The sequence below is a fragment of the Bifidobacterium tibiigranuli genome (assembly GCF_022655035.1).
Classification (GTDB): domain Bacteria; phylum Actinomycetota; class Actinomycetes; order Actinomycetales; family Bifidobacteriaceae; genus Bifidobacterium; species Bifidobacterium tibiigranuli_A.
Genome location: NZ_JALCUA010000011.1, coordinates 1 through 47386 on the forward strand (window position 1 = coordinate 1; position 47386 = coordinate 47386).

The 47386-nt window shown below is 62.5% G+C and carries 39 protein-coding genes and 2 pseudogenes; 27 read left to right on the forward strand and 14 right to left on the reverse strand.

Annotated features, from left to right (window positions below; translation table 11 throughout):
* Positions 1–102: 102 nt before the first annotated feature.
* Together LKK40_RS09275 and LKK40_RS09280 are read right to left on the reverse strand one after the other, a co-directional pair.
* Positions 103–591, reverse strand: a complete 489-nt coding sequence (locus LKK40_RS09275) for a DMT family transporter (protein WP_304310344.1) — start codon at positions 589–591, stop codon at positions 103–105.
* Positions 588–1019, reverse strand: a complete 432-nt coding sequence (locus LKK40_RS09280; RefSeq protein ID WP_304310345.1) for a MerR family transcriptional regulator — start codon at positions 1017–1019, stop codon at positions 588–590. The genes LKK40_RS09275 and LKK40_RS09280 overlap by 4 nt, the downstream gene beginning before the upstream one ends.
* 297 nt (positions 1020–1316) lie before the next feature.
* Between LKK40_RS09280 and LKK40_RS09285 the strand changes: the two genes are divergently transcribed.
* From LKK40_RS09285 to gmk, 16 genes and pseudogenes are all read left to right on the forward strand, one after another.
* Positions 1317–1640, forward strand: a complete 324-nt coding sequence (locus LKK40_RS09285) for a hypothetical protein (protein WP_304310346.1) — start codon at positions 1317–1319, stop codon at positions 1638–1640.
* 535 nt (positions 1641–2175) lie between these two features.
* Positions 2176–2518 (forward strand): annotated as a pseudogene (locus LKK40_RS09290) (helix-turn-helix domain-containing protein); the annotation flags it as partial.
* Between the two features lie 100 nt (positions 2519–2618).
* Positions 2619–2873 (forward strand): hypothetical protein, encoded by a 255-nt coding sequence (locus tag LKK40_RS09295; RefSeq protein WP_024463692.1) that lies wholly within the window; start codon positions 2619–2621, stop codon positions 2871–2873.
* A gap of 437 nt (positions 2874–3310) precedes the next feature.
* Positions 3311–4021 (forward strand): TetR/AcrR family transcriptional regulator, encoded by a 711-nt coding sequence (locus tag LKK40_RS09300; RefSeq protein ID WP_051246116.1) that lies wholly within the window; start codon positions 3311–3313, stop codon positions 4019–4021.
* Positions 3997–5097, forward strand: coding sequence for an ABC transporter permease (locus LKK40_RS09305; RefSeq protein WP_024463693.1), 1101 nt, complete (start codon positions 3997–3999; stop codon positions 5095–5097). The genes LKK40_RS09300 and LKK40_RS09305 overlap by 25 nt, the downstream gene beginning before the upstream one ends.
* A gap of 1 nt (position 5098) precedes the next feature.
* Positions 5099–5839: an ABC transporter ATP-binding protein gene (locus LKK40_RS09310; protein ID WP_024463694.1), complete on the forward strand. Its 741-nt coding sequence runs from the start codon at positions 5099–5101 to the stop codon at positions 5837–5839.
* Positions 5840–6355: 516 nt separating this feature from the next.
* Positions 6356–6727: a 30S ribosomal protein S12 gene (rpsL, locus tag LKK40_RS09315; RefSeq protein WP_024463695.1), complete on the forward strand. Its 372-nt coding sequence runs from the start codon at positions 6356–6358 to the stop codon at positions 6725–6727.
* 5 nt (positions 6728–6732) lie between these two features.
* Entirely contained in the window at positions 6733–7203 is a 471-nt protein-coding gene (gene rpsG, locus LKK40_RS09320; protein WP_024463696.1) for a 30S ribosomal protein S7, read from the forward strand.
* A 33-nt stretch (positions 7204–7236) separates the two neighbouring features.
* Positions 7237–9366 carry an elongation factor G gene (gene fusA, locus LKK40_RS09325; protein ID WP_024463697.1) on the forward strand — a complete coding sequence of 710 codons (2130 nt, stop codon included), beginning with the start codon at positions 7237–7239 and terminating at the stop codon, positions 9364–9366.
* Between the two features lie 172 nt (positions 9367–9538).
* Positions 9539–10738, forward strand: a complete 1200-nt coding sequence (tuf, locus tag LKK40_RS09330; RefSeq protein ID WP_024463698.1) for an elongation factor Tu — start codon at positions 9539–9541, stop codon at positions 10736–10738.
* 200 nt (positions 10739–10938) lie between these two features.
* The gene (efp, locus tag LKK40_RS09335; RefSeq protein WP_152581374.1) at positions 10939–11502 is read left to right on the forward strand and encodes an elongation factor P; all 564 of its coding nucleotides are present in this window, start codon (positions 10939–10941) and stop codon (positions 11500–11502) included.
* A gap of 14 nt (positions 11503–11516) precedes the next feature.
* Positions 11517–12248, forward strand: a complete 732-nt coding sequence (nusB, locus tag LKK40_RS09340; protein WP_304310347.1) for a transcription antitermination factor NusB — start codon at positions 11517–11519, stop codon at positions 12246–12248.
* A 91-nt stretch (positions 12249–12339) separates the two neighbouring features.
* Entirely contained in the window at positions 12340–13563 is a 1224-nt protein-coding gene (gene carA / locus LKK40_RS09345) for a glutamine-hydrolyzing carbamoyl-phosphate synthase small subunit (protein WP_304310348.1), read from the forward strand.
* The gene (gene carB / locus LKK40_RS09350) at positions 13556–16933 is read left to right on the forward strand and encodes a carbamoyl-phosphate synthase large subunit (RefSeq protein WP_304310349.1); all 3378 of its coding nucleotides are present in this window, start codon (positions 13556–13558) and stop codon (positions 16931–16933) included. The genes carA and carB overlap by 8 nt, the downstream gene beginning before the upstream one ends.
* Positions 16934–16966: 33 nt before the next feature.
* Positions 16967–17872: an orotidine-5'-phosphate decarboxylase gene (pyrF, locus tag LKK40_RS09355; protein WP_434735137.1), complete on the forward strand. Its 906-nt coding sequence runs from the start codon at positions 16967–16969 to the stop codon at positions 17870–17872.
* The gene (gene gmk / locus LKK40_RS09360; protein WP_304310351.1) at positions 17856–18521 is read left to right on the forward strand and encodes a guanylate kinase; all 666 of its coding nucleotides are present in this window, start codon (positions 17856–17858) and stop codon (positions 18519–18521) included. Before pyrF ends, gmk begins: the two co-directional genes overlap by 17 nt.
* 224 nt (positions 18522–18745) lie before the next feature.
* Here the strand turns inward: gmk and ilvD are convergent, their stop codons facing one another.
* From ilvD to LKK40_RS09375, 3 genes are all read right to left on the reverse strand, one after another.
* Positions 18746–20602 carry a dihydroxy-acid dehydratase gene (gene ilvD / locus LKK40_RS09365; protein ID WP_304310352.1) on the reverse strand — a complete coding sequence of 619 codons (1857 nt, stop codon included), beginning with the start codon at positions 20600–20602 and terminating at the stop codon, positions 18746–18748.
* 93 nt (positions 20603–20695) lie between these two features.
* A complete protein-coding gene (locus tag LKK40_RS09370) occupies positions 20696–21961 on the reverse strand; it encodes a serpin family protein (RefSeq protein ID WP_304310353.1) in 1266 nt (421 codons plus the stop codon).
* A gap of 110 nt (positions 21962–22071) precedes the next feature.
* A complete protein-coding gene (locus LKK40_RS09375) occupies positions 22072–23109 on the reverse strand; it encodes a D-alanine--D-alanine ligase family protein (RefSeq protein WP_304310354.1) in 1038 nt (345 codons plus the stop codon).
* A 307-nt stretch (positions 23110–23416) separates the two neighbouring features.
* On the opposite strand from LKK40_RS09375, the gene rpoZ reads away from it, so the two are divergent.
* From rpoZ to fmt, 6 genes are all read left to right on the forward strand, one after another.
* On the forward strand, positions 23417–23701 hold the full coding sequence (gene rpoZ, locus LKK40_RS09380; RefSeq protein ID WP_152581384.1) for a DNA-directed RNA polymerase subunit omega: 285 nt from the start codon (positions 23417–23419) through the stop codon (positions 23699–23701).
* 257 nt (positions 23702–23958) lie between these two features.
* Complete coding sequence (gene metK / locus LKK40_RS09385) at positions 23959–25170, forward strand: methionine adenosyltransferase (protein WP_304310355.1); 1212 nt, start codon at positions 23959–23961, stop codon at positions 25168–25170.
* Between the two features lie 164 nt (positions 25171–25334).
* Positions 25335–26630 carry an SAM-dependent methyltransferase gene (locus tag LKK40_RS09390; protein ID WP_304310356.1) on the forward strand — a complete coding sequence of 432 codons (1296 nt, stop codon included), beginning with the start codon at positions 25335–25337 and terminating at the stop codon, positions 26628–26630.
* A 176-nt stretch (positions 26631–26806) separates the two neighbouring features.
* On the forward strand, positions 26807–29158 hold the full coding sequence (locus LKK40_RS09395) for a primosomal protein N' (RefSeq protein WP_304310357.1): 2352 nt from the start codon (positions 26807–26809) through the stop codon (positions 29156–29158).
* A gap of 223 nt (positions 29159–29381) precedes the next feature.
* Entirely contained in the window at positions 29382–30095 is a 714-nt protein-coding gene (locus tag LKK40_RS09400; protein ID WP_304310358.1) for an HAD family hydrolase, read from the forward strand.
* Positions 30096–30224: 129 nt separating this feature from the next.
* On the forward strand, positions 30225–31289 hold the full coding sequence (gene fmt / locus LKK40_RS09405; protein ID WP_304310359.1) for a methionyl-tRNA formyltransferase: 1065 nt from the start codon (positions 30225–30227) through the stop codon (positions 31287–31289).
* Positions 31290–31370: 81 nt separating this feature from the next.
* Here the strand turns inward: fmt and serB are convergent, their stop codons facing one another.
* Positions 31371–32057 carry a phosphoserine phosphatase SerB gene (serB, locus tag LKK40_RS09410; RefSeq protein ID WP_304310360.1) on the reverse strand — a complete coding sequence of 229 codons (687 nt, stop codon included), beginning with the start codon at positions 32055–32057 and terminating at the stop codon, positions 31371–31373.
* Between the two features lie 269 nt (positions 32058–32326).
* On the opposite strand from serB, the gene arc reads away from it, so the two are divergent.
* From arc to LKK40_RS09435, 5 genes are all read left to right on the forward strand, one after another.
* Positions 32327–33901, forward strand: coding sequence for a proteasome ATPase (arc, locus tag LKK40_RS09415; protein WP_304310369.1), 1575 nt, complete (start codon positions 32327–32329; stop codon positions 33899–33901).
* Positions 33898–35595, forward strand: coding sequence for a depupylase/deamidase Dop (gene dop, locus LKK40_RS09420; RefSeq protein WP_304310361.1), 1698 nt, complete (start codon positions 33898–33900; stop codon positions 35593–35595). Before arc ends, dop begins: the two co-directional genes overlap by 4 nt.
* A 127-nt stretch (positions 35596–35722) precedes the next feature.
* Positions 35723–36559 (forward strand): inositol monophosphatase family protein, encoded by an 837-nt coding sequence (locus tag LKK40_RS09425; protein ID WP_304310362.1) that lies wholly within the window; start codon positions 35723–35725, stop codon positions 36557–36559.
* 101 nt (positions 36560–36660) lie between these two features.
* Positions 36661–36867 (forward strand): ubiquitin-like protein Pup, encoded by a 207-nt coding sequence (locus LKK40_RS09430; RefSeq protein WP_152581391.1) that lies wholly within the window; start codon positions 36661–36663, stop codon positions 36865–36867.
* The gene (locus LKK40_RS09435; RefSeq protein WP_304310363.1) at positions 36867–38420 is read left to right on the forward strand and encodes a proteasome accessory factor PafA2 family protein; all 1554 of its coding nucleotides are present in this window, start codon (positions 36867–36869) and stop codon (positions 38418–38420) included. Before LKK40_RS09430 ends, LKK40_RS09435 begins: the two co-directional genes overlap by 1 nt.
* Positions 38421–38578: 158 nt before the next feature.
* On the opposite strand, the gene LKK40_RS09440 is transcribed toward LKK40_RS09435, so the two are convergent.
* From LKK40_RS09440 to LKK40_RS09475, 8 genes and pseudogenes are all read right to left on the reverse strand, one after another.
* Positions 38579–38860: an HU family DNA-binding protein gene (locus LKK40_RS09440; RefSeq protein ID WP_152581393.1), complete on the reverse strand. Its 282-nt coding sequence runs from the start codon at positions 38858–38860 to the stop codon at positions 38579–38581.
* Positions 38861–39028: 168 nt separating this feature from the next.
* On the reverse strand, positions 39029–41569 hold the full coding sequence (locus LKK40_RS09445) for a YbhN family protein (RefSeq protein WP_368491403.1): 2541 nt from the start codon (positions 41567–41569) through the stop codon (positions 39029–39031).
* Positions 41566–43011 carry an adenylosuccinate lyase gene (gene purB, locus LKK40_RS09450; RefSeq protein ID WP_304310364.1) on the reverse strand — a complete coding sequence of 482 codons (1446 nt, stop codon included), beginning with the start codon at positions 43009–43011 and terminating at the stop codon, positions 41566–41568. Before purB ends, LKK40_RS09445 begins: the two co-directional genes overlap by 4 nt.
* Positions 43012–43250: 239 nt before the next feature.
* The gene (locus LKK40_RS09455) at positions 43251–44873 is read right to left on the reverse strand and encodes an alpha/beta hydrolase (protein WP_304310365.1); all 1623 of its coding nucleotides are present in this window, start codon (positions 44871–44873) and stop codon (positions 43251–43253) included.
* Entirely contained in the window at positions 44870–45253 is a 384-nt protein-coding gene (locus LKK40_RS09460; protein WP_304310366.1) for a hypothetical protein, read from the reverse strand. Before LKK40_RS09460 ends, LKK40_RS09455 begins: the two co-directional genes overlap by 4 nt.
* A gap of 167 nt (positions 45254–45420) precedes the next feature.
* Positions 45421–45999 (reverse strand): DUF6466 family protein, encoded by a 579-nt coding sequence (locus LKK40_RS09465; RefSeq protein ID WP_304310367.1) that lies wholly within the window; start codon positions 45997–45999, stop codon positions 45421–45423.
* On the reverse strand, positions 45999–47024 hold the full coding sequence (locus tag LKK40_RS09470; protein ID WP_304310368.1) for a vWA domain-containing protein: 1026 nt from the start codon (positions 47022–47024) through the stop codon (positions 45999–46001). Before LKK40_RS09470 ends, LKK40_RS09465 begins: the two co-directional genes overlap by 1 nt.
* A pseudogene (locus tag LKK40_RS09475) lies at positions 47021–47386 on the reverse strand (VWA domain-containing protein); the annotation flags it as partial. The gene LKK40_RS09470 and the pseudogene LKK40_RS09475, both read right to left, overlap by 4 nt.

Below are 47386 nucleotides of genomic sequence, written 5' to 3' on the forward strand. Positions count from 1 at the left end.
AGCGCCGCAACGCCCTCAGCCTGCTCACGGCCACGCGCCTGTCGTTCTTGTCTATCAATCATGGTCATCAGTGTCTCAACTTTCAATCAAAAACACCCCCACTTACACAAACAATCTGACACCCTCCGCGCTGAACGGCGTGGTGAGCAGGTGGGCAAGATCGCCGTGCGTGAGCACGACGAGCACGCCCAGCAGGGCCAAGGCGATGCCGACCCCACCACGCCACCCAACCCGCTCATGGAGCACGATGAGGGCAGTCAGAGCGATGAGCGCCGGGTTGGCCGCATTGATCAGCGAGGCGGCGAACGCGCTTGACGTGCGCAGCGCCGCGTAGAGCAGGAAGTTGTAGGCGAACAGACCGAGCAGTCCCTGCATGAGCAGGAACCGCCAGTGGTGCAGCACGGCCATCCAGTCGGGATGCTCGACGACCTTGGCGATCGCGACGAGTGGAACCAATGCGATCGTCCAACGCAGGAATACGATGCTGAACGGGCTCATGCCAGCGACCGCGACTTTACCGAACACGTAATTGCCGGCCCAGAACAAGGCCGCCGCAATCAGTGCCAGGTAGGCGCGTGCATGCGCATTCATTGTTCGCTGCCTGTCAGACGGTCGTACTTGGCGATCTTGCCCTCGACCGCGGTGATGGACGCATCGAGCTGTTTGCGGCGTCGAATCAGCTCGTCACGGTAGTCGGCAAGCAGGGCACGTCGACCCTGACGGCCCAGCCGACCTTGTTCGCGCAGCTTGTTGAACTGGAGAATCCTAGGGATCGGCACTCCCGCTTCACGCAGCCAGCGGGTGCAGGAGATCCGTTCCGCGTCGAGGTCGCTATAGCGGCGGGCCCCACCCGATGTGCGACCGGCCGGGATGACCGCGCCAACATGCTCGTGGTAGCGCAGCGTGTCCGCTGGCACGCCCGTGCGCGCCGCCACTTGCCCAATCGACCAGCGAGGCTCCAACCAGGCGGGCGGCACCCCGTCAATCTCGCCCAACATACGCGTCGTGACAACCTTCATACCATCGAACATAGAACTTGAAGTCAACTTCAAGTCAAGAAACCGCGTGTCGACACCACCCCGGCCGGTCCGGAGCCGATCGTCACCGGACCCATCAGCGATGACGATCGAAGGACAGCTCCGGATCGTCGTCATCGGGGGCGTGGGCCGGCGACGAGCCTCTTAGCAGGATGGCCACCGTCCCTGCTCCGCGGCAGGTTGCGGGCGGCGACCGGCGGATTTTGCTGTCGTCGGCTCCTGGCAGCGCTCACGGAACTGTGTCTGCCGGGCGCGGTCCTGGCAGGTGATCGAGCAGTAGTGCCGGCCGCCGCAATCAGCCTCTCGTCGTCGGCGGCGCCTGGTCCTCGCGCCACTCTGCCCTTCATCCTCATCGCCCTGCCATGGACCGTGCGCAAATCCACGCAGCCCGGATTCGACTGGACCGGACTCGCGCTCGGCAGCCTCACCCTCGACCACGTCTCCTCACGGCTGGCCACCATGTTCCGGGACCAGGACTTTACCAGACTACCCATCGCCTTCGCTGATCAACTCTTCATCCTCGAATCATTCAGCACGCTCGCCGCCTCCTTCTCATTCCTCGACCCCGACGGCTACACCGTGACCATGCACGACAAAGCCTGACCCGACCCACCGTCCTCCTAGCTCTTGCCAGCTGTCCTCATCGACAGCGCTGACAACGACGAACTCGTTCCCGGAGCCTCCTGCAAGACGCAACAGACTGAGCCGCGCGCACAGCAGTCTGGGCATCATCAGCCTCTCGAAGACCAATCCTGCGGGGCGCGGTGCGTACCTTCCGGGCATGAAGACTTCCACTGACTCCCGTTCTCGAGTCCACCTCTACGCGCTCATCGCCGCATCCCTCGCCCTCATGCTGCTGGCCGGGGTCGGCATCTACGGCCTGCCCACCGGCCCCACGCCACCCGCCGCGCACTCATCGGCAGCCACACCGCCCAGTACCGCGCCGACCGCACACGCCAACCCGTCGCCGACGGTGGCGAAGCCGTCGGCCGTGAAGGGATCGCGCAACCCAGACGTGTTCACCTGGGATACGACTGGGCGAGTTTTAGTGATTGTTGTAACGCTTGTTCTTTCGAGAGGGGGGACGGATGTCGCATTTTACGAGTACCGGGGGATTATCTATCCCAGGAGGGGCCTGATGTGCGCGGCGAAACGCGCTCGCTATATCGAAGTGTTGAACCAGGGGTTGAACTTCACCCAGGCGGCCAGCGCGGCCGGAGTATCTAAGCACACCGGCAAGGTATGGCGCAACGGGCGCACCAGGAGCACGGGAAGGAACGAGCACGCGTCGGTAGACTGGTATCGTAAGCCCAGACCCATCAGCTCGCGGTATCTGAGCCAGGTCGAACGCATCACGATGGCCAGTCGATCCGCGCGCCGGCCAGTCGATCCGCCCGATCGCCCGGCGTCTGGGTCGAAGCCCGTCGAGCATCAGCCGCGAGATCCGGCGCAACACGAATCCCGCCAACGGCAGCTACGAGCGGCGAGTTTTAGTGATCGTTGCAATTCCTGTTCTCCGTTGCCGCCGTGCTGCTCATCAATCCAGTTCTCGGAGCATGCGCCTTAGTTCTATGCGTTCCCATGGCACTGGCACCCATCGTGGCGAAGCGACCTGTAGATCTCGCGCGCCATGGCACAGCCGTGGCCATGGATATTCTGCATTACGGCGTATGGATTATCGGAGGATTGCTCATCATGCATGGCCGCATCACTCCTCAAGTGCTGAGCATGGTTGATACCGTCATCATCGTCGCAAACCAAGAAATCATGGACATCGGCTCTCCTGAGCAGGTTCATGCCTCAATCGAGAAACTCAATTTGATTATCGAACACTAGCCAAAGCAGCAACGGAAAAGATGGATGCTTGATCGGACTGCTTCCAGAGGCGAGGGCCCTTGTTCGGGGGCATATAGACGGGTCTCGCCGCCGCACACGCACAGACTTCAGGCGTTCCTGAACCGCACGGCGAAGAAGGGCCTGCACCGGCAGGTGCAGGTTCTTGCAGCGAACCCACGATCACTCGCCGGATCAAGGGCACATGCGACAGCAGACGCGACGGCAACGCCTTCCGGTCAGGCCTGCAAGTTTCGACCGGTCCGGGGAACGCCAGCACGGGGTCTGCGACACCGTAGCCGCGAAAGCGAATAGATAATGATGCCGGAATTGCATAGCAAGATTGACACCATGTCAACGAGGGCGTATGGTGATTTCGCAGTTGACATCGTGTCAACAGCTGTTGGTTGTCGTAGCGCTATCGCAGAGGGAGGGGGCTCATGCCTACGCAGACGTTCTTTGGTCTCGGCGCGGCTAAGCGCGAGCGCATCGAACAGGCGCTGCTGCATGAATTCTCATCCCATCCGCTATGTGAGGCGCAGGTGGCCAGGATCGTGCGTGACGCCGGCATTGCGCGCGGCGCCTTCTATGTTTACTTCGATGATTTGGACGACGCCTATCGGTGTGCGCTTGCCATCGCGTTGCGCGATATTCACGGCGGACTGATTGATGCTTTGCAGGACAGTCCCGACGATACTCTTGACGTCTTTTATCGGTACACCTCGGCAGTGGTGCATCAAATGACTTCCTCGCCTTATGCTGATCTGCTTCGGCTGCACTGGCAGATCAATGAGGACCAGCTCCAGGGCCACGATGAGGCTGCCGGCCTCAGGGGAAAAATGGGGGAGGGGCGGAGCGAAGTGGAACGGTTTTTCGGCGACCACCCGCTTATCATCGCTGGCCAACCGCTGCGCGACAGCGATGCGAACTGCGTCGCAGTCCGCATGCTCACGCAGGCCAGCCATTGCTGCGTGCGCGATGTACTTGCAGGCAAAACAGTCGGGAACGTCATGGCTGACTTCGCCATGCTGCTTCAAATCATGCGGGACGGGTTGCGATGCCGTGCCGGGAACTGCGCAGAGAGTCCTGTTGTCGAAAACGCTAATACGAAGGAGGCGACGGACTCATGTTCCTCGCACTTAAGGAAATGAAGCACAGTAAGCTGCGTTTCTCGCTTATCATCGTTATGATCGTGCTCATCAGCTACCTCATTTTCGTGCTCACCGCACTGGCGTACGGTCTGGCCGAATCAAACCGTCAGGCCATCGATTCCTGGCAGGCGCAATCCATCGCGCTCAACGCCGACGCAGACGGCGGGCTCACCCAATCCTCGCTCAGCCCCGCACAGACATCGGCGCTTGTCTCAGAGGGATCTGCTGCACGCATCGGGCAGCTTGCCGCAACTGTCGCTAAAGACTCTGGGCAGGACAAAACAACCGTTCAGATTCTCGGCATCCGGACTGATGAGTTCATTTACCGGCAATTGCGCATTGCTGATGGTCGCAAGGACTTCGATGAGCATAACGTAATCGCCGATTCAGGTTTGCGTAACGTCGGCTATCGATTAGGCGATACCATCACGGTCGGGTCGAGCAATGCTGAGTTCACCATCGTTGGATTCACCGACGGCGCCAAGCTGAGTGTAGCTCCTGTGATCTATATGCCCCTGGGCGCTTGGAGCCAGCTGAAATTTGGTTCCGGCTCTAATGGATTCACCGGCGCCTCGCCGGCTGAGGTGCCTGCTGCGAGTGCTGTCGTGTTCAATAACGCGCAGCATTCAACGACTCCGGATGGTGTGGAGCGCTTGACGATCGGCGATTTCATCCAGGAGCTTCCTGGCTATCGCGCGCAGAATCTCACGTTCCAATTTATGCTTGTGTTTCTGTTCATCATTACGCTGGTGATTGTCGCTGTGTTTCTTTATATCCTTACGATGCAAAAGATACCGAATTTCGCCGTACTCAAAATGCAAGGTATCCTCACGAGATACCTCATCCGCAATACCATTGCGCAGGCATTGCTCATCACTCTCATCGGCGTGGCTATCGGCGCGATCCTGACCGCGCTCACCGCGATATTCATTCCTCCTTCAGTGCCGATGAGTTTCAACGTCCCCTTGCTTGCGGCCGCAGGAGGGCTGCTGTTGATTATGTCGGCGATTGGTTCGTTGGCTTCGGTACACACCATCGCTCGTATCGATCCCATCGCCATTATGGAAGGCAATTGATATGAATACGACACTCAAGACAGTTGCTGGATCGGCCGGGCATGGCAAAACAGCTATTGAAATGAAAGCCATCTCCAAGGTCTACGGCAGTGCCGGCAATCAGACACAGGCGCTGCAGCACGTCGATTTCAGCGCCAGCTACGGGCAGCTCATCGCCGTTGTTGGGCCATCGGGATCTGGCAAAAGTACTTTTTTGGAGATCGCCGGCGGATTGCAGCCTCCCACTGCCGGCACCCTTGCCATCGACGGACATCCGTACCAAGGGCTTTCGGCTGGAAAGCGTGAAGAGCTGCGCCTCAATTCGATAGGGTTCGTGCTGCAGGCTTACAGCCTCGTCCCTTACCTAACTGTCGATGAGCAGTTCCAACTCGTGCGCAAAGTCAAGCGCACGCCGAATCTGGATCAGGACACCTTTGCCCGGGTGCTCAGCCGACTCGGGATCGATGCGTTGCTGAACAAATACCCTGAGTCCCTCTCCGGTGGGCAACGGCAACGTGTGGCGATCGCCCGATCGTTGTACGCCGATCCGAAAATTGTGCTGGCCGACGAGCCAACGGCTTCACTGGATAGCCCGCGCGCCTTCGAAGTCATGGAGATCTTCCGTGATCTGGCTCACTCGCTCGACAAGACCATTGTCGTCGTCACGCACGATACGCGCCTGGAGCGCTACGTGGATGCGCTGTACTCCATCACTGATGGTGTGATGCGCCGCGAAAGCATCTCGACGAAGACCGAAGGCTGAAGTTCGCTGTTGCTGCGTTGATATTGTCGTGTTCGAGGGCTTCGTCCCTGCCGCGGCCCAGCCTAGATGCAAGACGCGTTGGCACGAAATGGCAGCAGCCCGCAACAATGCCTGTGGAATTTCGTGAGAATCGTGACGTGGTTTGGCAGCTTGCGTCGCGCAGTTCAGACGTTCGGTCCAGCTGTCGCCTACGGCGTTTTCCACATACTGGCGCATAAGTTTCTTCGTCCGCAGCTGATGTGCTGGCGTCGGATATGAGGATTTGTGTGCAGCTGTTCCTTGTGATACGATAAACGCTTGTATGTGCCAATGGCATGCCTTATGTGATAGGCGTGGGCATTGGGATATCCCGACATCCGTTTGATCGCGCGCAGCAATGCGGCCGGCGAAAGGATGAAGGGCCATCGGGCCGGTGGACTGTGGCTATCTTTCGCGATTCGAAGTCGCTCGAGATGGGGCTGCAGCGCGGCGGCTTCACAAGAGACGAAATACATCATCTGAATCGGAGAGAATCAGTTGCCTACTATTGAACAACTCGTCCGCAAAGGACGCCAGGCAAAGCCGAAGAAGTCGAAGACTTTGGCAATGAAGGGGAGCCCGCTGCGCCGCGGCGTGTGCACCCGTGTATATACGACCACGCCGAAGAAGCCGAACTCGGCTCTGCGTAAGGTCGCCCGTGTGCGCCTGAGCACCGGCATCGAAGTCACCGCTTACATCCCGGGCGAGGGCCACAACCTGCAGGAGCACTCCATCGTGCTCGTGCGCGGCGGCCGTGTCAAGGATCTGCCGGGTGTGCGCTACCACATCGTGCGTGGCGCCCTTGATACGCAGGGTGTGAAAGATCGCAAGCAGGGACGTTCCCTGTACGGTGCAAAGAAGGCGAAGTAAGAGATATGTCACGTAAAGGACCCGCTAAGAAGCATCAGCTGCTGCCCGATCCGATCTACGGTTCGACCGTGGTGGCTCAGCTCATCAACAAGATTCTGCTCGACGGCAAGAAGGCCATCGCCGAGGACATCGTCTACACCGCCCTCGAACAGGTCAAGGACAAGACCGACCAGGAGCCGGTTGCCGTCTTGAAGCGTGCGCTGGACAACATCCGCCCGAGCCTTGAGGTGCGCTCCCGCCGAGTCGGCGGCGCGACCTACCAGGTCCCCGTCGAGGTCAAGCCTGTCCGCGCGAACGCTCTGTCGCTGCGTTGGCTGACTGATTTCTCCCGCAAGCGTCGCGAGAAGACCATGGCCGAGCGTCTCGCCAACGAGATCCTCGACGCCTCCAATGGCCTGGGCGCTTCGGTGAAGCGTCGCGAGGACACCCACAAGATGGCGGAAGCCAACAAGGCCTTCGCCCACTACCGCTGGTAATCCGTCCAAGAGCGAAAGCGTAAGGAAATACACATGGCACTAGATGTGCTCAACGACCTCAATGAGGTCCGCAACATCGGCATCATGGCTCATATCGATGCCGGTAAGACCACGACGACCGAGCGTATTCTGTTCTACACGGGCAAGAACTACAAGATCGGCGAGACCCACGACGGCGCTTCGACCATGGACTTCATGGCGCAGGAGCAGGAGCGCGGCATCACCATCCAGTCCGCCGCGACCACCTGCTTCTGGAATCGCCAGTCGCACGATCCCGAGCAGAAGTACCAGATCAACATCATCGACACCCCCGGCCACGTCGACTTCACCGCCGAGGTGGAGCGTTCGCTGCGCGTGCTCGATGGCGCCGTCGCCGTCTTCGACGGCAAGGAAGGCGTGGAGCCGCAGTCCGAGACCGTGTGGCGTCAGGCCGATAAGTACGGCGTGCCGCGCATCTGCTTCATCAACAAGATGGACAAGCTCGGCGCCGACTTCTACTACTCCGTAGACACCATCAAGTCCAAACTTGGCGCCACCCCGCTCGTCGTCCAGCTGCCGATCGGCGCTGAGAACGACTTCATGGGCGTCGTCGATCTGATCCGCATGAAGGCGTACGTCTGGAACGACGTCTCCGGCGATCTGGGCGCACACTACGACACCACCGACATCCCCGCCGATCTGCAGGCCAAGGCCGAGCAGTACCGCTCGGAGCTGCTCGACGCGGTCGCGGAATCCGACGAAGAGCTGCTCGAGAAGTATCTCGAGGAAGGCGAGCTGTCCGAAGCCGAAATCCGCTCCGGCATCCGCAAGCTCACCGTCGCTCGCGAAGCGTATCCGGTGCTGTGCGGCTCCGCATTCAAGGACAAGGGCGTGCAGCCGATGCTGGACGCGGTCGTCGACTATCTGCCGAGCCCCGAGGACGTGCCGTCCATCGTCGGCTTCGATCCGAAGGATGAGTCCATCGAGATTGACCGCAGGCCCGTCATCGAGGATCCTTTCTCGGCGCTGGTCTTCAAGATCTCGACCCATCCGTTCTACGGCAAGCTCGTGTTCGTGCGCGTCTACTCCGGCAGGGTCACGCCCGGCGACTCCATCTACGACTCCACCAAGGGCAAGAAGGAACGCGTCGGCAAGATCTTCCAGATGCACGCCGACAAGGAGAATCCGGTCGATTCGGCCGAGGCTGGCAACATCTACACCTTCGTGGGACTCAAGAACGTCACTACCGGCGATACGCTGTGCGATGAGAAGAACCAGATCTCCCTCGAATCGATGACCTTCCCCGATCCCGTAATCGAAGTGGCCGTCGAGCCCAAGACGAAGGCCGATCAGGAGAAGATGGGCCTGGCGCTGGCCAAGCTCGCTGAAGAGGATCCGACCTTCCAGGTCAAGACCGACGAAGAGTCGAGCCAGACCCTCATCTCCGGCATGGGCGAGCTGCAGCTCGACATCATCGTCGACCGCATGCGCCGCGAGTTCAAGGTCGACTGCAACGTCGGCAAGCCGCAGGTCGCCTATCGCGAGACGATCCGCAAGGCCGTCATGAATCAGGAATACACCCACAAGAAGCAGACCGGCGGCTCCGGCCAGTTCGCCAAGGTCCTGATGAACTTCGAGCCGCTGGACACCGAGTCCGGCGAAACCTACGAGTTCGAGAACAAGGTCACCGGCGGCCACATCACCAAGGAATTCATTCCTTCGATCGATGCGGGCGTGAAGGAAGCCATGGAATCCGGCATCCTCGCCGGCTTCCCCGTGGTAGGCGTCAAGGCGACCGTTACCGATGGCCAGATCCATGACGTCGACTCCTCGGAGATGGCGTTCAAGATCGCAGGCTCCATGGCGTTCAAGACCGCGGCCCCCAAGGCCAAGCCCGTCATCCTCGAGCCGATTATGGCTGTCGAGGTCCGTACTCCCGAGGAGTACATGGGCGAGGTCATGGGCGATCTGAACTCCCGCCGTGGCTCCATTCAGTCGATGAACGATGCCACTGGCGTCAAGGTCATCGACGCGAAGGTGCCGCTGAGCGAAATGTTCGGCTACATCGGCGATCTGCGTTCCAAGACGCAGGGCCGCGCGATGTTCACCATGCAGATGGATTCGTATGCGGAGGTCCCCAAGGCGGTCTCCGACGAGATCATCAAGGCCCAGCGCGGCGAGTGACACGCGATGCTGCAGACGGTGCATCTGTCCCCAGTCGGCACTATGATTTTGTAGCGCTGACTGGGTTCGGGCACCGTTTATGGCAAGCGACCCAGAAACCCAGTAAAATGTAGCGGGTGCCTGGTGCTCAGGGCACAGGCAAACTACGAGACGTCCAGGAGGACAAAACATAATGGCAAAGCAAAAGTTCGAGCGCACCAAGCCGCACGTCAACATCGGCACCATCGGCCACGTTGACCACGGCAAGACGACCCTGACTGCGGCTATCTCCAAGGTGCTGCACGAAGAGTACCCCGATGTCAACCCGGAGTATGATTTCGCCCAGATCGACGCCGCTCCCGAAGAGCAGCAGCGCGGCATCACCATCAACATCGCCCACATCGAGTACCAGACCGAGAAGCGCCACTATGCGCACGTCGACTGCCCCGGCCACGCCGACTTCGTGAAGAACATGATCACCGGCGCCGCTCAGATGGATGGCGCGATCCTCGTGGTCGCCGCCACCGACGGCCCGATGGCCCAGACTCGCGAGCACGTGCTGCTCGCCCGTCAGGTTGGCGTTCCGAAGATCCTCGTCGCCCTGAACAAGTGCGATATGGTCGACGATGAAGAGCTCGTCGAGCTCGTCGAAGAAGAGGTCCGCGATCTGCTTGAGGAGAACGGCTTCGACCGCGACTGCCCGGTGATCCACACCTCCGCTTACGGTGCGCTGCACGACGACGCCCCGGATCACGAGAAGTGGGTCCAGTCCGTCAAGGATCTCATGGACGCCGTCGACGACTACATCCCGACTCCTGTCCACGACCTCGACAAGCCCTTCCTGATGCCGATCGAAGATGTCTTCACCATCTCCGGCCGCGGCACCGTGGTGACCGGTCGTGTCGAGCGCGGCAAGCTGCCGATCAACACCAACGTCGAGATCGTCGGCATCCGCGACACCCAGACCACCACCGTCACCTCCATCGAGACCTTCCACAAGCAGATGGACGAGGCTCAGGCTGGCGACAACACCGGTCTGCTGCTGCGCGGCATCAACCGCGAGCAGGTCGAGCGCGGCCAGGTCGTGGCTGCTCCGAAGTCCGTGACTCCGCACACCAATTTCGAGGGCGAAGTCTACGTGCTGACCAAGGATGAGGGCGGCCGTCACTCGCCGTTCTTCTCCAACTACCGTCCGCAGTTCTACTTCCGCACCACCGACGTCACCGGCGTCATCACGCTGCCGGAAGGCGTCGAGATGGTCCAGCCCGGCGACCACGCCACCTTCACCGTTGAGCTCATCCAGCCCATCGCCATGGAGGAAGGCCTGACCTTCGCCGTGCGCGAAGGCGGCCGCACCGTCGGCTCGGGCCGTGTCACCAAGATCCTCAAGTGAGCGATCCGCTGACGCAGCTGCGCTGAAGCTGCCTGCATAGGCAGCGAACGCAAGGAATCAATCCCCAAGGGCTTAGGCTCTTGGGGATTCTTGCATATATAGACATATTCGCGGCGCTATCGCACCTGTATAGGCACTGTGGCATAATAGCGGAGGCAAATTTTGACTCTGCCCATGAGATTGAAAATAGGTGACTTTACGTGGCACAAACAACCAATGACATCAAGAACGGTTCGGTTCTGAATCTGGACGGCCAGCTGTGGGCCGTCACCAAGTTCCAGCACGTCAAGCCCGGCAAGGGTCCGGCCTTCGTGCGCACCACCATCAAGAACGTGCTTTCGGGCAAGATCGTCGACAAGACCTTCAACGCCGGCATGAAGATGGAATTCGAGACGGTAGACAACCGCACGCTGCAGTATTCCTATGAAGACGGCGACAGCTTCGTGTTCATGGATATGACGACCTACGATCAGGTCAACATCCCTCAGACGCTCGTTGGCGATCAGGCCAAGTACATGCTCGAGGGCACGGACTGCATCGTGAGCTTCCATGACGGCACGCCGCTGAGCGTCGAGCTGCCGGCATCGGTCATTCTCACCATCACGCACACTGAGCCTGGCGTGCAGGGCAACCGCTCGAGCGCAGGCACGAAGCCGGCGACTGTGGAGACTGGTGCCGAGATTCAGGTGCCGCTGTTCGTGGGCGAGGGCGAGAGAGTGAAAGTCGATACGCGCGACGGCTCCTATCTGGGCCGCGAGAACTAAGGCGGCACCGGTTTATGGCACGTTCCACTGCTCGCAAGAGAGCGCTGAACACGCTGTACGAGGCTGATGAGAAGGGACAGGATTTCCTGTCCCTTCTTGCTGAGCGCATCGCACAGCCCGGGGCACAGACCCCGCTGCCTGATTACGCCATCGAGATCGTGCGCGGCGTGGCTGATAACCGCGTCACCATCGATCGGGCGCTTGACGAGCATTCCACCGGTTGGAAGATTCGCCGCATGGCTGTGGTCGATCGCAACATTCTGCGCATCGCCGCCTGGGAGATCCTGCGCAACGACGAGGTTCCCGACAAGGTGGCCATCGACGAGGCGCTGAGTCTGGCTCGCACATTGAGCGATGACGACTCCCTGTCCTTCATCCATGGACTGCTCAGCGCGCTGTGCGCCGACAAGGAGCAGTATCCCGTCCGCAATGAGGACGATGAGGCAGAGGCAGCCGATGCATCCGAAAGCGACGAGTCGTCCGAGACGGCCGTTTCGGCTGAGGCAACTGGCTCGGACGCTGCAAATGGCTCGGCTGACGCAACTGAGTCCACTGAACCGGCACCGTCCAATCCAGCGGACAGCCAGCCCGATCAGCAAGCCAGCGATCAGCAGAGCAGCGATCTGCAGAACACAGATCAGCAAGCCAGCGAGCAGGAAACCGCAGCACAGGAAACCTCAACGCAATCGCAGGATGCTATATCTTCCTCTCAGATGGATTCCGGTGTGAGCAACACGACAGAATAAGGCAACCGACAGCGGCGAACGGCCGGGCCGCGAGTCCCAACCGGCCACTAATCTTGAGTTCCGATACGAATTCGAGGGAAAAGGGGTTTTGGTGAACCAGAACGATTCCGTGGCCAGCAGCTTTACGCCATCCGATGCCGTGCTCGTGCTTGAGGATGGGCAAGTGTATGTCGGCGATCCGTATGGCGCGGTCGGCTCGACCTGCGCCGAGATCGTCTTCTCGACCAGCATGACCGGATACCAGGAGACGCTCACCGATCCCAGCTACGACCGGCAGATCGTCGTGCAGACCTTCCCGCACATCGGCGACACTGGTGTGAACAGTGAGGACCCGGAGTCCTCGCGCATCTGGGTCGCCGGCTACGTCGTACGCGAGCCGAGCCCCAATGTGAGCAATTGGAGGGCATCGAGCAGTCTTGACGACGATCTCGCCGCCCAGGGCATCGTCGGCATCTGCCGCATCGACACCAGGAAACTGGTGCGTCATCTGCGCTCCGCAGGCGTGATGCGGGCCGGCATCTTCTCCGGCGACACGCTCAAAGATCCAGCGACAGGCACGCTGCGCAGCATCGACTCGCTGCTCGCGCAGGTCAGGCAGACCCCGCAGATGAAAGGCCTGAGCCTGTACGACGAGGTCAGCACCGAGGAACGCTACATCATCGAGCCCGCTGGAGAATTCGAAGGCAAGGAGCCGCTCTTCACCGTCGCTGCGGTGGATCTGGGCATCAAGGGAATGACCCCGCACCGTTTGGCCGAGCGCGGCTGCCGCGTGCAGGTCGTGCCTTCGACCGTCACCTTCGAGCAGATCGAGGCGCTGCATCCCGACGGCGTATTCTTCTCCAATGGCCCGGGAGACCCTGAACAGTCCGACCCGGTGGTCGAACTGCTGCGCAAGGTCCTGAAAGCCGGATACCCCTTCTTCGGCATCTGCTTCGGCAACCAGCTGTTTGGCCGCGCACTGGGCTTCGGCACCTACAAGCTCAAATTCGGGCATCGCGGCTCGAACCGGCCGGTCAAGGATATGACCACCGGCAAGGTCGAGATCACCACGCAGAACCACGGCTTCGCCGTCGACGCGCCAATCGGCGAAACGGTGCCCTCGCCGTACGGAAACGGCGAGTTCGGCCGGGTGTTCGTCTCGCATATCGATCTCAATGATGATGTGGTCGAAGGCCTGCAATGCCTCGACATTCCAGCGTTCTCCGTGCAATACCATCCGGAGGCGGCGGCGGGCCCGCATGACGCCGCCTACCTCTTCGACCGTTTCGTGGACCTCATGGCCTCCGCCAAGAAAGGTGAACTCCTCAATGCCTAAGCGCACCGACATCTCATCCGTTATGGTCATCGGCTCCGGCCCGATTGTCATCGGGCAGGCCGCCGAATTCGACTACTCAGGAACTCAGGCATGCCGTGTTCTGCGCGAGGAGGGCATCAGGGTCATTCTGGTCAACTCCAACCCAGCGACCATCATGACCGATCCTGAAATGGCGGACGCCACCTACATCGAGCCGATTGCCACGCCGATTCTCGAGCGTATCATCGCCAAGGAGCGCCCGGATGCGCTGCTGCCGACCCTCGGCGGCCAGACCGCGCTGAATGCGGCCATAGCCCTAGGCGAGGCCGGCGTTCTCAAGAAGTACAACGTCGAGCTGATCGGTGCCTCGCTTGAGGCGATCAACCGCGGCGAGGACCGCGAGCAGTTCAAGAAGGTCGTGGACAAGGCCGGCGGCGAATCCGCCCGCTCGGATGTCGCCCACACCCTCGAAGAGGTGGATCGCATCGTCGATGAGCTCGGCTATCCGGTGGTCGTGCGCCCCAGCTTCACCATGGGCGGACTCGGCTCCGGCATCGCGCACAATATCGAGGAGCTGCACCGCATCGCGGGAGCCGGCATCCACTATTCGCCGACCAACGAAGTGCTCGTCGAAGAGGGCATCGAAGGCTGGAAGGAATACGAACTCGAGCTCATGCGCGACAAGAACGACAACGTCGTAGTCGTGTGCCCGATCGAGAATGTCGATCCGGTCGGCGTGCACACCGGCGACTCCATCACCGTCGCGCCCGTGTTCACCCTGACCGACCGCGAATACCAGCGCATGCGCGATATCGGCATTGCCATCATCCGCGGCGTCGGCGTGGAAACCGGCGGCTGCAACATCCAGTTCGCCGTGAACCCGGAGAACGGCCGCATCATCGTCATCGAGATGAACCCGCGTGTCTCGCGCTCGTCGGCGCTGGCTTCAAAGGCCACCGGCTTCCCGATCGCCAAGATCGCCGCCAAACTGGCGCTGGGCTACACGCTTGACGAAATCCGCAACGACATCACCCAGTCGACTCCGGCCAGCTTCGAGCCGACCATCGACTATGTGGTCACCAAGGTGCCGCGCTTCGCCTTCGAGAAGTTCCCGGGCGCCGATCCGCTGCTCACCACGTCGATGAAATCCGTCGGCGAGGCCATGGCGCTCGGCGGCAACTTCCAGGAGTCCCTGGGCAAGGCGCTGCGCTCCATCGACAAGCGTCACCTCGGCTTCAGCTGGGACGGCGAACGTCCGGGCGCCGAGGAAGTCACTGATCTGCTTGAGCAGATGTCCACGCCGACCGAAAACCGCTACTTGCAGGTGCAGCGCGCCCTGTGGGGCGGGGCCAGCGAACAGCAGATTTTCGACGCGACCAAGATCGACCCGTGGTTCGTGAAGCAGCTGGCGCTCATCAACCAGACCGCCATGCAGGTGCGCGAGGCTGAGACGCTTGACGCCAGGCTGCTCAAGAAGGCCAAGCTGGCGGGCCTGTCCGACCTGCAGATTGCGCACTTGAGGAACCTTGGCGACGAGGGCGAGAACACGATTCGCGAGCTGCGCTGGAACTACGGTCTGCGACCGGTCTACAAGACCGTCGACACCTGCGCCGCCGAATTCGACGCGCTCACGCCGTACTACTACTCCTGCTACGCCGACGAAAGCGAGCTGCGCGAGCGCAAGCGCGAAGCCGTGATCATCCTGGGCTCCGGCCCGAACCGCATCGGCCAGGGCATCGAGTTCGATTACACCTGCGTGCACGCGGTGCAGGAGCTCGGCAAGAACTACGACACCATCATGGTCAACTGCAATCCGGAGACCGTCTCGACCGATTACGACATGTCGGACCGGTTGTACTTCGAGCCGCTGACCTTCGAAGACGTGATGGAGATCTACGCGGCCGAGAAGAAGATGGGCCCGGTCAAGGGCGTCATCGTGCAGCTCGGCGGGCAGACCCCGCTCTCGCTGGCCGCGCGTCTCAAGGCCGCTGGCGTGCCGATTCTGGGCACCTCGCCCGAAAGCATCGACTTGGCGGAGAACCGCGAGCTCTTTGGCGAGGTCCTGCGCCGCGAGCACTTGAACGCGCCGCGCTACGGCACTGCGCTGAGCATGGACGAGGCGCGTGACGCCGCCCATGAAATCGGCTACCCGGTGCTCGTGCGGCCCAGCTATGTGCTTGGCGGGCGCGGCATGGAAATCGTGTATGACGACACGCAGCTCGAAAAATACGTCAACCGTGCACTTGACGAGGCTCGGGCTGACACGGTGGTGTCCGGCCGGCTGCCATCGCCGCTGCTCATCGACAAGTTCCTGCAGGACGCCATCGAAATCGACGTCGACGCGCTCTTTGACGGCGACGAGCTGTACATCGGCGGCATCATGGAGCATGTCGAGGAGGCCGGCGTGCATTCCGGCGACGCGGCCTGCACGCTGCCGCCGAGCACGCTGTCCGACGATCAGATGCGTCGTCTGCGCGAGGCCACGCTCTCGATCGCGCAAGGCTGCGGCGTGCGCGGGCTGATCAACGTGCAATACGCCTTCATGGCGAACACGCTGTACGTGATCGAGGCCAATCCGCGCGCTTCGCGCACCGTGCCCTTCGCATCCAAGGCGACCGGCGTGGCGCTTGCCAAGGCCGCCGCACGCATCGTCGTGGGGGAGAGCATCGCCCAGCAGCGCGCCAACGGGCTGCTGCTGCCCAAGGACGACGGCGGCATCATCCGCCCCGGCCAACAGGTGGCGGTCAAGGAATCCGTGCTGCCGTTCAAGCGCTTCCGCACCCCGGTGGGCAAAACCGTCGATGTGCTGCTCGGGCCGGAGATGCGCTCGACCGGCGAGGTCATGGGCTTCGACCGCGACTTCCCGCACGCCTTCGCCAAAAGCCAGCTTGCAGCCTATGCAGGTGGCCTGCCGACCTCGGGCAACGTATTCCTGTCGGTCAACGACACCGACAAGCGCCAGCTGCCGCTGATGGCCGTGCGCCTGATCGAATTCGGCTTCACCATCTGGGCCACCGAAGGCACCGCTTCGGTGCTGCGCCGCTATGGCATCGAGTCGAAGATCGTCGACAAGATCTCGACCCGCGTGGACACGGCCGCTGATGCTCCTGCTCCTATCGAGCACGCCGAAGGCAGCGTGGGCAAGAATGTCGTGGACCTCATCGAGGATGGCACCATCGATATGATTCTCAACACCCCGAATTCGCGCGGCTCGCGCTCCGACGGCTATTCGATTCGTGCTGCGGCCATCGCCGCCGACCTGCCGCAGTTCACGACCATGACCGAGTTCTCGGCCGTGCTCATGGCGATTGAGGCAGTGAAAAAGGACGATTACCAGATCATGAGCATCCAGGAGCATGCACGCCAGCTCTTCGCCATGGAAAGGCAGTGATATCCAATGACCGAACGCCCCAGCCAGCCGGAGATGCTTGCGAAACGCTCTGATTTCGGAGTGCGACTGAGCAATTCGATGGCGAAGTACGGACCATTGTGCATCGGCATCGACCCGCACCGCAAGATTCTTACCAACTGGGGCTACAACGTGGACGCCGATGGTGCCGAGATGTTCTCGATGCGCATGCTGCAGGCGTCGCGTGGTCGGGCCGCGGCGGTCAAATTCCAGACCTCGATGTTCGAGCGCTACGGTTCCAAGGGCTTCGCGGCGCTCGAACGAGTGCTGTACACGGCACGCCAGATGGGCATCATCACCATCGTCGACTGCCTGCGGGGTGGGCTGCCGACGACGATTTCGGCGCTGGCGGACGCGTATTTCAAGAAGGATTCGCCTATGCTGGCGGATGCCATCACCTTGCTGCCCTATTATGGGGCGCGTTCGATCAGCCCGCTGGTCGAAGAGGCGCTCAGCAACGGCCGCGGCGTGTTCGTGGCATCGCTCACTTCGAATCAGGAGGGAGCGAGCCTGCAGACCGCCATCCGGCAGCGTGGCGAATACGAAGGCAAAACGGTGGCTTACGGCATCGCGAGCTGCGCCCAGAAGTTCAATGAGGGCTGCACCGGCATGGGGTCTGTCGGTCTGATCGTCGGCGCGACCATCGGACAGTGGATGAAGGAAAGTGGCGTGGACCCGGCCAGCTTCTCCGGTCCTATTCTCTCGCCCGGATACGGATGGCAGGGTGCCGAGGCCAAGGACCTTAAAACCGTGTTCAAAGGAACTAAAGGCAATGTGCTGGTGACCGTGTCGCGGTTCATCGCTTCGCATGGCCCCGACATCTCCCAGCTATCGATGGCCACCGAATCCATCTCCCTGGATATACGACAGGCGCTGTTGGAGGCGACTGAGGAGGGGCAGGACGATGACGACCAGGACTGACAACACCGACAACACCGACGGTACTGATACGAAGGATTACACTCAGTCCCGCGCCCAGCATGCTGACCACACAGGCCGGCTCATCGTCCTGACCGGTCCCACCGCCGTGGGCAAAGGCACGGTTGAGGCCGAGCTGCGGGCCCATCATCCCGAAGTGTGGGTGTCCGTTTCCGCCACCACGCGCGCGCCGAGACCTGGCGAAGTCGACGGACGCACCTACTGGTTCATGAACGAAGCGGAATTCCTCGCCAAGGAAGCGCAAGGCTGGTTCCTGGAAACGGCGGTTGTGCACAATATGGCGCATTACGGCACGCCGCTTCAGCCTGTGCTCGACCATATCGCCTCCAACACGCCCACGATTCTGGAAATCGACCTGCAAGGCGCCCGGCGCGTCAAAGACAGGGCCGCCGACATGGGGCTTGACGTCGTGTACGTGTTCATAGCGCCGCCGAACTATGACGAATTGGTGCGGCGACTGATCGGCCGGGGGACTGAAAACGAGGAGCAGCGGCGCAAGCGTCTTGAGACCGCGAAACTCGAATTGGCTTCGGAAAGCGAATTCGACGTGACCATCGTCAACAATACCGTCGAGCAATGCGCCGAAGATCTTTGGGCCATCATCGCCAAGGAATACGGGCTAGAACAGTAGCTGCCGCAGTTGGCTTCGTTGGCTGGTTTGGCTGGCTGATGCCGGCTAGGTACGCGTAATGCCCCTTTCGTGACGGTTAACCCGAATCAGCGTCACAAAAGGGGCAGAGCTTCGATGCGGAGTGCCATACACACAAGGAGGCGGGTTGCTTCACGAATGCATCGTGAAGCAACCCGCCTCCTTCGTTGCGCCCCAGTCGCATGGGGGGCAGAGCCAGACTGCTATCAGGCGAGACCGGAGAGCTTGTTGATCAGCTCGGGATCTCTGGTCGCGCCCTTGTCGGCGGAGCGGGCGAAGGCCGCATAGGCCTTGAGCGCGAGCGAGACCTTGCGGTCGCGGTGCGCCACATAGCCCTCGCCGGCCTCAAGCTCGGCACGGCGCTGGGCAAGCTGCTCGTCGCTCAGCTCGACGTCGATGCGTCGATTGGGGATATCGATCTTGATGATGTCGTCGTTCTTGACCAGGGCGATAGGGCCCTTGCTTGCGGCTTCCGGAGCCACATGGCCGATAGCCAAGCCTGAGGAGCCGCCGGAGTAGCGGCCGTCAGTGATCAGCGCGACGTCCTTGCCGATGCCTTTGCCCTTGACGAAGGACGTCGGGTAGAGCATCTCCTGCATGCCCGGGCCGCCTTTGGGGCCTTCGTAGCGAATGATAAGCGCCTGACCCGGCTTGAGCGTGTCGTTGAGGATGACCTCCACGGCCTCCTCCTGCGATTCGACGACGAGCGCCGGTCCGCGGAAGTTCCAGATCTCCTTGGGCACGCCGGCGGTTTTGACCACGCAGCCGTCGGGCGCGAGGTTGCCGCGCAGCACGGCGAGGCCGCCTTCGGTCACGGCCGGGTGCTCGATGTCGTGGATGGCGCCATTGACGCGGTCGGTATCCAGCTCGTCGAACAGCGTCTCATGCGTCCACGGTTCGGGGGAGATGATGTGCCCAGGCGCAGCGCGGAAGAGCTTCTTGGCTTCGTCGGTGCAGGTCGGGCGCATGATGTCCCAGGCGTTGAGCTTGTCTTCCAGCGAGGGGAAATCAATCGAATGCACATCGCGGTGCAGCTTGCCGCCGCGATCCAGCTCGCCCAAGATGCCGCTGATGCCGCCGGCGCGGTGCACGTCGGAGATCTCCCAGGGGCCGGAAGGGCTGGCCTTGCAGATGCACTGCACGGTATGGCTGATGCGTTCGATGTCTTCCAGCGTGAAATCGACGTCGGCGCTCTGGGCTGCGGCGAGGATGTGCAGCACGGTGTTGGTGGAGCCGCCCATGGCCACATCCATCGTCATCGCGTTCTCGAAGGCGTGCTTGGTGGCGATGTTGCGCGGCAGCACCGAGGCGTCGTCCTCGTGGTAGTAGCGGTCGCTCAGTTGCACGATCATCTTGCCGGCCTGCGCAAAGAGCTGCTTGCGGTAGACGTGCGAGGCCAGCACGGTGCCGTTGCCGGGCAGTCCGAGGCCAAGCGCCTCGACCAGGCAGTTCATCGAATTTGCCGTGAACATGCCGGCGCACGAGCCGCAGGTCGGGCACACGCTCGTCTCATAGGAGAGCAGATCGGCGTCGGAGACGTTGTCATCGGCCGAGGCATACATGACGTCGATCAGGTCAGTGCTTTTCTTCGTGCCGTCGGCGAGCGTCGTAGTGCCGGCCTCCATCGGGCCGCCGGAGACGAAGATCGTGGGGATGTTGAGCCGCATCGCGGCCAGCAGCATGCCGGGGGTGATTTTGTCGCAGTTGGAGATGCACACCAGAGCGTCGGCGCAGTGGGCGTTGACCGAGTATTCGACCGCATCGGCGATCAGGTCGCGGCTCGGCAGCGAGTAGAGCATGCCGGTGTGGCCCATCGCGATGCCGTCATCCACGGCAATCGTGTTGAATTCGCGCGGGATGCCGCCGGCGGCCTTGACCGCCTCGGACACCAGCCGGCCGACCTTGTTAAGGTGGACGTGCCCCGGCACGAATTCGGAGAACGAGTTGGCGATGGCCACGATGGGCTTGCCGAAATCCTTGCCGTCCACGCCGGCCGCCCGATAGAGTGCCCGGGCCCCGGCGAACATCCGGCCCTTCATGAGTTTTTCAGATCGCATTTGCATACGTCCCATTCAAATGTCAACGCACGACACCTGCGTGTTCGTGGCCGCATTGTGAAACGGTTGCACGCTCAAAGCCTGGTAGCGCTCACAGTCCTATAGATTGCGCACCACGCCGATGAACAGCGGCACGCCGTCCGGCGAAGCATATTCGTAGAGGAACGGGCGGTCGACCTTGAACTCGCGTGGGTTGGCAGGTGCGCTGGTAGCTGACAGGCCGACTTTAGTGTAGGCACCGGCTTTCGCGCCGACCTCATTCACCGCGATGCGAGTCCCCTGAATCACCGAGCTGATGTACAGCGGCACGGAGTTCTGGGTGAGCTTGGTGAAATCGGCGGCATTCCGGCTGAAGGCGTCTCGCATGCCCAGCTTGCGCAGGACAGCGAGGGTCGCGTCGCTATTGAAATCACTGTCGATGGTGAATCTGGGCAGGCTCAGATTGGTTGTCGCGGACCGTGCGGGTGCCTCGAAGGCTGTACGCAACGTGGATTCGTCCTGACACATGCTTTCGAAGCGGTTGGCGTCTGGCAGCAGGATCTTGAGTCTGCTGCCGTCGTCGAAGGGCAGGTCCGCCCGGTGCCAGCCGTCGCCGTCGGCTCCGTCCAATTCCAGACTCTGATGCATCATCGCTACCATATGGTCGTCTGTGGTGCCATGAAAGCGTGCATCGGTGGTTTGCGCGGACTCGAACGGTGAAGCCCAGCGTCCATCGGCGTAGACGGTATTGATGACGGACATGACCTCGTCCCGCCCGATGGTGATTTCGGGCCTGAGCATGCCTTTGGTGTGCTTGCCGATCCAGTCGGACATGCGTTGCGCTGTTTTCGCATCGCGGAAATCGGCGGATATGGTTTGCGCGTTGAAATCACGTTTCGCCAGCTTGACGAAATCCGTGCCGGGCTTGACTGACTTGTCGGCCCACAGCGAATTATCCATCTGCATAGCCGATTCGCCGGTAGCGCGCTTCCCGTTGATAGACAACATGAGCGAACGATAATCCTCGTCGGCCAATGCCTGATTGTCTAAGACATCATTCATCTGTGCGAGGGTGCTGCCATCCGCTCCGTGCGAAGCCAAAGCCAGCGCCATCCACATCGAGACAGGCGAGTAGTTCGCGTTGCCCTGCCTATTGAGCAGCGAGGCGTCGCTCAGATATGCCGTCGCGCTGCGGTATGCGAAATCATTGGTTGCGCTGACGGTTTTCGGTGTGGCCGGCACCGCCTGCGGGCGGCGATGTAGGAAGCCCTGCGCCCCGATGACTGCTACGGCGATGCCCACGACGACAATGACTGCGACGGCAGCGCCCCATTTCCATCGGCGAGGATGCTCCGCAACTGTATTTTGAGTCCTGTGCTGCTTCATATGGGTGCTCCCGTCGGCTTTGATCGTTGTGAGTCAATGCTCTTGGCTTACTTTGGTAATGATCTCGGTTTCGGGTTATCGATGCTCGCCGGGGCGCAGCTTAGCGCCTTTCAGCGCCGATTGACATGCAGCGCGTGCGCGATGAGCTGGTCGACGACGTCGGCGAAGGTCAGCCCTGCGGCCTTCATCATCCGCGGGTAGCGGCTGTAGGAGGTCAGCCCCGGCAGCGTATTGACCTCGTTGAGCACGGCCTTGTCGTCCTCGGTCAGGAACATGTCCACGCGGGCGATGCCGGTGCAGCCGAGCGCGCGATACACCTTGACTGCAGCATCCTTGATGATCTGCTGCTGATATTGCGGGATGTCGGCGGGGGAGATGAACTGCGAGTTCTGCGAGCCGGTTTCGGGCGAGTTCTCCAAGTGAATCCTCAGGAATCCGGTGGACAGCGCGACATGGTCGACCTCGCCAAGCGTCAGCCCTGACTCGTTCTCCAGAACCGAGCAGCCGATCTCCTTGCCGATGATGGCCTGCTCGATGAGCACCTTGCTGTCGTACTGCCGTGCGAGCGCCAGCGCGTCCGGCAGCTCATCAGGCCCGCTCACCTTGCTGACGCCGAAGGAGGAGCCGGAGCGGGCGGGCTTGACGAAGACCGGATAGTCCAACGCCTGCGGGTCCGGGCTGTCGCCGTCCCTGACGATATGGAAGCCGGGCGTCGCGATTCCCGCATCGGTGGCGACCAGATATGCTAAGGACTTGTCCATGCAGATGACCGAGCTCTCGACGTCGCAGCCGACATAGGGGATGCCGGACAGTTCCAGCAGGCCCTGTATCGTGCCATCCTCGCCCATGGTTCCATGGAGCGCGGGAAGCACTACGTCAAGCCGGATGACACTGGCCTCGTCGCCGTGCCATACCACCAGTCCGTGCACATCTCTGTCGGGCGAAAGCGAAGCCGGCACGAAGTCATGCTCCCAATCCGTATCCGGCCCCTTGCACAGCTTCCACGCCCCCTCACGGCTGATGCCGATCCAGTACGGCTCGTAACGCTGCGGGTCGAGGCTCTTGGCCACCTCGCATGCCGACTTGACCGAAACATCGTGCTCTTCGCCGATGCCGCCGAACAGGATGCCCACTTTGGTTGCACTCATTCGCGCTCTCTCCTTCACTTGGTGGCTTGCGTCCACCATTATGCGCCTATTCCTCAACGTCTCGTCGCGTCGAAGCATGCCATCTGGATGTCGATAAAAGAGTGTAGTCGAAACTACCCAGAATTCCCTACGATTATCCGACGAGGTGTCGGCAAGTGGCGGTTTGTGCGCGGCGGTCGGCTGCCGCAGCCCTGATGGGGCTAGGAAGTTGTAGTGAAATCGGCATGGTGCGATATACTGAATGCTTTGATAGCCGCACGCATGAATGCGGTGCGGCATCGTGTGACGACGATTGGAAGAGAACAACATGGCATTTGGCACTGAGCCCACCCCGGATGGACTGGCGAACCCGACGATCGACAATCTGATGGAGCACGCTGATTCCAAGTATGCGCTGTCGATTTTCGCTGCCAAGCGGGCACGGCAGATCAACTCCTACTTCACGCAGCTCAACGAAGGCCTGCTGCAGAATGTCGGGCCGCTCGTGGAATACAAGAACCAGGAGAAGCCGCTGTCTATCGCCTTCCGCGAAATCAACGAGGGCCTGCTTGAGGAGACCCTCGGCGAGGACGACCTGAGCGAAGGCAACTGATTTCCTGACGCTTTTCCTGCTGCTTCGCGCGGTATAGCCGGCTCCCGCCACACGGTGATTCGGCGTAATTCGGCCTCAGCGAACGCGGCAGCATAACGTATCCGCCCCGATTCGCGATGTGCACGCAAGACGTGACACGTCGTGGGTCGGGGCGTACTATATGCGGCATAACAAGGAGCCGGGGCACAGTATGCGGCCGTCCATGCGACCCGGCGACGACAAGGCGGAGCTCCGGTCACAAGGAGCAGGGGGAGTATATGGAACAGCGTCTGATTTCGGCGGAATCCGTCACCGAGGGCCATCCGGACAAGATATGCGATCAGATTTCCGATGCCATCCTTGACGACATGCTGCGTCAGGACCCGCATTCGCATGTGGCCGTGGAAACCTCGGCCACGACGGGCCAGTTCTTCGTCTTCGGCGAGGTGACCAGCGACGGGTACAGCGATATTCAGAGCATCGTGCGTTCCGTCGTGAAGAACATCGGCTATACGAGTTCCGACATCGGCCTGGATGCCGATTCCTGCGGCGTACTGGTCTCGCTGACCGGGCAGAGTGCCGAAATCAATCAGGGCGTGGCCCGCTTGGGGCGCGACGAGGAGTCGGCCGCCTCGCGTGAGGAGCGCTACGCCGCGCAGGGCGCCGGCGACCAGGGCGTGATGTTCGGCTATGCCAGCGACGAGACGCCAGTGCTGATGCCGCTGCCGATCTATCTGGCGCATCGCCTGGCGTATCGCCTGACCGAGGTGCGCAAGCAGGGCGTCATCAGCCATCTGCGTCCGGATGGCAAGACGCAGGTGACCATCGAATACGACGAGCAGGACCATCCTGTTCGCCTCGACACCGTGCTCATCTCCACGCAGCATGACCCCGAGGTCGACCATGACTGGCTGCTGGGCCAGCTCACCAAGCATGTCATCGAGCCGGTGCTCGATGAGGTTCTTGGCCGCAACCTCAAGCATGACGACTACCGCGTGCTGGTCAATCCCACCGGCTCGTTCGTGCTGGGCGGTCCGGCTGCGGACGCGGGCCTGACCGGGCGCAAGATCATCGTGGACACTTACGGCGGCGCGGCCCACCACGGCGGCGGCGCGTTCTCGGGCAAGGATCCGAGCAAGGTCGATCGCTCGGCAGCCTATGCCGCCCGCTGGGTGGCCAAGAACATCGTCGCGGCCGGACTGGCGCACAAGGTCGAAGTGCAGGTCGCGTATGCCATCGGCGTGGCCGACCCGGTCAGCGTCAACGTCGAGACCTACGGCACCGAAACGGCGGGCGTGAGCCGCGAGCAGATTCAGGCTGCAGTGCGCAAAGTTTTTGACCTGCGTCCGGCGGCCATCATCGACGAGCTCGACCTGCTGCGGCCCGTGTACCTTAAAACCGCCGCCTACGGCCACTTCGGCCGCACCGACCCCGATTTCACTTGGGAGCAAACAGACAAGGTAGAGGAACTCAAAGCCGCGCTGCGGTGACTGAACGATTCGGCCCGCGCTTTTCGCATTCGAGGAAAGGCGCGGGCCGAATCTTTGCGCCTTGGGTATAAGTGAAATCTTTACCGTGTGCGAAATCGTCACACAGTGCGCGAATAGGAGAACTAGGCTAGAGCAGGAATATTCCTGTGGATGGAGGCGTGTATATGGCGGGTATGACCGTTGCGGACATGATCGGGCTGTTTGCGGACGATACGGGGCAGGTGAATGTCACAGCGTTCGACGGCTCGTCGTTCGGGCCGGAGGATGCACCGCTGCATCTGGTCGTCAAGAATTCGAGAGCCGTCTACTATATGGTCGAGCACCCCAATGATCTGGGGCTTGCCCGTGCCTACTTGCAGGGCGACATCGACTCTCCGGAGATTCTTCCCGGCGACCCTTACACGGTTTTCAGGCAGCTGACCGAGCTGGAAGACAGCTTCCACCGCCCCGATCCAATCGGCTTGGCCAAGATGCTCTCCACCGTCGCCAAGCACGGCATCAGGCATCCGGAACGCCCGGCCATCGAAGGACCGAGCAAATTCAAGCGCATCACCGAAGGTCTGGTACCGCATACCAAGGCCGGCGACGCCGCCACGGTGAGCTACCACTACGACCAGTCGAACGAGTTCTACCGGCTCTTCCTCGGCCCCTCGATGACGTACACCTGCGCGGTGTTCAACACGCCAGAGGATTCTCTGGAAGAGGCCGAGGAGCGCAAGCTCAATCTGGTGCTCGACAAGCTTGGCGTCAAGTCCGGCGAGCGGCTGCTCGACATCGGCTGCGGCTGGGGCTCCATGGAGGTGCTGGCGGCCAAGCGTGGCATCCATGTGCTCGGCGTCACCTTGTCGCAGGAGCAGGTCGATTGGGCGCAGGACTGGATCAGGCGCGAGGGGCTTGAAGATTTGGCCGAGGTACGGCTGATGGACTACCGCGATGTGCCGGAGGGCGACTTCGACGCGATCTGCTCGCTGGGCATGATGGAGCACGTCGGCTTCAAGCACTACCCCTCCTATTTCAAGGAGATTCTGGACAAGCTCAAGCCCAACGGCACACTGCTCAACCACCAGATCACGCGCACGCGGTCCAGCGATGGCAAGACCGCCGGGCAGTTCATCGACCGCTACATCTTCCCCGACGGCGAGCTGGCCTCGCCCGGCGAGATCGAAATGGTGATTCAGGATACGGGCTTTGAGGTCGTGAACCAAGAGAATCTGCGCCAGCATTATGCGCTGACCCTGCACCAGTGGAACAAGAATCTGCAGGACCACTGGGACGAGGCCGTGGCGATGGTCGGCGAGCCGAAGGCACGGCTGTGGGGCCTGTATATCGCCGGCAGCGCGCTGAACTTCGAGCTGAACAACATTCAGATTCATCAGTTCCTGTGCGTCAAGCCGAACATGGAGGGCACGGATTCCTACCCGCTGCGCCCGTGGTGGTATGACGGATCCAGCCGCCGATAGACCGGGGACTCTAGCTCTGCAATAGCATGGGCCGCTGCAGGTTGAACTGCGGCGGCCCAGTCATATCAGTCATATGCGGCTTGGAGTCGATAGCGCGGCGTGCACTGCCGAGAGCCGTGCTGGCCGAGATCTGGACCCAGAAATTTGAGACTGCGCCGGGAGCGTACGCTATAACCATGACCGAAACGCATGCCGAACAGCTCGCGCTTGACGGGCTGGCGCCCCGCAAGCGGCGCAAGCGAGCTGCGGCACACAAGCAGGCGCACGAACTGCCGGTGGTGCAGGTGGTGCTCGACGTTCAGGCCACGCATCTGGGGCAGACCTTCGACTATCTCATCGATGAACGATTCTCGGTGCAGGCGCTGCCGGGCGTGATGGTCCGCGTGCGCTTCGGCGGCCAGCGGGTCAACGGCGTCATCTGGAACCGGGTCGCATCCTCGCATGCCCCGGCCTCCGCCCTGCGCTACATCGAACGCGTGCTCAGCGCCGAGCCGCTGGTGGGGCCGTCGATGCGCGAGGATATCACCATGATCGCCGATGCCTATGGCGGGACGCGGGCCAATATTCTGCGCTTGGCGGTTCCCGCGCGCGTCGCCCGGGTCGACAAGGAGCGGGAGGGCATCGTATCCGTGCGATCAGCGGACGAGGGCCAAAGCATGCTTCGCGCGGCCACTCGGTCGGCGCTCGACCGCGAATTCGACCAGGTGCTGCGCGACTACGATTCGGCGACACGCCTGCGCGATGCTATCGAGGGCGGCGGATTCGCCTCGTTCGTGCTCGACATGCTTCCCGGCGCGCAACGGTGGGCTGGCGACTTGGCGCTTTTGGCCGTGGATGCGCTGGCGTCCGGCAAATCCGCGGTGCTGGTGCTGCCAGGCATGCGCGAGACCCGGGACATCGCCGGGCAGCTGAGCCGCTTGGGCTTGCGGGCCTTCGACGCCGGCCAGCCGGTGCACAGCTCGTATCATGGCGACTTCATCGTGCTGAGCGCCGCCCTGCCGCCGGTCGAGCGGTATCGCGCATACTGCGCTGCGGCAAGTGGCGCGATTCGCTGCGTGATTGGCACGCGCGCAGCCATGTATGCGCCGGTGGAGGGGCCGGGGCTGTTCGCCATCGTCGAGGACGCCGCCTATCAGAACGCCGACGGCATGATGCCCTATGCGAACGCGCGCGGCGTGCTGCGGCTGCGTGCGAAGGCGCATCGCGGGGTGTTCGTGGCGATGGCGAACGCCCGAAGCCCGATCAGCCAGTGGGAGGTCTCGTCAGGCGGCAAAACGGGTCACAGCACGCCGGTCAGCGGCGCAAGCCGGGAGATCAAGCCGCTGCGTTCCGTCGTCAAAGAGCAGGCTCCTTGGATTCGCTGGCTCAATCGCGAGGAATTGACGCGTTTGGCTGATGCGACGGTGGGGGCGCGCGTCCCGCATTTCGCCGTGCGCACGCTTGGCGAGGCTTTGGAGCGTGGGCCGGTGCTGCTTTCGATACCTCATGATGGCGTCGCCGAGGCGCTTAGCTGTGCGCAATGCCATCGCCAGGCCCGCTGCCCGCGCTGTACAGGGCCGTTGATGCGCGGCAAGGACGGTACGGCGCGCTGCCGATGGTGCGGGGCCGCCGCAGCGAACTGGCATTGCCCCCATTGCTCGGGTGAGCGCATGCGTGCGGTGCGCGTGGGCGCCGCAGGAACGGCCGCGCAGCTGCAGGGCCTGTTTCGCGGCGTGCCGATGGTGCTGTCCAGCCCCAGCCAGGGCATCATCGAATCGGTGCCATGCCGCCCGATGCTGGTGATCGCCACGCCCGGCGCGGAGCCGCGTGTGCGGCCTGATGATAGTCTGTCGTCGCAAGCAGCCGTATCGCCGCAGCCGGCTGCCGCCGCGCGGTCTCCGGCGAGTCACAACGGCGATAATGACGAGAGCGAACACGCCAGCGCGCCCGGCAATGACAGCGCTCCCTGCAATGAGTATGCCGCGGTTGCGATTCTTGACGCCTGGACGAGTCTGTACGCGCCGGGCGTCGACGCGCGTGTGGATGCGTTGAATGCGTGGATGCGGGCGGTGTCCCTGTGCGCGCCGCGCTCCCGAGGCGGCCAGGCGCTGCTGATCGGGGAGAGCGACCCGGTGCTGGCCCGTTCGCTGGTGCTGTGGGATTCCTCATTGCTAGCTATGCGCGAGCTCGAAGAGCGTGCGGAGACTGGCCTGCCGCCAGTCGTGGCCTGCGCCTGCGTCTGGGGCAGACGTGACGCGGTCATGGGGCTGCTGCGTCATGTGGGCGCATTGGACGGCGATCTTGCCACGCTTGACATGGCAGGAGAGATGATGCCCGCCGTCCTGGGGCCAGTGCCGATCGCTGCGCCGCGCACGATGGATGCGCACGAGCTTGAGGCGACGCGCGACCGTGTCAAGGCGGTGATTCGGGCAGCTCCCGAGCGCCGGGCGATGCTCGCGCTGCGGCTGCGTGACGAAGTGGCCCGGCATGTGGCCGCGCGTGAGCCAGGGGAGCTGCGCTTCCAAGTCGACCCCAAGGACCTGCTATAGCAGCTTAGGAGACTAATTGGCACGGAAAAGACGCTGACCAGTCGTCAGCGTCGCTTTCGGTCCAGTAGTCCAGTAGTCGAGGCGGGCCGGCCCACGAGGTCTGCACGGCATGGAAGCATGGAACGGCGACGGCTGGTAGGGGCACGATAAGGCTTTGGTCCCGACGCGAGCCGGACCAAGGAGGAGCGCCAGAAGCGTTCGAGAAGTCATAAGGAGGATGCTGGTGCAAGGCTATCCAGGAGAACCTGATATGCGCTACGACCTGCTGCAGGCCGAAGGCAATGCGTCGCAGGCGCAGGGGCGGCCGGTGACGGATGTGATCTTCGACTTCGGCAATGTGCTGCTGAACTGGGATCCGGGCGCGGCGCTGGTTCCGCGCTACGATCAGGACACCATCGCGCGTTTTCTCGACAACGAGGTTTCCGGTTTCTATGACGTCGATGACATGGTCGATGAAGGCGGCTCAGTGGATGATGCTCTGGCGATGGTGCGTGAGCAGCACGGCGAGCAATGGGCCGAAGTCATTCGATACTATTACGACCACACGCAGGATTCGCTGGCGGGGCCGATTCCCGGCGCGCGCATGCTGATTCGCGATCTCAAGGCCGCGGGCATAGGCGTGTGGGGACTGTCCAACTGGCAGAAGGAGAGCTTCCCGCAGGCTGAGCAGCAGTTCGCCGCGCTGCGTGAGCTCGATGGCAAGGTCATATCCGGACTCGTCTCGATGCGCAAGCCACAGCGTCGCATCTACGAGCTTGCGCTGAGCACCTTCGGCATCGACGCCCGCACCAGCGTATTCGTGGACGACAAGGCCATGAACATCGTCGGCGCGAACGAGGCCGGCATCCGCGGCATCCGCTTCTCCGACCCCTACCGGCTGCGGGCTGTGCTGATCGATCTGGGAATTGATATTCCGGCGATTGCCTCGGTGCAGTAAGGCCGCCACCGTAGTCTGCCGAGACTGACCGACGTGGCGGAGGTCGCCTGTGGCGCCACAGGCGATTCGATTCGGCCCGATTCAGAGCACATCATATTATTTTAGTTTTCAATGGAATGGAAGAAACACATGATACGAGTGTTGTTTGCCGGTACTCCTGACGTCGCTGTGCCATCGCTGCGTATGCTGGCGGGAGACACCGAGCATTTCGAAGTGGTCGCCGTGCTCACCAGGCCGGATGCGCCGCGCGGACGCGGACGCCGGCTCGAACCCAGTCCGGTCAAGCAGGCGGCGCTGGAACTGGGGCTTCCCGTGCTCGAATGCGACCCCAATGAGCCGGCCTTCGTCGACGAGCTGCTGGCAACAGGGGCCGAAGCAGCGGCCGTCGTCGCCTATGGCCGCATTCTCAAGGAAACTGTGCTCGAAGCCCTGCCGATGGGCTGGTACAACCTGCATTTCTCCCTGCTGCCGCAATGGCGCGGGGCAGCTCCGGTCCAACGCGCGATCTGGGCTGGCGACACGCTGACCGGAGCCACCGTGTTCCGCATCACGCGCGGCATGGATTCCGGACCGATTCTGGCGCAGTCCACCACCGAGATCGGCCCGCACGAGACCGCGGGCGATTTGCTGGCCCGCCTGGCCGACGATGGTTCGCATCTGCTGGCTGCAGCGCTGCAAGCTATGGCGGACGGTCAGATCCAGCCGGTGGAGCAGCCGGTGGGGGCCTATGAGATCGCCGAGAAGATTCGGGTCGAGGACGCGCATATCCGCTTCGATGTGCCGGCTTTCGCCGTAGATCGCCAGATACGCGCCTGCACGCCCAACCCCGGCGCCTGGTGCTTCGTGGATGTGGAAGGGGCGCACGGTGTTGTAGATGACGGTGCCGAAGATGACGGTGTTGCAGGTGACGGTGTTGGCGATAGCAGCGCCATCACCATGCACGTCTTGCAGGCCCGTGTCGCCGACACGCCCAACACCGCAGATGACGCCAATACAGCCAATGCGCCAGCGCATGATGCAGCGCCAGCAGATCTGGCCCCGGGCGCTCTCATCGCGACGAAAAAGCACGTCTGGGTCGGCACGGCAAGCGGTCCCATCGAATTACTGCAGGTCAAGGCGCAGGGCAAGAAAGCCATGGCTGCCGCCGATTGGGCGCGCGGCGCGCATCTGACGCCCCAGGCCCGCTGCCGCTAAAACATAAACATACGCATAAACTACGGCATTTCAGGCAGACGGCGTGCAAGGCATGCGCTGTGCCGCATATGCCGCGCCTCGCTAGTCGCGCAGCAAATCGAGCACCAGGCGCAGATCGCGTGTGTCGATGGCGGCGTCGGCGGCTTCGCGCACGGCAGGCTTGGCGCAGAAGGCCACGCCCAAGGCTGCGCGCTGAATCATGGGGATGTCGTTCGCGCCATCGCCCACAGCCACGGTCTGGGCCGCAGCTATGCCGTCTTCCTGCGCCCAGGTGCGCAATGCCTGCTCCTTGGTCGTGCGGCACACGATATCGCCCACGACCTCGCCGGTAAGCCGGCCTTCGCCTGCAGCAAGCCGGTTGGCGATCCAATGATCGAGCTGCGCCTCCTGCGCCAGCCTGTCCACGGTCTCATGGAATCCGCCGGACACCACGCCCACCTTCCAGCCGTGCTGGTGCAGGGTCTCGATGAGCGCAAGCGCACCGGTGGTGAAATGCAGCGTCGCATACACCGTGTCGAATACCGCGACATCCATGCCCTTGAGCAACGCGACTCTGGCGCGCAGTGCCTGACAGAAGTCAAGCTCGCCCGCCATCGTCCGAGCGGTGATGTCGGCGATGCGCTCGCCGACGCCGGCCTCCCGGCCCAGCTGGTCGATGACCTCCTCGTCAATCAGCGTGGAATCCACATCCATCACCAGCAGGCCCGGCTGGGACAGGGTTGGCGTATCGAGCGTTGCATCAAGGACCTTCGAGTTTTGTTCGTGCATGCCCTCGATTCTCTAGAGTCGCTGGGACAATGGTGGGCAGACTGGCAATGGCTTGGCACGTACACGCGCAGACGCGCACGCATCAAGACTGGCTGCCATGCATATTGAGTTTGACCGCGTTGCGTTGTTCATTGTGGCCATAATCGTGCTTCTGACGCAATGCATGCGTACTCTATTGTATTGGCGAGCAACTGAAATGGGGAGAGCACGAAGTGATGGAGAACGACACAGCCAGCGCAGCCGAGGACATGGTCGCTGAAGCCAACGGCATGGCCTCGGCTCAGGACAGCGTGGACGCGGCGCAGAGCCCCGAGGAGCTCGCGGCATACAACGACCGGCTCATGGCCAAGAACCATGCGCTCGCGGTGGCGCTGCAGCGCGCGGGCAGGGAGCTGAACAAGGCGAAGTCGCAGCTGGCCCAGCTCGTCCAGCCGCCGATGACCTTCGCCGTCATGGTGCGCCTGGACTCCTCGCACACCGACGAGCAGGGCGTGCGTCACGCCAGCGCCGAGGTCATCTCGGGCGCGCGGCGCATGATCGTCCCGGTGGCGGCGAACGTCAACGCTACGCGGCTCGCCGCAGGCTGCACGGTGCTGCTCAACGAGAATATGGTGCTGGTCGATCAGCGCGACGTCGACGGTCTGGGCATGGTCCGGCGCATCGCGCAGATACTTGACGGCGGGCGTCTGGTCGTGGCGGACACGTCCGGCAACGTGTCCGTCGTGCGGCGCGGCTCGGCGTTGAGCCAGATTGCGCTGTCCGTCGGCGACCGGGTAAGCGTCGACCCTTCCGGACGGCTTGCCCTCGACGAGCTGCCCAACGAGGATGCCACCGAATTAGTGCTCGAAGAGACGCCGAACGTGACTTTCGACGACATCGGCGGTCTCGACACGCAGATCGAACGCATCCGCGACGCCGTGCAGCTGCCCTTCCTGCATCGCGCCCTGTTCGAGCGCTACGATCTCAACCCGCCCAAGGGCGTGCTGCTCTACGGTCCGCCCGGCAACGGCAAGACGCTTATCGCCAAAGCCGTGGCGCACGCGCTGGCCGAAGGCAGCGGCACCGGCTCGGGCGTGTTCCTCTCGGTCAAAGGGCCGGAGCTGCTGAACAAATTCGTCGGCGAGTCCGAGCGCCTTATCCGCATAATCTTCAAGCGAGCCAGGGAACGGGCCGAGTCGGGCAGACCGGTCATCGTGTTCATCGACGAGATGGATTCGCTGCTGCGCACCCGTGGCAGCGGAGTTTCGAGCGATGTGGAGACGACGATCGTGCCGCAGTTCCTGGCCGAGCTTGACGGCGTGGAGCAACTGGACAACGTCATCGTCATCGGCGCCTCGAACCGCGTCGACATGATCGACCCCGCAGTGCTGCGCCCCGGGCGGCTCGATGTGAAAATTCGCGTGGATCGGCCCGGCGCTGCGCAGGCGAAGCAGATCGTCCGGCATTATCTGACCGACGATTTGCCGCTCGACCCTGATATGGATGCGGACGCTCTGGCGGGCATCTTGGTCAGCGACATCTACGCCCGCGAGGAGCGGCGGCATATCGCCGATTTGCGCGACGAACAGGGGCGATGGAGTCCGTTGTACATGGCGGATATCGTCTCGGGTGCCATGCTGCGAAACATCATCGATCGGGCCAAAACCCATGCCGTCAAGCAGTCCATCGAGTCAGGCAGCGACATCAGGCTCGATGCGCAGTTGCTTGGCGCTGCGGTCGAGGAGGAGTACGGCGAGAGCGCTGACTCGGTGCTGGATGCCGACGCGCAGCAGTGGTCGCGCATCAACGGTGTGGCCGGTGGCCGGGTTGTCGCGCTGCGTCCTGCGGGGGTGGCGCGCTCATGAGCGTCAAGCGTGTAATGGGCACGGAAACCGAATACGCGGTGTCGCTGGTGCATGCGGGAACATATGATCCAGTTCGGCTGTCCTTTGCTGTTGTGGCCGCTGCGGCAGACCCGCGCACCGCGCATATCCGATGGGATTATCAGCGCGAGGATCCGGTCAACGACGCACGCGGCGGGCGTCTGGCTCGCTCTCAGGCCCGCCCCGACATGCTTACCGACGAGCCGCAGCGCCATATCACGAATGTCATGGCTCCCAATGGCGGGCGCATCTACGTCGACCACGCCCACCCCGAGTACAGCGCACCAGAGACCACAGACCCCTTTGCGGCTGTCCGCTACGATCATGCTGGCGATGGCCTGATGCTCGCGGCGGCCCGGAAGGCCAGCGAGCAAACAGGTGCATCGATTGCGATGCACCGCAATAACGTGGATGGCAAGGGCGCGAGCTGGGGCACCCATGAGAACTACATGATGCTGCGGAGCGTGCCCTTCGAGCAGGTCGCGGCGCTGATGACCGTCCATTTCGTCTCGCGGCAGCTCTACGCCGGCTCCGGGCGCGTGGGGCTTGGCGAGCGCTGTGAGACGGCGGGCTTCCAGCTCAGCCAGCGCGCGGACTATCTGCACACGGCGATAGGCCTGCAGACCACCTTCGACCGGCCGATCGTGAACACGCGCGACGAGCCGCATGCGCCGGGGAAATACCGCCGGCTGCATGTCATCGTGGGCGACGCCAACCGCATGGACACCCCGCAGGCGCTGAAGCTCGGCACCACGAGCATGCTGCTGTGGATGCTCGAAAACGCCCAGTCCTGCGGCATGGATATCGCGGGTCTGATTGATGCGACCCGCTTGGCCGATCCGGTGGCTGCTGTGCATACGGTGTCGCACGACTTGGGGCTTGCGGCCGAGCTGTCGCTCGAAGGCGGTGGCACCATCACCGCATGGCAGCTGCAGGCCAGACTGCTTTCGGCGGTGTACGAGACCGGCGCTCGGACGTACGGCACTGACAGCCGCGGAGAGCCGCTGTGGCCCGACAAGTCGACCGTGCGCATCATGGCGATGTGGCGGCAGGCCATGACCGATACCGCAGCCGTGCGCCACGCCAACGACGATGAGCGGCTGGGCATGGCCGCCGAGGCCTCGCGCTTGGAATGGCTGCTCAAATGGCAGCTGCTCGAACGCTTGCGCCGCCGGTTGGACTGCTCATGGTCAGACAGCCGCGTGGCGGCGTTGGACTTGCGCTGGGCTGCGCTTGATCCTGCGGTTTCGCCGTGGGAGAAACTGCGGGCGCGCACGGTCTGCTTGGACGACGACGAACAGCACGGTGCTGATGAACAACCCAGTGCCGCCGAGCAGTTGCAGACGGCTGAAATCCAGCCTCCGAACGACACCCGCGCCTGGCTGCGGGCGTGGATAGTGAAGCGTTGGCCGGATCAGGTCGCGGCCGTCTCCTGGTCGCGCATCACCGTGCGTGACCCGGACTCGAAGACAGGCCTGCTGAGCATGGACATGTCCGATCCGCAACGCTGGACCGCCGCATCCTGCGCAGACGCGCTGGCAGACGATGATGTGACGCAGAACGATGACGCAGCGCAGAACGGCACTGTGCAGAACGACATCGTGCAATCCCCAAAAGACGCCACACAAACGGCTGCAGCAGCACTGAAACGCATCATGAACGCCAGCGGAGCATGAACGTCACGGCACGGTGAACAACACAGCACAATGAACATCATGGATGGCAAGTAGACTGCTGAGGGCAAGGTCGGCGTCCCAGCAGACCGGGCATCGGCAGCATAAGGCATGAGGTGAGAGAGAAACTATGGATCTACGGGTTTTGGCGCTGAAGGTGGCCGATGTGACTCAGGATGCGGGCAATCGTGCGCTGCGGGACCAGCTCGCCCCTCGCGACCTCGTGGCAGCGCCTACGCCGAGCATGCCTCAGGGCGAGCAGGTCACCTTGAACGTCGATGAACGGCTGATTCGCTTCATCGAGAACCGACTGACCTATCTCGACCCCTTCGATGGCTTCTGGCGCACCCGCCCCGAGGTGTGCGAGCCGGGAAGCCGCTTCTGGTGCGTGAGCCACATCGACGGAGCCATCAATTTCATGCGTAGCATGGCCGAATGGACGGTGACGGTTTCGCTGTTCGAATTCGACGAGGACGGTTCTGCACAGCCCATCCTCGGCGTCGTGCACGCCCCGGCGCTTGGGCTTACCTACCTGGCCGCCAAGGAGAAGGGCGCCATCCGCATCCGGCATACCGCAGCCGGAGACCGACGCGAGAAGATTATGCCGTCGACCACCGGTGAGCTGAAGGGATCCGTCGTATGCTACGGCATGTCGTATTTTCCCGAGGAGTCCAAACGCGCGCTGGACGTGGTCGCGGCCATCGCGGGCAAACCCGCCGACATCAAGCGCGTGGGACCGACGTCGCTCGATTTGTGCAAGGTCGCGGATGGCACCTATGACGCCTATTTCGAGCCGGATTTGCATCAGTGGGACGTGCCGGCGGTTTCGGCCGGGGCCGTCGTCGTATGCGAAGCCCAGGGCACGCTGCGTCAGTGGAATGGCGATATGATTCATTGGCGTCAAGAGAACGACGTCGTGGCGTCCAACGGGCTGATTATCGACGAACTCGCCCCATATCTGTCATGACGGGCATACTGGCGCAACCGCGCCAGAGCGTACGTCAAGCCAACTCACACACTATGACAACAACCATATGACAGATACCATGTGACAGGAATCGAGGAGATATGCCACAGCAATTCCAACGCAATCAGTCCCAGCAGTCCGACGCGGCGCAATCAGACGAGGCCCAAGACGCCCCTATGGCGCAGCAGAGCAGCAAACAGGCCGATCAAAGCGATGCGCTGGACTCCATTCTGGACGATATCGAATCCACCTTGGAATCCAACGCGGAGGAGTACGTCGGCAGCTTCGTGCAAAAAGGCGGGCAGTGATGCCCCAGCTGCGCGAAAGCGGCAATGACGGCGTGTCCCAGGGGCCGCAGGAGGATTTGGAGCAGGACGGCTTCGCCAGGATCTTCGGCATCGAGACCGAATACGGCGTGAGCGTGACCGGCGCCGACAAGCCATGCGATGCCGCGACGGTGGCTATGGCGATGTTCCGGCCGGTCGTCACCCGCTCGCGCTCGACGAACACGTATCTGCCCAACGGTGCCCGGCTCTATCTTGATGTCGGCTCGCACCCCGAATACGCGACCGCCGAGGCCCGGGACCCGCATACGGCCTTGGCTCAGGACCTGGCAGGGGAGCGGATGATGCGCCAACTGGCGCTCGACGCGCAGCAGCGGCTGCGCCCGGCGTACGGCGAAGGGGCGACCGTGCACCTGTTCAAGAACAACGTCGATTCTGCCGGGCATTCCTTCGGCTGCCATGAGAACTATCTGGTGCGCCGTTTCGTGTCGCTGCGAGATGTCGAACGGGAGCTGCTGCCGTTTCTGATCACGCGACAGGTCTTTTCCGGGGCCGGCAGGCTTTCCGGGCGCGGCCTAGTGATCTCGCAGCGGGCTGACTATCTGGACGAGTCCATCTCGTCGGCCACGACGCGCGCACGGCCGATGGTCAACACACGCGACGAACCGCATGCCGATCCCGAACGCTACCGGCGGCTCCATGTCATCATCGGCGACTCGAACCGTTCGCAATACGCCGGTCTGATGAAGCTCGCCACGACGCATCTGGTGCTGTGCGTCATCGAACAGGCGGCGCGGCTCGGCGTGGAGAGCGGATTCGAATGCTGCGCGTTGCAGGACCCCAGCAGCGCCAACCGTGCAATCAGCCGCGATGTGCACTGTGGAGGCACGCCGCTGAAACTCACGGACCCGGAAGGCTTCGCCAGGGCGCGTGCCGAATACGGCGCAACAGACCTAGTTGCGGCCGGTGGCAGCGGCAAGAATGGCGGCAGCGCAACCGTTGATGCGCTCGGCATGCAGCGCTACTATGCGGCTGTCGTGGCGCGTTTTCTTGAGCGTTATGGCGCTCAGGTGCACGAGACGATGCCACGGCTGGACATTGACATGGTGATGCATGAGTGGGCTAGGCTGCTGGATTGCCTGGCTGCCGGTGATTTCGCGGCTTTGGACAATCAGGTGGACTGGATTGCGAAGCAGACGCTATTCGAGGCGCTGCGCAGACGTCATCCCGCAGCGGCCGAGGCGCGATTCGCGCAGCTCGATCTGGATTACCACGATGTGGCCAACGGCACGGTCTACGATTCGCTGGTGCGTCATGGCGCAATGCGCACGATCATCAGCGCGGACGAAGTACGCGAAGCGATGACGCGCCCGCCGCAGGACACCCGCGCGGCGCTGCGCGGAGCCTTTGTAGCCAAAGCCCTGCAACGCGATGTGCGCTTCTCCTGCGATTGGACGCGGCTGACGCTGGGAACCTCCGGACAGGACGCCGAGCGGACGGAAGCGGTGATGCTCGATCCCTTCGAAACACAGGCCAGCGAGGACTACCGCCGTCTCATACAGCAGCTTGAGGCATGACATAACGCGACGTGATGTCATATGACGACTGGCATGACCAGATGCCCGATATCGCGAGGCGCATTACGCGCTGAACCGGCATACGATATGGAAAAGCCCCGGCTACAAGAGTCGGGGCTTTTCCATTACATCGTGTAATGGATGGCGAAAGGCGAGTCTTACTCGGCTACGGCCTTCTTCAGCAGCGAGCCAGCAGAGATGCGCACGCCGTAGGAAGCGGGAATCTTGATGGTCTCGCCGGTACGCGGATTGCGTCCGGTGCGCTCAGCACGGCGGACACGCTCAGCCGAGAAGAGACCCGTCAGCTTCAGACCTTCGCCAGACTGCATGGCCTCAACGAACACGTCCTGGAATGCGTTGACGGCTGCCTCGGCCTGAGCCTTGGTCAGATTCGACTTCTGGGCGATCTTCGAGACGAGATCAGACTTGTTGTATGCCATAAAGCATCCTTCTTGAGTCAGGGGCTTTCGTATTTCTTCAAAAGCCACGTTCACCAATTGATACTAGCGCACATTCGCCCCGAATGCCGCATTTTCAACGGTTTTCATCAATGATTCGCAAAATATGCCTCGTTCGGATGATGCGCGCAGACAGTATGCAGAGCGCATTCAGATGAGGTTGCGTCGGTCGAGCCACTTCATCGCCAGCGCGCCCAAAGGAATGCGCAGCCAGTAGAAGCATACGCGGTAGAGCAGGGTGGCGGACAGCGCCACCGCCGCAGGCACGCCGACTGAGGAGAAGGCGAAGAGCAATGCGGCCTCGACCGCGCCCAGGCCACCTGGGGTCGGCACTGCGGAGCCGAGCGTATTGGCGAGCAGGAAGATGAAAATCGTCTCCATCGGATTCGTCGGGTGACCAAAGGCCAGCAGCGCGGCCCAGAAACCCAGACCGGTGGTGATGTTGAGCATCAGAGAGCCGAGCACGCAGCCGGTCATCTTCGCGGGCTGCGAGATCACTTCGACGAGCTGGCGCGCGTAGGCCTTGATAATCGGCAGATACTTGACGACGAGCAGACGGCGCAACGGCGGGATGATCATCGCGGCGGAAAAAGCGAGCGCCACGATGCCGATCACAACAATCAGCGTGGGCCCCGGTATCATGCCCGAAAGCGTGTCGCGCCCGGTGAAGATGCCGATGCCCAGAATCAGCACGATGGTGGCGAGTGCCTGCACCAGCCAGGTTGCGCTCATGATTGCCGTGGCAGCGGCACCGCGGTATCCGCTTTTGCGCAGATACTGCAGATTCACGAAAGCCGGGCCGACGCCAGCAGGCATCGACACAGCAGTGAATCCGGATGCCGCCTGCGAGCAGAACAGCGCGAAAGGCCGTCGTTTGCCCTTGTCCATGAATGCGCCCAGCGAAACCGAAGCGCCCACCCAGGCCAGTATGCTGAATGCGAAGCACAGGAATGCCATGCCGATCTTGGCGCTGCGCACGGCATGGATGACCTCGTCAGGCTGCAGCTGGGTGAAAATGACCGCGACGGCCACGATACCCATAGCGATGATCGCGAAGGAACGCAGGCTGAAACGCGAGAGCGTCACCGGCTCCGTGCCTTCGGCGCGATCATCAGGCGCCAGTGCATCTATGGTGGTGCGCAGCTGGCCCAGCAGCTGCTTGTTCCAGCCGGGCAGCGCGCGCGTGGCATAGGGCACGGCGACTTTCTGGAAGAATGGCGTCAGACTGATTAGCATGTCGTCTCCCCAGACCGAACGTGCTGCGGCAAGCGTGCGCTCGACGCCGATGAGCGAGGCGAGCAGACTGAGCAGCTGCACCCGGTCGAGTGCGATATTCGCGCTGCTGCTTGCGCAATCGCCGTTGTGCCAGCCAGCCAGCATCATCGCGCCATCACTGGTGCGGGCGAGGGATCCGGGCGTGATGCGCCTATGCGTGTAGCCGCGGGCATTGGCGGCATCGAGATAGCGCATGACGCCTGCCGCATCCTTGTCGCTGAGCGTGTCGAGATCGCATGGCCGCGCCATGCCCTCGGCTTGAAAGACGAGCAGCGAGGATTCCCCGCTGTCGATGACGCCATAGGCTTGCATGGTAGGCAGGTCGAGATGGGACAGCCCTAGAATCATCGCCAGGTGGTGATGGTTGGCTGTGCTGGCCGAGCGGTCCCGGCGCATCGAAACGCCGGTGAGTCGCAGCCATTGCCAGATCTGGTTGAAATAGCCTGCGTTATGCAGCTGTGCGTCGAGGACTGAGATGATGTAGCGTCTGCCAGCCTCATCCACGGCATCGTAAATGCGCGAGTTCTCGATGAGATCGTCGTCCAACGAGGTCTGCAGCACGCCGGCGTCGTTTTTGTCGTCATGCCGGCGCGTCAGGCTGACAAGACGCACATCGATGGCGCGTACGGCATCGACGATCTCCTGCCCCCAGGCGCCCTTGTTCTGCGTGCCGGCTGCGAAGCGCAGCAGCATGCCGATAACGCGGCCGACGACGAATGAGACGAGCACGCCGGACACGGAGTGCCAGGAGAGGACGACAAGCGCGACGGCCACGACATATAGGACGTTCCAGCCCCAGCGCACCGTGGAACGCAGTCGGCGCGGCCCCGCAACGGTCAGGAATGCGCCGATGCCCGCATAGAGGTCCGGCAGCAGTCCTGAACCCGCCGTCGGGGTGCCAATGGCATAGAAGGGTGCGAGCAGCGATGCGTCGCCGAACTGCGAAAGCGCGAGAGCCAGCACGCGAATGAGCACATAGCCGCCGAACAGCGCGAGAACCGCGACGCAGGACTGCAGCCATTCACGGCCTATGAGCATGTGAGCCAGCACGCCGACCACGATGACGAATGTCGTGAGCTGCTGGATGACCGAGATGGGCATATTCAGCAGCCAGTCGAAAGCCCGGCTCGCGTTATGAGCGTCGGATTCGACGCCGGAGGTGAATCCGCGCAGATACACGCCCATAAGAACGACTGCCACGGCTATGAGCAGCGCTGTGGCGGCGTGCATGAGATCGGCGAAGTCATGCGTGCGCTCAGGCGCGACATCCTCGATGCGAATGCCCGGCTGCGGTGACAGTGCTGAAGACGTCGGTGTCAACGGTGGCTGCGGTACCTGCGGCTGCGGCGACGAGGATGCGGCCGCCGATTCAGTCTGCGTTGACGTCGTCAGCATGGATGCTTCGCTTTGGCTCATTGCTGTGCGTAATCCACCAAGGTGCTCGCCAGACCGGTGTACTGCGCAGGGCTCAATGCCTTGAGCCGCTTCGCGGTGGCATCGTCGAAGGCCAGCGAGTCAATGAACTTCTCGACGTCGTCGCGCGTTATCGCATGACCGCGCATCAGCTCCTTGACCTTCTCGTAGGGCTTCTCCATGCCGGGTAGGCCTGCCAGCTCGGCCGCGCGCATCGCGGTCTGGATGGGCTCGCCGAGCACCTCCCAGTTCTCTTCGAGCTCGCGGGCGATGACGGCCTCGTTGGGATGGATGGATTGCAGACCGCCGCCCAGATTGTACAGGGCCAGCAGCCCGTGGCCGAGCGCGGCGCCGATGTTGCGCTGGGTGGTGGAGTCGGTCAGATCGCGCTGCCAGCGGCTTTCCACCAGCGTGGCGGAAAGCGTGTCGAGCAGCGAGCAGGACAACTCGAGATTCGCCTCGGCGTTCTCGAAGCGGATGGGGTTGACCTTGTGCGGCATTGTGGACGAACCGGTGGCACCCTTGACCGGCTCCTGCGCGAAGACGCCGCGCGAGATGTACATCCAGATATCCACGGCGAGATTGTGCAGGATGCGGTTCGTGTGGCTGATCGCGCCGTAGAGCTCGGCCTGCCAGTCGTGGCTTTCGATCTGCGTGGTGAGCGGATTCCAAGTCAGCCCCATGCGGTTCGCGACGAACTCGCGCGAAATCGCAATCCAGTCGGCGTCGGGGCATGCGGCGATATGAGCGCCGAAGGTGCCGGTCGCGCCATTGAGCTTGCCGAGGTATTCCTGGGCTTCGATATGGCCCAGCTGGCGTTCGAGCCGGTGCACGTACACCGCAAGCTCCTTGCCCAGCGTCGTGGGCGTGGCGGGCTGGCCGTGCGTGAGCGAAAGCATCGGCAGCGCGCGGAAACGCTGCGCCATGTCGTTCAGCTGATCGGTCACCTGCTGGGCTGCGGGCAGCCAGACCTGTTCGATGGCGTTCTTCACGCAGCGCGCGATGGCGAGGTTGTTGATGTCCTCCGACGTGCAGGCGAAATGCACGAGCGTTTTCAGCCCCGGCAGCGAACTGTCTGAGCCGAGAACCTCGCCTGCCCGGTCCAGTTCGTCGTCGATGTAGTATTCGACCGCCTTCACATCGTGGTGCGTCACCGCTTCGTAGGACGCGTGGCGGGCGATGCCGGCCGCGTCGAAGTCTTCGGGGATGGCGCGCAGGAACTCGCATTCGGCGTCGCTCAGCGGGGTCAGGCCCTCAAGCACCGGTGCTGAGGCATTGCCATCGAAACCGTTGCTCAGCAGGATCATCCATTCCACTTCGACGCGCATGCGCTCGCGATTGAGCGCAGGTTCGCTTAAGTATTCGACCAGCGGAGCGGTCTGGCGATGGTAGCGGCCATCCAATGAGGTCAGGGCGATTGCGGGGGAGATATCAGTCAGCTGCATAGGCTACAGCGTACTTCGAGCCGTGAACCGCTCCGCGTGCTGGGCAGCGCCAGCGCCAGGATATTCTTGGCGCAGCACGGTCCTGTTCTGCGGCTTGCACTGTGGAATGTCCGGTGGCCTGTTCTGCGGCGTGCACTGTGTATGGCTTGCACTGTGTGTAACTTGCACTGTGGTCTGTTCTGCGTCGGTCACGCTGCGTAATGGCCCAGCGTGCCCGACGCGGCCTGTTGTGAATCTCATCAGCGGCCATTCTCAGGCGCAGCTTGCTGCCCCACCATGCGTGCGGCTATGCGCTCGTTCAGGGCGGTCGGCGGCCCCCAGGACATGCGACCTTGCCAGTAGGAGGTCTCTTCGAGTTTGCCACCGACGATGGCCTGGAAATGCTGCTCGTGCTGCTGCACGGCCGGGGAGCCGAGGTCGCTCGCGTTGCGGTAGGCCGCTTGGTGGTAGCGCAGATGATGGGTGATCTCCTTGCGCTCGCCAGCTCCTTCGACTGGTGCGGAGGCAAACGGGTTGACGGGAGCGATAGGAGCAGGAGCCGCCCCGGGCGGCCTCGGTTCGCCGGTGCCGGCTGGCGGCGGCGCGCCTTTGGCATCGCGAAGCGCTGTGCCGCGTATGGTCAGCCAATGCTCGTTCGCCGGGTTCGCCGCCCCGTCGAGTGCCGCCACGATCTCGTCCTCCATTTCGATGCTCGTCATCCATGTCCGGTTCGGTACAGGATGATTCGCCACCGGCGAGCCAGCGGTCACGACATGCTCGATGCGGTAGCGATTCTTCATATCGGAGGCGATGGCTGCCGCGACGATGCCGCCTTGGGAATGCCCGATGAGTGCCACAGCGTCCTTGGGCCCGATGCCGGCCTTCTCCATCGCGGTAGCCACCAGGCGAGCGCTGTCGCCGCGCATCCGCTGGCCGGCGTCGCTGCTCATCACCTCCAGATTCTGCGGCCAGCCGAACGCGGAATCCGATTCGCCATCGGTGCCCGGAATCGTCACCAGCCACGAGGCGGTACCGTCCGCATTGCGGTAGCGCTGAATCGCTATGGTTCCGTAGTCGAGGCCGCTGCCCCCAGCATTGCCGCGACGCTGCGCACCAAGACGCTGCAGATTCGCCAGCGACTGGGCGACGCTGTGGGATTCGCCCACCACCGGCCGTGACGACTTCACTTGATCGACATGCAGCATATTGCCCTGCACCAGGTTGACGAGGCGCGAGGATCCCAAGGACAATATGGCCGCAGAGCGGTTCACACCTGCTCCCACGGTGCTCAGACCCATCGTCTTGGCATTGACATGGTTGCTTGCCGCGTTCAGCAGACCCTCCTGCGCCCACGCTGTGCTGGACAGAGCTCCTGCGGGGCTGAAACGGCGCTCACGGATTGAGCAGGACAGCACGCCGCCTGCGGCCAGCGAGAGGAATCCTGCCGCTGCTGTAACGGGGAATACTGTGCCGGCGGTTTCCAGCAGCTTGTTCATCGCGCTTCGGGTGGCGTGCTCCGCCTGCGAGTAGAGCGAATGGGCCCGAATGAGCAGATCCGCCATGGTGCTCAGATCCTGGCTGAGCGATTGGCATTGGGCTGCATTGTCGTTGCAGTGCTCGATAAGCGCCTGATAGGGCAGGGATTCATGATCCGCGCCGAAATCAGCCGCATCCGCCGAATCCATGCCGCTGCCGACCAACTGGCAGATGCCGCTGACTCGATGATGGCCCAGCTGCAGCGCCGCAGCGGACCAGGCTGTGGATTGCCCCGATAATTGCGAGGCGTCGTCGGTCAGAGTCCGCGCGATTTCCGCGTACGCTTCGCGTGCGGCCGCAGTGTACTGTTGGCCGCCATTGATGGATGAGGCAACGCGCCAGTTCATGATGCGCCGCCTTGCCAGAGCATTGACTGAGTGGCGTAGACGGCTTCGTCTATGTGGACGGACATGACGGCATCGGCGTGCAGATGCTCTCGGAAGTATGCAGCGGCCTTGCCTTCCCACTCGATTGCTGCGGAGCGGGCGACCGCTGCCCGCATATGATCCGTTGCTTCGGTCGTGGAGCGCGCGAGTGCGGCGACGAGATCGCGGCTGGCTGCTGCGGCGTTATGGCATGGGCATGAATTCGTGCCGAGCGCGCGTACGCGCATGCCCGGCAGGGCAGGGGATCCGCCCTGCATCGCTGCCGGGTATGCAGGGCGATTGGCGATGGTAGGCATGTCGGTGAAGGGCTGAGTGGTGAATGTTTGAGTGGTGAAAGTCATAGCACCATTGAACGCGGTGCCGCATCAGGCAGGCAAGCGCGACAGGGCCATGTGGTCGAAGGCTTGGAGTTATCCACATGTTCGGCGTGTCGGAAAACCATGTGTCGGAAACCGCGTGTCTAAAAACCATGTACGCGATTCCCCGTGCACCGAACATGCGCGGCGAATCACCACGGCCTTACGGCGGAACTCCCGGGATTGGGGGTTGCGGGATTCCCGGACGGCTGCGTGTCGTCGGGGGAGGCCGATTGCTGATTCGCCTTGAGCATCGCCTCGACCTTGTCGCGCTGCTCCTGGCTCAGTCCGTCGCTCTGCTTGCCGTTGCCGAGCTTGCCCTTGCCGGCAGTGCCATTGACGTTGGCCTGCCCCGCCGCCTGCTGCCTGACAATTTCCTGGCTTGTGCGCGTGGTCAGGGTTTTGGAGATCTGGGAATTGGTGTGAATAGCCGATTTGACCTGTGGAAGCAACAGGAGCCCGAAGGCCCCGGCGTCGTTGAACTGCGCGTCGGTCTGCTGCTGACGGGTTTTGAGCGCGTCCAGATCCGTGTTGGGGGCGGCTGCGGATTTGAGATTCGTATCGAGGGACTGGGTCGCCTGATTATAGGAACGAACGGCGGTTATATTCAGTATGCACGCCGCTGCCACCGCTGCGAGCAGCACCGCCAGAACAGCCAATGCCACGCGCACGGCGAGCGGCGCACGCGCGCGATGGCGTGTCGCATTGCTTCCTGTCACGTCCTTTTTCATCACAGTGACCTCCTTGACATGACGATCCATGCGCCTAGCTCCCAGATGAGCAGCGCCGCCGCAGCAATGGCGAAGGGCCATACGATCGGCGTGATGCGTTCGCGCTGCTTCGCGTCATCGGTCATCCGCCACCGACGGGAGGCTTTTGTGGAGACATGGCCGGCCACGGTCTTGCCCGGCCCCAGAATGATGCTCTGGCCGCCCAGTTCGTCGGCGATATCCTTGAGATTTTTCTCATCCATGACTGAAATGCCGGGCTGTCCGGTGTTCGGATCGATAACCCACTGCGGCGTGCCGTTCGAGGCATTGGGGTCCGTGCTGGTCTGCGGTATCCTGCCGCCCTTCGTCGATCCCACTCCCAGTGTGAAGGCGTCGTCAAAGTACTGACGCAACGAGGAATAGCTGCGCCGGGCCTTGGGCGAGGTCTGCTCGCCATCGGTGATGAGGTAGAGCACGAGGGCGTCCTGCGGGTGCTCGGCGCGGATGGATTTCGCGGTGAGCAGCAGCTGGTCGATCGGCGCGTCGAGGCGCGAGCCGGTGGATAGCGCCGTGGGCTCCACGGCCAGCGTGTCCGCCCAGTTGCGGATCGCCAAGGTATCGGGCGTCAGCGGGACGTCCAGAGTGCCGCTGACGCCGAAGCGCAGAGCCGCGAAGCTCGAATTCGGATAGGAGGCCGTCAGATCATTGGCCGCCTGCTTGGCCGCGTCGAGTCGTGATATGCCGCTCGCAGGCCCGTATGCGGCATCCTTCACACCCATCGACCCGGTGACATCGATGGCGAGCACGACATCGGTCGTGTTCACTGCGTGCGAAGTGATGGGCGTCGTCGTGCTGGGGGTCAGGGCCATCACGGCGACCAGCAGACATAGCACCGCCCGGCGCACGCAGGCGGCAAGGGTCTCATCGCTGCGCGAGCGGTGGCGCATGTGCATGGCTACGGCCAGCACCGCGAAGGAGAGCATCACAACTGCTATCGCCGCGCCGAGCGGCCATCCCAGTGCGGGGGAGAGTGTCAGTGCGTTCATCGGCGCAACCTCCAAGCCAAGCCAAGCCATGCAGCGAGCAGCACCGCCAGCACCAGCGTCCACCAGCCGGGGGCATCGACCATCGCCGCGCGGGAGTTGGCGCGGTTCGCGGTGTCCTTGCGCCGTTCGATGTCGCGTACCAGCTCATTGACCGACGAGCCGTCGCGTGTCGTGACGAAGGTGCCGCCATGCGATTCGATCAGCGATTTCATCTGCACGGCCGGTTCGTCCTGCAGGCTTTCCTTGGGACCCGCATATAGGCCATCCACGCCTATATGCGCCTTCGCAGCCAAATCAAGCGCCTCGGCGAGCGTATAGGTGGGCTTGCTGGATACCACGTTATCGGTGGCCAGCACGATGGA

Excerpts from the sequence above, each read along its gene's own strand:
- LKK40_RS09390 (WP_304310356.1), top strand. The coding sequence starts at position 25,335 with ATGGCGGGTATGACCGTTGCGGACATGATCGGGCTGTTTGCGGACGAT.
- arc (WP_304310369.1), top strand. The coding sequence starts at position 32,327 with ATGGCCTCGGCTCAGGACAGCGTGGACGCGGCGCAGAGCCCCGAGGAG.
- LKK40_RS09445 (WP_368491403.1), bottom strand. The coding sequence starts at position 41,569 with ATGAGCCAAAGCGAAGCATCCATGCTGACGACGTCAACGCAGACTGAA.
- rpoZ (WP_152581384.1), top strand. The coding sequence starts at position 23,417 with ATGGCATTTGGCACTGAGCCCACCCCGGATGGACTGGCGAACCCGACG.
- LKK40_RS09455 (WP_304310365.1), bottom strand. The coding sequence starts at position 44,873 with ATGAACTGGCGCGTTGCCTCATCCATCAATGGCGGCCAACAGTACACT.
- LKK40_RS09425 (WP_304310362.1), top strand. The coding sequence starts at position 35,723 with ATGGATCTACGGGTTTTGGCGCTGAAGGTGGCCGATGTGACTCAGGAT.
- ilvD (WP_304310352.1), bottom strand. The coding sequence starts at position 20,602 with ATGCAAATGCGATCTGAAAAACTCATGAAGGGCCGGATGTTCGCCGGG.
- LKK40_RS09370 (WP_304310353.1), bottom strand. The coding sequence starts at position 21,961 with ATGAAGCAGCACAGGACTCAAAATACAGTTGCGGAGCATCCTCGCCGA.
- purB (WP_304310364.1), bottom strand. The coding sequence starts at position 43,011 with ATGCAGCTGACTGATATCTCCCCCGCAATCGCCCTGACCTCATTGGAT.
- LKK40_RS09430 (WP_152581391.1), top strand. The coding sequence starts at position 36,661 with ATGCCACAGCAATTCCAACGCAATCAGTCCCAGCAGTCCGACGCGGCG.
- fmt (WP_304310359.1), top strand. The coding sequence starts at position 30,225 with ATGATACGAGTGTTGTTTGCCGGTACTCCTGACGTCGCTGTGCCATCG.
- carB (WP_304310349.1), top strand. The coding sequence starts at position 13,556 with ATGCCTAAGCGCACCGACATCTCATCCGTTATGGTCATCGGCTCCGGC.
- LKK40_RS09465 (WP_304310367.1), bottom strand. The coding sequence starts at position 45,999 with ATGAAAAAGGACGTGACAGGAAGCAATGCGACACGCCATCGCGCGCGT.
- dop (WP_304310361.1), top strand. The coding sequence starts at position 33,898 with ATGAGCGTCAAGCGTGTAATGGGCACGGAAACCGAATACGCGGTGTCG.
- LKK40_RS09440 (WP_152581393.1), bottom strand. The coding sequence starts at position 38,860 with ATGGCATACAACAAGTCTGATCTCGTCTCGAAGATCGCCCAGAAGTCG.
- LKK40_RS09280 (WP_304310345.1), bottom strand. The coding sequence starts at position 1,019 with ATGAAGGTTGTCACGACGCGTATGTTGGGCGAGATTGACGGGGTGCCG.
- LKK40_RS09295 (WP_024463692.1), top strand. The coding sequence starts at position 2,619 with ATGGCACTGGCACCCATCGTGGCGAAGCGACCTGTAGATCTCGCGCGC.
- LKK40_RS09435 (WP_304310363.1), top strand. The coding sequence starts at position 36,867 with ATGCCCCAGCTGCGCGAAAGCGGCAATGACGGCGTGTCCCAGGGGCCG.
- pyrF (WP_434735137.1), top strand. The coding sequence starts at position 16,967 with ATGCTTGCGAAACGCTCTGATTTCGGAGTGCGACTGAGCAATTCGATG.
- tuf (WP_024463698.1), top strand. The coding sequence starts at position 9,539 with ATGGCAAAGCAAAAGTTCGAGCGCACCAAGCCGCACGTCAACATCGGC.
- nusB (WP_304310347.1), top strand. The coding sequence starts at position 11,517 with ATGGCACGTTCCACTGCTCGCAAGAGAGCGCTGAACACGCTGTACGAG.
- gmk (WP_304310351.1), top strand. The coding sequence starts at position 17,856 with ATGACGACCAGGACTGACAACACCGACAACACCGACGGTACTGATACG.
- LKK40_RS09375 (WP_304310354.1), bottom strand. The coding sequence starts at position 23,109 with ATGAGTGCAACCAAAGTGGGCATCCTGTTCGGCGGCATCGGCGAAGAG.
- LKK40_RS09300 (WP_051246116.1), top strand. The coding sequence starts at position 3,311 with ATGCCTACGCAGACGTTCTTTGGTCTCGGCGCGGCTAAGCGCGAGCGC.
- LKK40_RS09470 (WP_304310368.1), bottom strand. The coding sequence starts at position 47,024 with ATGAACGCACTGACACTCTCCCCCGCACTGGGATGGCCGCTCGGCGCG.
- rpsG (WP_024463696.1), top strand. The coding sequence starts at position 6,733 with ATGTCACGTAAAGGACCCGCTAAGAAGCATCAGCTGCTGCCCGATCCG.
- LKK40_RS09460 (WP_304310366.1), bottom strand. The coding sequence starts at position 45,253 with ATGACTTTCACCACTCAAACATTCACCACTCAGCCCTTCACCGACATG.
- fusA (WP_024463697.1), top strand. The coding sequence starts at position 7,237 with ATGGCACTAGATGTGCTCAACGACCTCAATGAGGTCCGCAACATCGGC.
- LKK40_RS09395 (WP_304310357.1), top strand. The coding sequence starts at position 26,807 with ATGACCGAAACGCATGCCGAACAGCTCGCGCTTGACGGGCTGGCGCCC.
- serB (WP_304310360.1), bottom strand. The coding sequence starts at position 32,057 with ATGCACGAACAAAACTCGAAGGTCCTTGATGCAACGCTCGATACGCCA.
- LKK40_RS09310 (WP_024463694.1), top strand. The coding sequence starts at position 5,099 with ATGAATACGACACTCAAGACAGTTGCTGGATCGGCCGGGCATGGCAAA.
- LKK40_RS09305 (WP_024463693.1), top strand. The coding sequence starts at position 3,997 with ATGTTCCTCGCACTTAAGGAAATGAAGCACAGTAAGCTGCGTTTCTCG.
- LKK40_RS09275 (WP_304310344.1), bottom strand. The coding sequence starts at position 591 with ATGAATGCGCATGCACGCGCCTACCTGGCACTGATTGCGGCGGCCTTG.
- metK (WP_304310355.1), top strand. The coding sequence starts at position 23,959 with ATGGAACAGCGTCTGATTTCGGCGGAATCCGTCACCGAGGGCCATCCG.